Origin of the sequence: Bartonella sp. F02, assembly GCF_026929975.1 — a bacterium.
Classification (GTDB): Bacteria; Pseudomonadota; Alphaproteobacteria; order Rhizobiales; family Rhizobiaceae; genus Bartonella.
In genome coordinates this window covers 1-57,671 of sequence record NZ_JANHOK010000005.1, presented here as the reverse complement: position 1 = coordinate 57,671, position 57,671 = coordinate 1, and the positions used below count along the sequence as shown (strand labels likewise).

The window sequence follows — 57,671 nt, the reverse complement described above, 5'->3', positions numbered from 1 at the left end:
AATAAACCCGCCATAAAGAGCAAGACCGTTCATCACAGCTCCCATAGCATGTTCTCGAATTCCATAATGCATATATCGGCCAGAAAAGTCGTCTGCCGCAATAGTTTTCATTTGACCTGTTTTTGTATTATTCGACCCTGTTAAATCAGCAGATCCTCCGATGGTTTCAACCACAACCTCATTGATAACATCAAGAGCCATTTCAGAAGCTTTTCGAGTTGCAACAACGGGGCATTCTTGTGCCAATTTCTGTTTATAGGCATCAATAATGCTATCAAAATTCCCCACGAGATCACCTCGCATGAGGCGTTCAAATTCAACGCGCTCTGATAAAGGTAAATCAGCAAATTTTTTATCCCATTCTTTTCTCTTTTTAGCAGCGTTCAACCCAGCTAAGCGCCAATGATCAAGAATATCAGAAGGAATCACAAAGGGTTCAGCATCCCATTCCAAAGCTTTTCGCGTTTCAGCAACTTCTTGTGCTCCCAAAGGCGATCCATGGACTTTATTGGTTCCTCCTTTGTTTGGTGCTCCAAAACCGATTGTTGTTTTACATGCAATAAGTGTTGGTTTATCCGATTTTCGTGCCATTTCGATTGCACGCTTCAATGCACTATGGCTATGCCCATTCACTTTTATTGCATTCCAACCAGAAGCTTTAAAACGAGCAACCTGATCTGTACTATCTGTCAAGGAAATAGTTCCATCGATTGAGATATTATTATCATCCCAAAAGACAATAAGTTTATTTAATTTGAGATGACCAGCAAGAGAAATTGCTTCTTGAGAAATACCTTCCATTAAACAGCCATCACCAACCAGCGCATAAGTATAATGATCAATTAAATCGCCAAACCGCGCATTTTGTAAACGTTCTCCAAGAGCCATTCCCACAGCATTTGCCAATCCCTGACCCAGAGGTCCTGTCGTGGTTTCGATTCCTGCTGCGTGCCCATATTCTGGGTGCCCCGCAACTTTGAATCCTAATTGGCGAAAATTACGGATATCTTCTAAAGAAACATCTTCATAGCCAGAAAGATACATCAGAGCATAAAGCAACATAGAACCGTGCCCTGCCGATAAAACAAAGCGATCACGATTAGGCCAACGAGGATTTTTAGGATCATGAGCTAAAAATTTTGAATAAAGAACCGTCGCAATATCTGCTGCTCCCATTGGTAAACCAGGATGCCCTGAATTCGCTTTTTCAATTGCATCAATAGCCAAAAAACGGATAGCATTAGCCATCTGATTTTGTTGTTTTGTATTTGTCATGAATAATAGACCATTATTATTTAAATTATTAATCTTTACGATTATTCTCGAAGCGACTGTGATCTTTAAGAAACATTTTTTAAAACATTTTATCGTTTACTCAACTGCCGATACTCTCTTTTGTGATGATGCTAATCATATTTCTCCCTAGCACACTTTAACATCTCTATCATTTATGCCAACACTATTAAAAAATCTAGCCTTTAATTTATATCAATCCCCTGCTTTGCTTGCTAAAATATCTTACATATTTCAGAATGAACATATATGAAAAAATAAGAAAATGAGTGATTCGTTTTTGTCTATAAAAATGCTAAAGGATATAATTGTCATGAATCGAGAGAATGCTATTCTACCACAAGCTTTAGAGCAATTGGAAAAAGCACTCAGAAATCTCGAAATCACCATTATCAATCGAAATGCTGTTATTGATAAAAACAATGAATGGGAAGAAGAAATACAACGAATGAATGCTGATCGTAGTCGTCTTGCTCAAGCCCTTGATAAAGTAGAAGCTCATGCAGAACGTCTCGAAACAATTAATAAAGAAGTTTCCAAGCGTCTGATTAAAGCAATGGAAACCATTCGTATTGTGATTGATAGATAAAGGTTAAAATATATGGAAACTGTTTCCGTTACAATTGATGGTAAAGTTTATCGTATGGCTTGTGATGAAGGACAAGAACAACATCTCATTGAACTTGCTGCTCAGTTTGATCAATACATCACACATCTGAAAAAAAACTTTGGTGAAATTGGTGACCACCGTCTTTCTGTTATGGCAGGCATTATGGTTATCGATGAAATGGAAGAAATAAAAAGAGAAAACAAAAAACTGCGAGAAAGCAATGCCGCTCTTTTACGACAAAACGATGAAAAAGATCGTACCATGAGCAAAATTGTACAAGAGACCACACGCAGAATTGAAAATCTCACTCAACAATTACTTGAAAACGAACACCACGGAACGGTTTCTCTTCCAGAACAAACCGAAGAAGAAACAGAAACACACACCTCTTCTTAAATAAAAAAGCAGAGTTTGAAATTTCTCATTTGTCCACGCACAACACCACAAAGAGAACCTCTAGACAACAAAATTCATCAGATTTTCTGCCTCAGTTCTTCTCAAGAGAGAAAACACTGATACATTTGTTGATCCTTTATAGCCTTCTCATTTTCAATATCTTAAGCACAGCGCTTTTAAATCCTTTTAACCTCATCACAAGCCACAGGAACAGAAGCAACGCGGAGCAAATTTGTTGTCCCAGGTGTTCCCAGTGGAACGCCGGCTGTCACAATAAATTGATCTCCAGCTTGACAAAAACCTTCCTGAAAAGCAATCATCGCTGCATGATCAACCATATCATCCAAATTGCACGCATCTTCTGTCACCACACAATGCAACCCCCAGATCAAAGCTAATCGACGTGCAGTTTCCACAATTGGAGATAAAGCAACAATTGGTCTATTTGGACGTTCTCGTGACATTCGTATCCCAGTTGTCCCCGAAGAAGTATAGGCAACAATTGCAGCTAATTGAAGAGTTTCAGCGATCTGACGCGCAGCAAGAGAAATCGCGTCTGTTCCTGTTGACTCTGGCACAGGATGCTGCGCGCTGAGCATAACGGCATAATTGCGATCTTTTTCAGTCTGCTGAGCAATTCGATCCATCATCAAAACAGCCTCTTCTGGATAATGACCAGATGCAGATTCCGCTGACAACATGACGGCATCTGTTCCAGCGTAAACAGCTGTCGCCACATCCGAAACTTCAGCTCGCGTTGGCACACATGATGTAATCATTGATTCAAGCATTTGTGTCGCAACCACAACGGGTTTTCCAGCTAAACGACACGCTTTGATAAGATCCATTTGAATAGCAGGCACTTTTTCTAAAGGCATTTCGACACCAAGATCTCCTCGTGCAATCATAATCCCATCAGCCACATCAATAATTTCTTTAATATGCTCTAAAGCATGTGGTTTTTCGATTTTTGCCATTAAAGATACTTTACCTTGTGTCCGTTGGCGCACTGCAACAATATCTTGTGGACGTTGAATAAAAGAAAGGGCAACCCAATCGATGGGCTGTTCCAAGATGGCTAAAAGATCCGCATCATCCTTTGGTGTCATAGATCCAAACGGCAAAATTGTATCGGGAAAACTAACCCCTTTTCGGTCAGAAATATGCGTTCCAGCAACGACACGACACTGGAGAGAATGGCCTTCACACACCTCAGCACGCAGTTCAAGTTTTCCATCATCAATCAATAAGCGATCTCCTGGTTTTACAGCTTCTAACACTCCTCTATGTGGAAAAAAAACACGCTTTGCATCACCTGAAACATCGCAATTATCTAGTGTAAAACTTTGCCCAACAACTAAATCTTCTTGTCCTTTTGCAAAACACCCGATCCGCAATTTCGGCCCTTGCAAATCGGCTAAAATACCGATCGGTCGATTAACGGATTTTTCAACAGCCCGTATTCTTTGAACAAGCTCCCGCATTGTTGCATGATCTGTATGGCTCATATTTAAACGAAAAACATCAGCTCCCGCTCTAAAAAGCTTTTCAATCATCTCTAATGAAAAAGATGCAGGACCAAGAGTTGCAATAATTTTCACTTTACGCGCACGCTTCACGGTGATGCAACTCCTGAAAGTGTGGGGGCATGAACAGTAGAATCATTGAACAAAGACACATCTGTCAATTGCACCATCCAGTTGATTTGATTGCCTGTATCAATTTCTTTAAATGCCGCTTTTTGATATCCTCGAGCAAAACAATCATGAACTCCTTGAATCGTAAACTGGCTATCCTTCACGCACATCGTTATCGAGCCGGGCCATTTTCCTTTTTTCTGAGAATCTTCAGCATAAAAATAATAAAATCGTGATAAAAGAGGTCCATCAATGAGTGTTTTGCACTCTGTCATGGGGATCACCCACCAGCCTTCACTCACCCACCCTGAAGGAGTGCGATACCCCAAAGCAACACCAACAGGCTCTTGTGTTGTATTACAGACACGAAAATCCGCTTTTGCAAAGTCACAAACTGTAAAAACAAAAGCTACATTCAACAAGAAAATACAAAAAGCTGTCTGAAATTTTTTTTGCCATTTTTGAACATTCATACACTTCATCTAAAGCTGTAAGCCTTTTAAAGCTTATGCCTCTCTTCCTTCTCTTTCTGCAAAATACTGACACTCTATCTAAAAAACAAAGAATACTAAAACATATAGACACACGTAGTACAAATATCACATTTTTTTTCTGCTTTTTGACATTATTTTGTCCATAAACACACTTTTTTATACAAATTGTTTATACAAATCATTTAAAAGTTATCTTGTGAAGGGAAAAATGTAATAGTTTGACTTTCTTCCTGTTTTTCGAGCACCCAATAATGGCTTAGTGTCAAACAAGCCAACTTACACAATAGACTATTCCGGAGAAAAATATCATGAACGATGTTATCGATCAAACACAAGCCATCTCTGCCAATCAATTACGCTCTTTTATAGAACGAATTGAACGGCTTGAGGAAGAAAAGAAAACCATTTCGGATGATATTAAAGAAGTTTACGCTGAGCTCAAAGGATCTGGTTTTGATAGTAAAGCTGTGCGAAGTATTATACGATTGCGCAAAAAAGAAGACCATGAACGGATGGAAGAAGAAGCCATTATCCAACTTTACAAAAATGCGCTTGGTATGAATTAATGCGAGCGCGTGTCTTTTTTAATTTCCTCGTTCAAGAGTTCTAATTCCAACCACTCTTCTTCTTTTTGCAAACAAAGTTTCTGCTTTTCTTCAAGCGCTATCGACAAACGCTCGAAGCGCTCTTTATCACCGCTATAGAGAGTTGGATCTGACAATTCTTGTTCAATTTCTTTGATTTCGCTGTGCAAAGAAGCAATTTGTTGCGGTAATTTTTCTAGCGCATAAGCTTGTTTATAAGACAATTTGCGTGGTGTTTTTTCTTCATGCGCTGCTGTTGATTTTGTTTGGCTCTTTTGTTTTGTAGATTTTTGCTGTTCTTTTTGCTGTGAAATGTCATGGTTCTTTCTTTGAGCCATCATATCACTGTAGCCGCCCGCATACAGAATCCAACTTCCCTCTCCTTGAGGAACCAACATATGCGTTACGGTTCTATCTAAAAAATCTCTATCATGGCTTACCAATAATACTGTTCCTGCAAAATCAGCGATAAATTCTTGCAACAAATCCAAGGTTTCCATATCCAAATCATTGGTTGGTTCATCCAAAATAAGGAAGTTTGCAGGCTGTGATAAAAGCCGTGCTAGCATGAGACGTGCTCTTTCTCCTCCTGATAATTTTTTCACAGGTGTTCGCGCTTGTTCAGGCAAAAATAAAAAATCTTTCATATAGGAAACAACATGACGTTCTTGCCCATTGATCAACACTGTCTCTCCTCTTCCCCCTGTTAAATAATGTGCTAAAGTCTCTTCTTCATTTAAAATACGCTGTTGATCGAGCAATGCCATTGCAACATTATAACCAAGCTTCACGGTTCCCTTATCTGCTTTTTGTTGACCAATCAAAACTGAAAGTAATGTTGTTTTCCCTATTCCATTGGGCCCTACCAGACCAATTCGGTCACCGCGTCGAATCCGCAATGAAAAATCTTTAACAATAACCTGATCGCCATAAGACTTTGAAAGCCCTTTTGCTTCCAGAACTAATTGACCTGAATCATGACTTTTAGCTGCTTCTAAAAGAACTGTTCCCGAAGGAGCTCGATGGGTTTTATGCTGATGCCGTAATTCTTTTAACGCCCCTAAACGCCGGACATTACGCTTACGCCGTGCTGTCACGCCATAGCGCAACCATTCTTCTTCACGCTTAATTTGACGACCCAATTTATGTTGATCCCGAGCTTCTTCTTCAAGGATCTGATCACGCCACACTTCGAATTGAGAAAAATTCTTTTCAACTCTTCTTGTTGTGCCACGATCCAGCCACACCGTTGAACGTGTTACTGTTTCTAAAAACCGCCGATCATGTGAAATCACGACAAGTGCTGAACGTAAAGAGCACAAGGTATTTTCAAGCCATTCGATCGTTGGTAAATCGAGATGATTGGTTGGTTCATCCAATAAAAGAATATCAGGCTTTGCTGCAATGGCCTGCACTAATGAAACACGTCGCTTTTCTCCTCCAGAAAGCGTCGCTAATTTTTCTGTTCCTAAAAAACCAAAATTTCCGAGCAATGCTTTTACAAATTGCACATCATGAACATCATCAAGACCAGATTCAACATATGTATTGATATCGTCAAATCCTGAAAAATCAGAGACTTGAGAAACATAACGAATCGTTGCCCGAGGGTGACGAAAAACCTCGCCTCCACTCGGTTCTAAAATTCCAGCAGCAATTTTTAACAGCGTTGATTTTCCGCATCCATTCCGACCAACAAGCGCAATACGCTCTCCCTCCTTCACGAACAAGCACACTTGATCGAGTAAAGGCGCTCCCCCAAAAGTTAAGGAAATGCGGTCAAGCCGCAAGAGCGGCATAGCCGTTAATAACGTCTACGATGGCAAGGCGCTTGATACAGCTTGCCTCCGACGCCACTATAGACACATAATTTTGGTTGTTGTACCGGTTGAGGACATGGAGCTTGATAAAGCTGGCCATGATGATCGCGATATGTACATAATTGTTGTGGCTGAACAACCACTCTTGATGCTTTTCTTTTATTTGCAGAAACGCCTGTCACTGTTCCTGCGATAGCACCAATTGTTGCTCCTGTTACAGCTGACCTAGGACTTCCTCCACCTATAGCTGTTCCTGCTAAAGCGCCTAAGGCAGCCCCACTCACACCATAGCCTGCAACTCTCTGTTCAGCAACAGTACAAGCTGCCATACTGAAGCCTACCATTGAAATGACTGCCATCGTAAAAACTGGCTTTAACATGTCAAAACCTCTTTCTTTATAAAAAATAAAACGTAACGTCTTCACCATCAGACTAAAACGAACTCCATAGTATTAAAACTTAATGTATCATTTTTCCGCTATACTTTATATATCAGAAAAATCTATAAAACAGGTAAAGATGCTAATAAAATAGCTCTTCCAAAACTCAAATCACAGTAAAAGGTTCCACAAACACGGTTAGAAAGTGTCAATGACGATCCGAAAGGTATATCTTTTCCTGATAATGGCCATTTGACACCTGACAAAGTTAAGCCTTGCAAATCAGAAAATCCAATAATACTCAAAAGACACCCCTCAGGCAAATCACATGAAAAAGGTTTTGATACAATCGGCCACCCTTCTTCGCTACCACTGGTTAACAAAACGGAGATGCCTTTTTCTGCCAGAGCAATTGCTTGTGTCATATGAGAGAGGGTGTGATCACTCCGTTCTCCGCCAAAAGCACCACATAAAATTAATTGTTTTGCTCCTTGCTGTAGTGCTTTTTCACAGGCTAATGCACTATCTGTAGCATCTTTATCTACAGGGAAAGCTTCTCGGGAAATATCATGATATTTCTGAAATAGCTCCTGATCAGAAGAATCAAAATCACCAAGCCATAATTCAGGAGTAACGCCCAATTCTTCTGCATGACGCATCCCCCCATCTGCAGCAATCACTCGACTTCCATGGATTTGATCTCGTAAACGTTGTGTGATGCAAATATCTCCATTTAACAATATCGTAAAAGTTGTCATCACATCTATGCCTTTCATACCAATCTTTTCAGGTATTTTTTTCTTAAACGATAATGATAAAAGTACCAAAAGATTCTTGATTATAAACCACACAAAAAGATAGAAGTAATATTCTACTAACGAAATTCTACTAATACGATACTACGAGCCCAATAATAAGCAACAGAGTTTCACAATGATTAGAGGCATCATATTTTCTCAGACAGTATTTTCCCCTCGCACTTTAATTGATCTGATATTTTTTTTCAGTCTGATATCTTTTCTATCTGCATGCCATAATCCATCCTCTCACAATAATCCCTTTTCACTTTTAAGCTCTTCTAGAACAGCGCAACATGACTCCAAAAATGATGTCTATGCAACCTTGAGCGCCACACAACATCCTCGTATTGTCCATCTCTATGGAGGTACATATCATAATCCAAAGCTTGAGCACATGTTAACAAACATTGTTGTCAAACTTGCAAATGTTGCACACAATCCGAACCAAATTTATCGTGTAACAATTTTAGACTCAGCTAATGTTAATGCATTTGCTTTACCCGGCGGCTATATTTACGTCACCCGCGGCATGCTCGCCTTAGCAAATGACACCTCAGAAGTTGCCGCTGTTTTAGCTCATGAAATAGCGCATATTACAGCTAATCACGGCGTTTTACGCCTGAAAAAAGAAGTCGAATTAAAACGCGCTGATCGCATTACTGCTAACCTTTTATCTCATTCTAATACAACGTCTAAACACGCAATTACAGGGAAACAAAAACTTGCACAATTTTCACGCAACCAAGAATTGCAAGCTGATTCCATTGCAATAGAAATGCTCAATCGAGCCGGTTATGATCCCTTTGCTGCTGCACGCTTTTTACAATCCATGGAAACATATAGCGCCTTTCGCAATGTTTCAGGTGCGGCCAATTCTTCTCTAGATTTTTTAGCAACGCATCCAACAACCCCCCAGCGCATTCGTCTCGCTATTGCAAAAGCGCGTGCACTGCATTCTTCTCATGTTGGTAGAACTGAGCGCGACAATTTTTTAAAGAGCATTGACGGTATGGTTTTTGGGGGCAATCACAATGAAGGTTATATACGAGGCAATCAATTTATTCATCCTCAATTACAAATTGCTTTTTCTGTTCCCGATACTTTTACTCTAAAGAGTTCTGCACATGTTGTTTGGGCCAGCGGTCCTCATAAAATTGCCCTTCGCTTTGATGCGGTTCCTCTACCTTCTGGCATGTCTGCGAGTGACTATTTAAAGAGTGGATGGGTTGCAAAACTTGATCATTCTTCCGTTCATCCCATCATGATACAAAGTTTACCTGCAGCTCGCGCTCGCGCAACCAATGAGCATTGGCAATTTGATGTTGTCGTCATTCCTTTTAAAGACTATATCTTTCGCTTTCTGACGGCAGCACCTCATCATTCTCAAAATTTTGCAACTGTTCTCAATGAGACTCTACAAAGTTTTCATCCTCTTTCACCTTCTGCTTTAAATCAACTAAAACCTTTGAGAATTCGCATCGTTCGTGTCAAACAAGGAGAAAATGTAACAAATATCTCTAACAAAATGCACGGAATAGCTCACCAAGAAGAACTGTTTCGCATTATAAATGGACTTTCACCGACCCAAATTTTACACGCAGGAACATGGGTCAAAATTATCACTGAGTGAGTTTATCACTTTTATCCATAATCTACTCTCCATGCATCTTTTATATTCATGCGTTATTATTGTTTATCTTAAGTAAGCCCGTACATTGCTCACACTTCATAAGCATCCGCTGAATTTGTGCTCAGCAAAGCAGAGCGTAATTTTTGCAAAGCGCGTGCTTCAATTTGACGTACTCGTTCTTTTGAAATTCCTAATTTTTCGCCCAAAACTTCTAAAGTCGCTCCTTCTTCATTTAAGCGGCGGAAACGGATAATTTCAAGTTCCCGTTCATTGAGAATTTTTAAAGCTTCGTAGAGCCACTGTGTCCGTCTTTGACTATCGATTGTTTGCTCAATTAAAGCATCAGGAAGCGGGTTATCGTCAACTAAAGCATCCATTTTTGCAACGGGATTTTCACCGTTTTCAGAAACAGAAACACTCAACGAATTATCCGTTCCAGAAAATCGAAAGTCCATCCTTTCGACATCATTCACAGAAACACCTAGTTTTTCTGCAATCATGCGAAAAATATCTTGTTTCGACAAAGCGCTATCATCCTGAATTAATTTAGCTCGCAAACGCCGAAGATTAAAGAAAAGTGCTTTTTGTGAAGAACTTGTTCCGCCTCGAACGATTGACCAGTTCCGCAAAATATAATCTTGGATCGACGCACGTATCCACCATGTTGCATAGGTTGAAAAACGTACTTCTCTATCCGGTTCAAATCGCGCTGCTGCTTCTAATAACCCAACATAACCTTCTTGTACCAAATCTCCTAACGGCATTTTAAACCGCTTAAAACGATTTGCGATTGAAATAACTAAACGCATATGCGCTGCTGCAATTTGATGCATAGCATCATCATCGTTTTTGTCTTTCCATCGTAAAGCTAAGTCATGTTCTTTTTGTCGTTCAAGATAAGGCGCCTGCATTGCAGAACGCATCATATTACGTCCCAAACTTTTATCAGCATCGCTATAATTTTTGCTGCTTTTATAAACAGCATCTGAAAGATTACCCATAATAACCTCTTGCGATTAAAATCATTAAAGTTGATCTGACAACGACATCATCGTTTCGTTGAATAACGTAAAAGTTGTTTTTTAAACATTCGCTACTTTAACGTGTATTTTTATAATCGCAATTGTTTTTTTTATGATGGGCATCAAACTTATTGTTCGAAGACACAAACTGAAAATATTAATCCAAAATCAGTAAATTGTTCTCTCAACAAAGAGCTAAAAAAGCTGTATTTCTGGGATTTTTTGACAATTCGTAGAAAAAAATCAGAACGCTCAATTGGAGAGATTTTTTTTTCGATTCAGTTGTTAGTTTGCGTTATTTTTTTGATTACATGGTTAATTTTTATGTTTATATTTTGCCAATACAACCAATAATTGTATTCATAGATAAGCAAAAAATAACAAGGATGATTGAAGAAGGTGTGACAAACATGCTAAAGAAGCAATATGCACTATGGAGTTTCAAAGAAATATAAATATGGAATCATCGAAATAATAAACCTATAAGGCACTGAGAAAGAAAGTAATCATGGATAGCGAAATCGTTCAACAAGGTGATATTCTTATTGGAAAACAACGAAGTGGCAAATTTGAAGGTTTTCGTTTTTATGCAAATAAAAATGAACCAGATGAAGCAACAAACGAGCAGAATTTAACACATGATGATGAAGATTTAATCATTGCCTTTGCTGAACGTGCAAGACGTTTTTGTGCTTCTGCCAACGGTGATTTTACACTTGGTTCTGATGGCATCATTCGTTGGATTGGGCAACCTGTAGGACAACTCATTCCTGCAGAAGATATTTTAAAACCTAACTTCATTCTTTTCGCAGATGAACAATTAACCAGAGAATCTCGTGATCAAGTCATGATCCGGTTAGAACGTTTTGTTATTTTTCATTTTGAGACAGCTTTAAAACCATTGTTTGATATAAAAAATGCTGATACTTTAACGGATTCAACGCGTGATCTTGCTTCAAAACTTGTTCGTTCTTTAGGGATTTTACCCCGTCGAGACGTTGCTGAAACAGTTAAAGGTCTAGATCAAGAATCACGAGCCATCCTTCGACGTCTTGGTGTTCGCTTTGGTGCGTTTCATATTTACATTCCAGCCATACTCAAACCCATCCCAGTCCGCGCTCTTACACTTCTTTGGTGTCTCAAAAATGAAGATAGCGAACAAATTGGTTTGAGTGAAATATTAGCCTCTTTAACGGCGGGTCGCACTTCATTGATTGTTGATCCTCATTATAACTTAAAATTTTATCACCTCACAGGTTATCACATTTTAGGACAGCGTGCCGTTCGGATTGATATTTTAGAGCGCTTAGCCAATCTCATTCGCTCTACGTTAAACTGGAACCCCGAAACAGAACCAAGACCTGATGGTGCTTATGATGGCAAACATTTTTTTGTCACTCCAACGATGATGTCTATTCTTGGTGCCAATGAAGCCGACATGGAAGAAATTCTTAAAGGACTTGGCTATCAATCTCACTCCATCAGCAGTACTGAGCTTGAACAAATACTCGCGCAACAAGGGCCTTCATCTCATGAGAGCAAAACAGAATCGATATTGTCTGAAGCAGAATGTGTTGGCGATTATTGGAGCATTTTGCAAGAATCAGAACCGATAGAAAAAGAAACTTCATCGTCTTTTTCTGAAGAACAATTTTGTGCAACAAATAATTTACCCGAAGCAGAGCCTGTTGGTAATATTGCCAAACCAAAACATCCTGCTACAAAAGATAAAGTTATTTTATTATGGCGTTATCATTATCAACATCATAACCGCTCTCATAAAAACACTCAATCTAAGCGCAAGCTGCACAGTAAATACAAAAAACCTTTCAAAAAAGAAGTTAATACAGATACTGCAACTTCTTCTAAAACTGTATCACGTGGCCACTTGTCTCATAAACATAATAAACCGCACACTAAGCGTCTCGATCGTCACTCATCTTCAGCACAAAAACGTCCTGATCCTGATTCACCTTTTGCAAAATTGGCTGCGCTCCGTGATCGTTTTGCAAGTGATACAGAAACTCCAACTACATCTCATAAAAATCATTAATTTAAGAACTGGAGGGCTATTTTGGCCTATGTTGTAACTGACAATTGCATCCACTGCAAATATACCGATTGCGTTGCAGTTTGCCCTGTTGACTGTTTTTATGAGGGTGAAAACATGCTTGTTATTCACCCTGATGAATGCATTGATTGCGGTGTGTGCGAACCGGAGTGTCCGGCAGAAGCTATTAAACCTGATACGGAACCAGGGTTAGAACAATGGCTAGAGCTGAATCTTAAATATGCGGCACAGTGGCCTAATTTAACGACTCAAAAAGATCCTTTACCTCAAGCAAAAGAAATGGATGGTATTCCCAACAAATTAGAAAAGTATTTTTCAGAAAATCCGGGAAGTGGCGAATAATAATCAAACAATACATACTCTGTTTGTTCAATAATTGAGATCATTTTATGTAAAAATGAAAATTATTGAGCAAAATGATTGATTTTTTTGATTTTTAATGTTAAAAGTCCTCTGGTACAATTATTTTCTTAAGTATTGTTTTTTTGTAAACCAGAATGTTTTCTGTTGAATATTTTTGTTTTTGTGCTCTGTAGATGAGCACAAAATTTTTTTCAATGTATTCGACATTTAACTTATCTTGTTATGCGGTCAATGATTTTCATAAAGTCATTTGTCGCAAAAGGAGTGAAGTGAAATATGGCATCCCAGCACAACACCTCTTCCAATGCTAAAGGGTTTTCAACCTCTGAATACATCGTTTATCCAACGCATGGAGTGGGACAAATTGTCGCAATTGAAGATCAAGAAGTTGCAGGACATAAACTTAAGCTTTTTGTCATTCATTTTGCAAAAGATAAAATGAATGTAAAAGTGCCAATTGCAAAAGCTATATCTACTGGCATGCGTAAATTATCTGCTCTTGATTCTGTAGAACGAGCATTAAAAATCTTACAAGGGAAAGCACGAATCAAAAGAACAATGTGGTCGCGACGTGCTCAAGAATATGATGCTAAAATCAATTCAGGGGATCTTATTTGTATCGCTGAGGTCATTCGTGATCTCTTCCGTTCAGATGTGCAACCTGAACAATCTTATTCCGAACGTCAGCTTTATACTGCTGCGTTGGACCGGATGGCTCGTGAAATTGCTGTTATTAAGAGTTTTTCTGAAACAGAAGCCATCAATTTAATTGAAATGCACCTCATCAACAGATCGAAAAATCGTAATTTCAAAGCTGAAACTGATGGAAATAGCAAGGCTGTCTGTGCGGCGTAATTATTGACAGAAACTTCCGTGATAATACACCGGTCAGCGTAAAGATATTTCTTTATATCAGAAGTTTGTTTCAGTAAAGAAAGTCTTTAAAATAAGTGCAAGCAAATTCAGGCACTAACATTCATAGACTTCTATGAGGAGTGTTTTTATTGTTTTAATGAAGACAAAAGTAATTTATTGCAAATTATGTCTTCAGTGATGCACAGTAGTTTATCTGAGTATCATGTGTTCTGTTTCAGACATAACATATAGTAATTTCTCTCAATACTTAAAGAAATTATGCTTCAATCTTGAATATTTGAAAAAGGAATCATTGTCTTTCTTAACTGAATAAAACTTTCTTTCAAGCAAAGACAATGGTTTGCATATCATCACAAAAATTGAGCAAAATGACCAGCGATTCGAAACGCTGAATGCATATTACTTCTTCAATCAATACAGGTGTATGATTGTGATATTTTCAATGCACTGATGAAACCTTGAAAACTCTAACAATCAGGATTCTATTCCTATTCTTCTTTTGCTTTTATCGTTTTCTTCTTCAAAGACATAACATGGAAGATGTCTCAATCCATAAAAGATTAAATTATTCCAGATTTTAGTTTATTCTAAATGATTTTAACTGCACGAAATAGAATGAAAATATTCAATGAGGTTTTAATTTTTTTAAAGATCTTCTCTTACAAACACGTAAAAAAGAAAAACGCCTTCATTTCATTGAGAATAAAGGCGCTCTTTATAAAAATAACCTATGAATAACGCACATGCGATCAATAAGCTCAAATTTCATAATCATCGGCGATGCGAAAAACTTCCTACTCAATTAGAAAAACTTCAATAGAATAGCGGACACCCTTCTATAAGCAACAGAAAATATCTTCTGTTTTTTATATGCAATCAAAAGAGCTTTATCACTAACGCTGATCAAAATCTCAGTCTTTAGCTGGTAAAACCGAACGTCCGCGATACATACCAGTCTTTAAATCAATATGATGAGGGCGACGTAATTCCCCAGAATCCTTATCTTCAATATAAGTTGGTGCTTTAAGCGCATCAGCCGAACGACGCATACCCCGTTTTGACGGAGAGGTTTTTCGTTTAGGTACAGCCATTAAGAGACACTCCAAATCCACAAAAACAAAACAGGCACAGCCAATAATAATGGCTTCTGCCAACAACGAAATAAATTTTGTTTCTCTATACACTGATTAAAGTCTTTTGACTAGACTTTCATGCAATTTTTTGTTTTCTCTTTATACATGATTTTCTCTCTTTAAAACAGAGGAAAGAATAGAATATTCCACGCAAAAAGATTGGTGAACTGTAGACAGCTCACATTTTTAAAAATTCTTTTTTCTATTTTCTTAATTTAACTCTTCCTATTTTAAAGCAACAAAATGCGAATCTTAGCCGTCAATAAAAATAAAATGAACAAAACATGTGCAATTTTTATTAAAAGAATCTTTGCAATATATTTTTTCTGCTTCATTCTCTATCAAAACTGATACGCATTTCATCATTCCAGAAAAAAATTGAAATATTTCACCTTTTAAACCACCACCATGACGATACACTTTAACTTTTTTCTCAATAGAATTTCTCATATCTGAAAACACATCAACGAAGACATGTTGTATAGACATTTGATATGGTAATTCGCTTTTGAATCAGCTGCGTTAAAGCTAAAAAACGTTCTGTGGGTTGATGAGGATTTCGAACATAAGGATTGGGTAGACTTGCCACCAGAGCTGCAGCTTGTTTAACAGTGAGCGTTTGTGCAGATTGATTAAAATAGTACAAAGCCGCTTCTTCTATTCCATAAATTCCAGGCCCCCATTCTGCAATATTCAAATAAATTTCCATAATACGCCTTTTAGGTAAAATGAAATCAGCAAAAAGAGAATAAACAATTTCAAAAACTTTACGCACATAAGATCGACTTGGCCAAAGGAAAAGGTTTTTAACCATTTGCATAGTGATAGTTGACCCCCCACGCAAAGGCTCTTTATTCTCTTTCACAATTGTCAACAGCGTCATCCAATCCACTCCAGCATGTCGACAAAATTGTCCATCCTCCGACATAACAACCCCTGCTGGAATAGAAAACGCAATATCGGACAACTCAACCCATTCTCGTTTATAATCTTCTGCTTGCATCCAATCACGGATCATTAAGGTAGAAACAGGATGAATAAAGTTCAAACGATAAATTAACAAAAAAATAACTGGCAAAAAAAACAAAAAAGAGAACAATTTTCCAGCAAAACAGAAAAACTGACAATAAGTTTGTCTTTTCCCTTTCAGCAATCTTTTGTAAGATCTTTTTGCGATAGAATTTAATATAACCAAAATAACTATTCCATTCTCTGTTGAGCAAGAATAAAAAGAACCACTCTGTTGAGCAAGAATAAAAAGAACCACCCTGTTGAGCAAGAATAAAGGAAGAAACAATGGATGAATTTACAAGTCTTCTCACAAAACACGCTCACAGCGTAGAACAACGGCTCGACACGCTTTTAAACAATCAAACCCGAAATGGTGAAATTACGCGTCCTGAAATTTTACTCAAAGCCATGCGCCACGGTGTTCTCAACGGTGGGAAGCGTTTGCGTCCTTTTTTAGTCATCCAAAGTGCTGCTCTTTTTGATATTCCTCCTGAACACTCTCTTGATATTGGTGTCGCACTAGAATGTGTTCATTGTTATTCGCTCATTCACGATGATCTTCCTGCTATAGATAATGACACGTTACGACGTGGACAACCCACTGTCCATAAAGCATTTGATGAAGCAACGGCAATTCTTGCAGGAAATGCTCTTTTAACTTTTGCCATTGAAATTATCTCACACAAAGCGAGCCAACTCACGCCAGAAATGAGAATTGCGCTTATCACAACACTGACACAAGCAGCCGGACTTGGTGGTATGATAGGTGGCCAGATGCTCGATCTTGAATCTGAAAAAAAACCGCACGACTATGATACCATTATCACACTCCAACGCATGAAAACAGCAGCACTTATTCGCTTTGCATGTCAAGCTGGTGCGATCATTGGAAATGCCTCTTCAGAAATGACACAAAAACTTGCTGATTTTGGTTCCTATATTGGTCTCGCATTTCAATTGGCTGATGATATCCTCGATGTTACGTCAAATACAAAAACTCTTGGAAAAACAACAGGAAAAGATGAAGCCGCAAATAAAGCAACTCTTGTTAATCTTTATGGTATTCAAAAAACAGAAAAAAAACGTGATGAACTCATTTGCACTGCAGAAGAACTGCTTCACCCTTTTGGCAAAAAAGCAGAACCTTTAAGACAAGCAGCACGTTTTATTGCAACACGAAAACATTAAATAAAACCTGCATTTTTTCTCTTTATTCCCAAAACAACAACAAAGGAAATACTCTACTGATTTCATCCGCGTCCAAAACGTGTATGAATATATTCACCTAATATTGTTTCAAATTCTTCAGCAATATGAGAACCACGCAATGTTTTAACTTTTTTACCTTCAATAAAAACAGGTGCCGCTGGCGATTCTCCCATTCCAGGTAATGAAATCCCAATATCAGCTTGTTTTGACTCTCCGGGTCCATTGACAATACACCCCATAACGGCCACCTTTAACCCTTCAACACCAGGATATTTGTCACGCCAAACGGGCATATTTTTACGCAAATCCGCTTCAATTTTTTGTGCCAATGTCTGAAAAACTGTCGAAGTCGTGCGCCCACATCCAGGACAAGCAACAACAACAGGCAAAAATTGCCGAAATCCCATCACCTGTAAAAGTTCCTGACAAACACTTACTTCTCGTGTTCGATCTCCCCCTGGTTCAGGTGTCAGTGAAATACGGATCGTGTCACCAATTCCCTGCTGTAACAAAACGCCTAATGCCACAGAAGAAGCAACAATGCCCTTTGTTCCCATCCCAGCTTCTGTTAACCCCAAATGAAGCGCATAATCACACCGTTCAGCTAAAGAAGTATAGACAGCAATTAAATCTTGTACATCACTCATTTTGGCGGAAAGAATAATTTTATCACGCCCTAATCCTATCTCTTCTGCTAATAATGCTGAACGCAGCACAGATTGAATCACCGTTTCTCGCATAACTTCAATAACAGACAAAGGCTTTTCCTGCTTAGCATTTTGATCCATCAGCTCTGTTAATAATACATTGTCAAGCGACCCCCAATTCACACCTATGCGAATTGGTTTATTGTAGCGGCAAGCAATTTGAATAATTTCTGTAAACTGCTGATCTTTTTTTGCACCAAAGCCTACATTCCCAGGATTAATTCGATATTTTGATAGCGCTTCGGCACATGCAGGATATTCTGCTAAAAGTTTATGACCAATATAATGAAAATCCCCTACCAACGGGACAAAAATACCTAACCGTTCTAATCGCTCACGTATTCTAGGAACCGCTGCCGCAGCTTCATCACGGTCAACCGTTATTCGTACCAATTGTGACCCAGCTCGCCATAAAGAAGCAACTTGCGCAACAGTTGCATCAACATCAGCAGTATCCGTATTTGTCATAGACTGAACCACAACAGGGTTATCGCCTCCAACAGCCACATCCCCTACTAGGACAGCAACAGATCGACGCCGCTCTAACGGTTTAGATAAATAATGTGCGGAACTCATCAATTTCTCGAACTTTCAAGATCTGCAGTATAATGCACTATTATGACAATTTTTTTTTAAGTACAATTCAAAAAATATTTCATAAAGTGCATAATGATCAATTTCGTGCAATCTAAGAACCAAATTCATGCAACTTTTTAATCTTCAAACCGTTATAGAAAATCTCAGACACAATTCTGAACATTCTCAAGCAGCATCAAAGATGGAGGAGTTAAACCCATGTGTATATTTTCTAACTGTTTCCGAAAAGGTAAAATCAAGAAACACATTGCACACTTAAAAAATGAACTGACACCCAACAATCATTGGTTCTCTAATAACAACAATACAGGTGCTCTTTCTTCCATGTTCAACACATGGAAACAAAAAGGACGTCATGCTCTTTATCATCTCAATGAACACACTGAAGAATTAAAAAACAAAGTCAAAGAAAACCCTAAAACAACGATTGCATTAGCAATGGGAGTTGCTTTAACCAGTTTTTTATTCATGCGTAAAAAATAACAACGCATTCATTCATTGATAAATCAGATCTTTTTAATGCCCACTGAAATGTGGGTTTTCTTGTTACTTCTTAAAAAACTTTGAAAGAAAAAAATTAAAAAAATAACATCTTCCAAAGAAAAGTGATGATAAACCATATAAAATCTTCTAAAGTAAATACCCACTTGCTATAAAGAAACGGTAAAAAAAGCAAACTTAAAATAGTCAATACCTTAACCTCCAGAAGCATATTATAAGAGATTACTCCATGTAATTTCTTACATATTAGACATAAGCTTCTTAATCCCTACTTATTTTGCATTAAATAAATTATATGCGCTATGAATCATAAACAGATCACATAATTTGTGTAGAATATCCAATCACAGTATTAATTTTTAGTCATAAAAATTCTGATTTTTCCTCAATCACATAATACCCCGCATAATTTATGAACCTTTTTGTTATTCAGTCTAAAAAAAACAATAAAATATCTAACATCCACCATAAATGGATATCAATACAACTCACCTTTCCTTATCATCAGCAATCAGCTTACAATCACCAGAATTTTCAGATACACATTGCGCATATAGGAAAACACATTGTTTTTCCCATAGGTCAACAAAAAGAAAAAACAGTATCCACTCGAAATAAAATCTTCTTTTTGCCAACTTTTGATCATTTGAAATAAAATATATGGATTTTCCCCGTCAATTTATGAGCTTATAGCAACACTAAAGACTTGAAAGAGAGAGTAGCAACTACCAATCTTTGACAATGATCTTTTTCTTTTGGTTCTTCCATAAACAATGTTTTTCTTTTTAAGATCACGCCTAAAGTGCAATTTGTCAAATATCTTTAAAAAGATTACCAACACAATCCTTACAATGCCAAAACATCGCTCTCAATCCACCGCGTTTAAAGCTCTCTCAACGATCTCAATAAATGAGGAAAAATCTTTTCTTGTTTTTAAACAATGAACCAGAACACAGTGAACAAATGATAATAAAGTTCCTATTTTCATCAAAATAAGCAAATCTCCAATGAATTACGAGAAGAAATAAAATTCTCAAAAGACAAGGCTGTTATTTTGATAATACAATCAAAATGAACCCATCAACTTTTTTACTTTTGCAATTATTGCAAATATCCTTTTTGAGAAGCCAGAAAAGCAGCACCTCATTCTGTAATTTTCCGCTCATATCATGAAAAAAGAAAAAATCACAATAACATTGAGTCTTACTGACAATAATAATGCTCAATACAAAAGGATAATAAACTGATCACAAAATAAAAAAATGATACATTCTGACAGGAGTTTTTTAAAAAATACTGAAATGTATTTTTGCAGCAGAAACAATACAGCTGTATTTTTGCTGTTTATATTCTATTCCTATTCGGTTTTATCTCTGCAAATATATTTTAAGTGTTCATCAATTGATGAAACAAATCCTTAACCTCACATTTTTTTTCATCATTTGAGCTGGAATCAATCATTGCTCGAACCTGCAAAATTCTTCTTTCCAATTCGTCTAAAGAAAGGTGATCAGCAGCAATCACATTCTCAACTAAAAGCGAGCAGCCTTCAAATGTAATATCAGCGACACCTCCTAAAACAGCAAACAACTTTTCTCCTGAAGAAGAAAAAACCCGCAGACTTCCCGGTACAATATTTGCCATTAAAGGCGCATGACGCGCCATAACGGTTAAATAGCCTGAAGCGGCAGGAAGAACAACCGACGTCACTCTCTCTGAAAAAACAAGTTTTTCAGGCGATACAAGTTCAAATAAAAAACGCTCTGTTTTATTGTTTTCCACAGGTCCCTCTTGTCATTTCTACGACAAGCATTTGTCGTATAGCTTTCTTATGAAGAAGCTTCTGCAATTAAACGCTTTCCTTTTTCAATGGCTTCATCAATCGAACCCACCATATAAAAAGCAGCTTCTGGCAAATCATCATAATCACCAGCACAAAGCCCTTTGAATCCTTTAATGGTATCTTCTAAAGGTACGAGTTTTCCCGGTGATCCTGTGAAAGCTTCAGCCACATGGAACGGCTGTGAAAGGAAACGTTCAATTCTCCGTGCCCGCCCTACCAATAATTTATCTTCTTCAGAAAGTTCATCCATTCCAAGAATAGCAATAATGTCCTGCAAAGCTTTATAGCGCTGCAAAATTGTTTGAACCTGAGAAGCAACAGTATAATGCTCTTCTCCTACCACTAACGGATCCAACATACGCGAGAAAGAATCAAGCGGATCAACAGCTGGATAAATTCCCTTCTCTGCAATTGAACGAGAAAGAACTGTTGTCGCATCCAAATGCGCAAAAGATGTTGCAGGTGCTGGATCGGTCAAGTCATCCGCTGGGACATAAATAGCCTGAACAGATGTAATAGATCCTGTTTTTGTACTCGTAATTCGTTCTTGCAAAGCACCCATATCGGTTGCCAAAGTTGGCTGATACCCCACAGCGGAAGGGATACGTCCTAAAAGAGCTGAAACCTCTGCACCAGCTTGTGTAAACCGGAAGATATTATCAACGAAGAAAAGAACATCTTGCCCTTCATCGCGAAAACTTTCTGCAATAGTCAATCCTGAAAGAGCAACACGGGCACGTGCTCCTGGTGGTTCATTCATTTGCCCATAAACAAGCGCACATTTGGATCCTTCTGCTGAGCCATTATTTTCTCTCGGATTCACATTCACGTGACTTTCGATCATTTCATAATAAAGATCATTTCCTTCACGTGTTCGCTCTCCCACACCAGCGAAGACTGAATAACCTCCGTGAGCTTTCGCAATATTGTTGATAAGTTCCATAATTAAAACGGTTTTACCAACACCAGCTCCTCCGAACAAACCAACCTTTCCACCTTTTGAATAAGGTGCCAACAAATCAACAACTTTAATACCGGTTACAAGAATTTCTGATTCCGTAGATTGCTCAACATATTCAGGTGCCTCTTGGTGAATTGAACGTTTTTTCTTTGCAACAATGGGTCCAACATTATCAACCGGCTCTCCAATAACATTCATAATACGACCAAGTGTTTCTTCCCCAACAGGAATACTAATCTGCGCTCCTGTATCAAAAACCTTTTGACCTCGCACAAGACCATCTGTTGTATCCATAGCAATCGTACGCACCGTATTTTCACCCAAGTGCTGTGCTACTTCCAAAACCAATCGATTGCCTAAATTGTCTGTTTCTAATGCATTGAGAATATTTGGTAATTCTCCTTCGAATTGCACATCAACAACAGCTCCAATAACTTGTTTGACATGACCAACAGATCCTGTCGCATCAACCTTTTTCGGAGATGTTTGTGTAGAACCAGAAGAATTTTTCACATCCGCTTGAGACTTCGAAGCGGTTTTTTTTACGCCCGAACGAGCAACTGGCTTCTTTTCTTCAGCTTTTGATGCTCCCTTTTTTGACGTCGCTGCTTTTACCATAAACCCTTACCTTCTCAATTTAAAGCGCTTCAGCGCCCGCAATAATTTCTACCAACTCTGTAGTGATCTGCGCTTGACGTTGACGATTATACGTCACTGTCAATTTATTAATCATTTCACCTGCATTGCGCGATGCATTATCCATAGCACTCATCTTCGCCCCCATCTCACCGGCAACATTTTCAAGCAAAGCACGAAAGATTTGTACAGAAAGATTGCGCGGCACAAGATCATCCAACAAAGAAACAGCATCTGGTTCATAATCATAAACTGTCGATTGCAAAACTTCACTTTTACCTGCTTTTTCAGCAATCTCCATTTTATTCGAAGCGTTTTTTTGAGAGACCGTTGGAATCAAACCTAAAGCTGTTGGACGCTGATTAATCACTGAAATAAATTCAGAATAGAAAAGCGTACACACATCAAATGCGCCCTCATCAAATAAATCAATAATGCGCTGACTAATAGCTGCTGCTTCTGTAAAACTAATGCGTTTTACGGAACGTAAATCAACATGATCAATCATCAATTCTTTAAAATCACGGAGTAGAATATCTGCCCCTTTTTTTCCAACCGTTATAATTTTAACCGTCTTACCAGCAGAAAGCAGCGCATGAATATGCTCACGAGCATGACGCGCAATTTGTGTATTAAAAGCACCACATAAACCACGCTCTGCCGTGCAAACCACCAAAAGATGCACATCATCTCGTCCTGTTCCACGCATTAAAGGTGGTGCATCAACTCCATCAATATCAGCAGTCACATTTGCTAAAATAGCAGCCATACGCTGCGCATAAGGACGCGCAGCCTCCGCCGCCTCTTGCGCACGATGCAGCTTTGCCGCAGCAACCATTTGCATTGCTTTGGTAATCTTTTGTGTTGCCTTAACCGAGGCGATACGGTCTCTCAGATCATTCAACGACGCCATTCAAGCATTCCACTAATCAATTACGAAAAATTCTTTGCATAAGTATCAAGGACAATCACCAACTTCCCTTTAATATCATCCGTTATCTGTTTTTGATCAGCAATAGCATCCAAAAGATCCTTATGATCACTCCGCAAAATCGCTAAAAGACCTTGCTCAAACCGACTTACATCAGAAATTTCTAATTTATCCAAATAGCCATTCACACCAGCAAAAATAACAACAACCTGTTCTTGTGTTTTAAGAGGTGAAAATTGCGGTTGCTTCAACAGTTCCGTCAAACGCGCTCCACGATTTAAAAGTCGCTGTGTTGATGCATCCAAATCTGAACCAAATTGCGCAAAAGCAGCCATTTCTCGATATTGAGCTAATTCACCTTTGATCGACCCTGCAACTTGTTTCATCGCTTTAATTTGCGCAGCAGAACCAACACGCGAAACAGAAAGACCAACATTTACAGCAGGACGGATTCCTTGATAAAATAAGTTTGTTTCTAAGAAAATCTGACCATCAGTGATTGAAATCACATTCGTTGGAATATAAGCAGAAACATCATTAGCCTGCGTTTCAATCACAGGTAAAGCAGTCAAAGACCCAGAACCATGATCCGCATTTAACTTCGCAGCCCGCTCCAAAAGACGAGAATGAAGATAGAAAACATCTCCTGGATAAGCTTCACGACCCGGTGGGCGACGAAGCAAAAGAGACATCTGACGATAAGCTACCGCTTGTTTTGAAAGGTCATCGTAACCGATCAAAGCATGCTGCCCATTGTCACGGAAATATTCTCCCATAGCACATCCAGCAAGAGGCGCTATAAACTGCATTGGAGCTGGGTCAGAAGCTGTAGCTGCAACAATGATAGAGTATTCAAGCGCACCACGTTCTTCCAAAACCTTAACAAATTGCGCAACCGTTGAGCGTTTCTGGCCAATCGCAACATAAATACAATATACTTTATCTTGATCATTTCCAGCCCCTTTCTCATGAAAAGGTTTTTGGTTCAAAAATGTATCAAGCAAAATCGCCGTCTTACCGGTTTGTCGATCCCCGATCACCAATTCACGTTGCCCACGTCCAATTGGAATCAATGCATCAATTGCTTTCAATCCAGTTGACATTGGCTCATGAACAGATTGCCGCGGGATAATACCTGGCGCCTTAACATCCACACGACGACGCTCTGTTGTTTTAATCGGTCCCTTTCCATCAATGGGGTTACCAAGCGCATCAACAACACGTCCAAGCAAAGCAGGCCCAACTGGAACATCCACAATAGCGCCTAACCGTTTAACAGTATCACCTTCGCGGATATCACGATCCGCCCCAAAAATCACAACCCCAACATTATCAGTTTCCAAATTAAGCGCCATACCGCGCACTCCATTTGAAAACGAAACCATTTCACCTGCCTGGATATTATCCAAACCATAAACGCGGGCAATACCATCACCCACAGACAAAACCCAACCAATCTCTGAAACTTCAGACTTTTGATCAAAGTTTCTGATTTGCTCTTTTAGGATTTTTGAAATTTCGGACGGCCTAATATCCATCAACTGACCTCTTTTTTCAATGCAAGCTTAAGCGAAAATAATTTTGTCACAAGAGACGTATCAATCTGACGAGACCCAAAGCGAACAATAAGCCCACCTAGAATCGTCGGGTCAACAGAAATACGTAGCGAAACTTTTCCTCCAACAACACTTTCCAACGCTGCACACAATTCTTCTTTTTGATTCGCATCCAAAGGACGCGCTGAAATAACTTGTGCTGAAACTTCTCCGCGAAACGCAGAAATGTGCTGCTGAAAAGCGTGTAAAATACTAGGCAAAGCAGAAAGTCGGCGATTCATTGCAACAACACGCAAAAAATTACTAATAATCCGACCAGCTCCCTCATCAGAAAAACCAATGCCATCACAAACAGAATACATTACTTTAATTTGCTCTTTCGCTGAAAAAAATGGACTCTGCACGAATCGCTTCAAATCCTTATTTTGATCCAAAAAAGCTTGAAGAGATGTCAAAGCTTTTTCAACTTCTTCAACACATCCTGCTTCTTGAACCAAATCAAAAAGAGCCTGCGCATAGCGCCGGTTCACTAATGGAAGCGGTATAAGAGAAAATGAATCCGACACGAAATACCGCCTCTTTCCCTTGAGCAATTCTCTGATGGTTACCAGATAATAATAGAACAAAAATTTTGAATTTTAAGAATCTTCTTCTTGAAATTCAGAACAAAAAAACTATTCAATTTTTAGCACAGACATTATTAACTCGCAACACCACAAAGCAATGCTTTTTCATTTTTTTCAAAAAAATAATATCATATTTTGAAGAAAAGACCTTTTAAAGACAAGTAAGCATTATATTTTCATGATTTCATTATGACTTTTTCATTCTCACATTCTTTTTTTAAAACATCTGTCAAAAGAAGAACAGTCTCTTTCAAGCTTAAACATGAGATTTTATTCTTTTGCACTGTCCTATAAACCCAATTTTTCCAATCATTAAACTCAACAGTGTCTTTCACACCACTCTATTACAACGAATATATTCCTATTTTTTACAGAAAGCTTTGTGGATCAATATCAATTTGAAGGCGAATCGAGCTTTTTATTTTAGGTGCACGATTCAACATTGTGCGAATAAATCCTTGTATATCAAAAGAACGGAGCCCATGCAGCAAAAGCCGAAATCGGTAACGCCCACGCACTAAAGAAAGAGGTGCTTCTGCTGGTCCCATAACAGACACATTTTGTACCGATGGTGCAGCTTGACGTAAGGCACGTGCATAACCTTCTGCCAATTGACGTTGTTCGGAAGAAATAATTAATGAAGCAAACCGTCCATAGGGAGGTAAATGATAATGCTGACGTGCTGCAATTTCACGCTTATAAAAATTATCCCGCTGTCGTGAAAGTAAAGCCTGTATCACTGGATGATCGGGCTGATACGTTTGCAATAATCCTATACTTTCTAACCCAGTGCGCCCCGCCCTCCCTGTAACCTGTGATAACAACTGAAAGGTTCGTTCACCAGCACGCAAATCACCATTGGCAAGACCAAGATCAGAATCAATCACTCCCACCAAAGAGAGCCCCGGGAAATGGTGTCCTTTTGCGATAAACTGCGTTCCAATAATAATGTCAACATCTCCATTTGCCATTGCGGCTAATTCTTGGCGTAATTGACTGATACCACCTTTTAAATCCGTTGATAGAATCAATAACCGTGCCTGAGGAAAAAGCTTTTGTGTTTCTTCAGCAATTCTTTCCACCCCTGGCCCACAAGCCACTAAATGATCAAACGTTCCACATTCAGGACAGAATTCTGGAATAGGCTGATGATACCCACAATGATGACATTTAAGTTGACCCTGCGAACGGTGCTCCACCAGCCAACTTGAACAATCCGTACAATGAAAGCGATACCCACAAACGCGACACAATGTTAAGGGAGCGTAGCCGCGTCGATTAAGAAAAAGAAGAGCCTGCTCACCTTTATTTAAAGTTTGTTCCAAAGCATGTTCAAGAACAGAAGAAATAAAACGTCCTTTCTCCACACCCCCATGACGCATATCCACAACCTGTAATCGTGGCAATGCCGCCGCATTAAACCGTGATGGCAAACATATATGCTGATAGCGCCCCCACAAAACATTAACCTGACTTTCAATAGAGGGAGTTGCTGAAGATAAAATAACAGGAAAATGTTCAAAAGATCCTCGTGCAACAGCCATATCACGAGCATGATAAAAGACGCGTTCTTCTTGTTTGTAAGCGCCATCATGTTCTTCATCGACAATAATTAATCCAAGATCTTGAAAAGGAAGGAAAAGGGCTGAACGTGCTCCCGCAACAACACGGACTTTTCCTTCTACAACTTGCCGCCATACACGCTCTCGACGACGCGGTGTTAAATCTGAATGCCATTCAGCAGCTGATGCACCAAAGCGCGCATGGAAGCGATCTAGAAATTGCTGTGTTAAAGCAATTTCCGGCAATAAAATCAAAATCTGTTTCCCACAAAGGAGCGCTTGAGCCACTGCTTCAAAATAAACTTCTGTTTTTCCAGAGCCAGTAACCCCATCAAGCAAAAAAACCTGAAATTGAGCAGCAAGGACACCTTCCCGCAAAAGAGCTGCTGCAGTTTTCTGTTGCTCTTCTAAAACAGGTGAACAAAAATCAGGATTCGGCGTCGCCACAAGGGTTGGTTCTGGCACCACTGTCTCTTCAAAAACCCCAAGCGACTTTAAACCATCCACAACCGATGCAGAAGTCCCAGCTGCATGAGCGAGACCAGAACGCGTCCAAACAGTACCATCACGTGCCAGTTCTAACACACGTGATCGCGCCGGCGTTAAACGATCAACATTTCCTCCACAATAACGCAAACCGAGAATAGGCGCTTCTGGTTCTAAAGCAGCAGGCACACACAAAACCAACCGTCCAATAAGACCAAAAGGAGCCATTGTATATTGACTAACAAAACGCAAAAACGCGATCGTCTCAGTTTTTAATGGTGGACAATTAAAAACATGCGCAATCAAACGGAGTTTTTCGCGTGCAACTGGTGCAATAACTTGTCCATTGATTGCGGCTTGTTCACCCAGTGCAACCACAAAACCACAAACCTCGCGTCCTGCAACAGGAACGCGAACAAAAGAACCGATCTCAATTTTCATATGAGGTGGAACACCATAACTATAAGCTTGAAAAACAGGAAGCGGAACCAAAACGGAAACAATTTGTATATCTGTATTGTTTGATTTCACTTTTGACACCATCACTATTTTTGCATTTTGTTTTTTACGCTTTTCTTGCTTCCACGATTTTTCATTGTTTTGATTTATTCACTTCACCTTTGCAACACAACAATTGTTTTATATTGATACTCATAGATCTCCTCCTTTTTTATTTTTCGTGTCTCAACGATTTTTAGCGCATCATATCATATAAGATATGTGATGCATCTCTTGCTTTTTTATTCACCAATAGCGCATAACATTAATAAGGGGAATCATAAGAAGCATTAAAAAAGCTTTTCAAAACCCAAGGAGATCGAGAATGAAATTTTTCGTGGATAGCGCTAACATTGAAGAGATCCAAGAATTACAAAATTTAGGCCTAGTGGATGGGGTCACCACAAATCCTTCTCTGATTCTAAAATCTAAACGCAATATTCTTGAAGTGACAAAAGAAATTTGCACATTTGTTAAAGGACCTGTTTCTGTCGAAGTCGCGGCATTAAAATATACAGATATCATGAAAGAAGCTGCTGTTTTAGCAAAAATTGCTGACAATATTTGTATCAAATTGCCGATAACGCTCGATGGCCTGAAAGCTTGTAGAGCATTAAAAACACAAGGATTGAAAACAAATCTTACCCTCTGTTTTTCTGCCACACAAGCTCTCCTTGCCGCAAAAGCGGGAGCAACTTTCGTTTCTCCTTTCATTGGCAGAATTGATGATTGCGGAATGAGTGGTGTAAAACTCCTTTACGAAATTCGCACTCTTTATGATCAATATGGTTTTACGACACAAATTTTAGCAGCTTCAATCCGCACCACCAATCATGTTAAAGAAGCCGCTTTCAGTGGTGCAGATGTTGCTACAATTCCACCAAAAATCCTAAAATCTCTCGTCACACATCCTTTAACCGATCAAGGCTTGCAAATACTTTCAGAGGATTGGCGTAAAACAGGACAAACGATCACGTAAAAACAGATTAAGATTTTGCAAGATCTTTTGCAAGCAACATAAAAATCTGTTCAGCTAATTCTTCTGCGGCTCGTTTTTTTGCATCTTTTTCGGCCTGCAGCGTTGCATATTCTTGGAGAGGACGATCAAAAGATGCGCTCATCACACCTTTCCCTCGTGCAACAAAAATATTCTTCATATCTTTAAGAATATAAGAAGCTTGGCTGATCACTGTCCCCATGGAAGGACGTCTTTCTCTTTTTGTATCTTTATCCATATATCGACTTTCTTCTACCTGTACAGAAGTCTGTGTCAAAACTGATGTTTGGAGCGATAACTGATACAAAGGAACAGAAGGCTCACTTCCATTCCCATACATAAGAAAGAGTAAGCGATTGCGAACCATTTGTCCGAAATGATCTGTCGGTTCTTCCACGACAATACTTGCTAATTTTTGAGAAAGGCTCGCAGAATCCTTTTCTGCAAGCTTTCCACGAGAAACAGAGACCATTTCTGTTGGAACTTGTGAGACTTGTCGATAGAGAGGTTCAATTGTACACCCACCAACGAGCACCGACACGCAAACAAGAAACAAAAAACGACTAAACAACAACATTAATGATCCTTTGCGGGACAATAATAATTTTCTTTGCTGATTTGTTGGCTAATTGTGCTTGCACAAAACCAAGAGCCAAAACAGCTTTTTCAATCGTCACTTTATCAGCTTCTGTAGAAATTGTTATTTCTCCTCGCTTTTTTCCATTAATCTGTACCGGCAAAGTGATACACTCTTCCACAATTAAAGCTGGATCATAAACGGGCCAAGAACGCTCAGAAATCAGCGTTTCTCCTCCTAATGCAGCAGAACATTCTTCTGCTAAATGAGGCATCATTGGCGCTATCATTGCACAGAAAAAATCCATTGCCTGACGCAACGCTGATTTCATATCATCTTCAGCATTTTCTGCGGTATTCACTAATGGTGCTAGCGTATTTAATAATTCATAAAGACGAGCAACAGCTCGATTAAATGCAAGCTTTTCAAGATCATCTTCCACAGCACATAATGTGCGATGAACTGTTTTTGACAGTTCTAAAGCAGCACCTTGACGCCCAACATGGGGAACAACTTCTCTTAAAATTGGAGCACTTGAAGCAACCACACGCCACACACGCTGAACAAAGCGATGGGCGCCTTCAATCCCCGCTTCTGTCCAAATGACATCACGTTCTGGAGGAGAATCAGATAGCACAAACCAACGCACCGTATCTGCTCCATAAGAAGCTACAATATCATCAGGATCAATCACATTCCTTTTTGACTTTGACATTTTTTCAATCGAACCAATACTGACTTCGCTGTGATCAGAAAGTTTATAAGCTTGACGTTTTCCATCTTGTTCAACAATCGAAATTTCTGTCGGTGAAACCCATCCTTGATCATCTCGATAGGTTTCATGAACAACCATGCCTTGCGTAAAAAGCCCTTCAAAAGGCTCATCTTCAGTGACATACCCCGTCAACTTCATCGCACGCATAAAAAAACGCGCATATAAAAGATGTAAAATTGCGTGTTCAATTCCTCCAATATATTGTTGAACAGGCAACCATTGACCCGTTGCTTCTGGATCAATTGGTTCTTGCGCCCAAGGTGCTGTAAAACGAGCGTAATACCAAGAAGAATCAACAAATGTATCCATTGTATCGGTTTCACGTTTTGCCGACTGACCACAAGAAGGACAAACAACCTTCTGCCATGTTTCATGATGCGCAAGCGGATTTCCAGGTCGATCAAAAGTAACATCATCGGGCAAAACAACGGGCAAATCAGTCCGCGGAACAGGAACAACCCCACACTCTGCACAATGTATCATCGGAATGGGGCATCCCCAGTAACGTTGACGCGAGATTCCCCAATCGCGCAATCGAAACTGCACAGTTCTTTTCCCTTGAGGTTGATGATTCAAGCACTGTTCTTCTAGCCGTTTAGCGGCTTCTTCAAAAGCTTCTTGTGGCGTAAGACCATTTAAAAATTCTGAGTTTATTATCTTTCCATCCCCAGTATAAGCTGTATTAGAAATGACAAAACTCTGAGGATCAACATCTTTTGGCAAAACCACGGGCTGAACAGGAAGATCATATTTGCGTGCAAAATCTAAATCCCGCTGATCATGCGCCGGACAACCAAAAATAGCTCCTGTTCCGTAATCCATTAAGACAAAATTGGCAATATAAACAGGAAGACGCCATGTCGAATCAAACGGATGAATCGCAAAAAGAGGTGTACGAAATCCTTTTTTTTCAGCTGTCTCAAGCGCAGCAGTAGTTGTTCCACCACGCCGACACTCTTCAATAAAAGCAGAAAGCGCCTTGTCTTTTTGTGCTAATTTTTGTGCAATCGGATGATCCACTGAAAGCGCTAAAAAAGAGGCTCCAAATAAGGTATCAGGACGGGTTGAATAACAAACAACTTCATCAAATTCATCAACAGCATTACCAGCATCTGCATAACTTAACGCCCAACGAATAAGAAGACCTTGTGATTTTCCAATCCAGTTTTTTTGCATAACACGAACTTTTTCTGGCCATTTCTCCAGTTTTTCAAGCCCTGCTAATAGATCTTCACTAAAATCACTGATTTTGAAAAACCACTGTGTTAATTCGCGCTGTTCAACCAACGCACCAGAACGCCATCCACGACCATCAACAACTTGTTCATTGGCTAAAACTGTATGATCAACGGGATCCCAATTGACCTTTGCCACTTTGCGTGTAATGAGCCCTTTTTGGTAAAAATCGAGAAATAGCATTTGTTGACGGTGATAATAATCCACATCACATGTTGCAAATTCACGTGACCAATCTAACGAAAGCCCCAATTGTTTCAATTGATTCCGCATAACAGCAATATTTTGATAGGTCCACGTTTTCGGATGCACTTTATTTTGCATAGCAGCATTTTCAGCCGGCATACCGAAGGCATCCCATCCCATTGGATGTAAAACATTAAATCCCTTGGCACGCTTATAACGCGCAACAACATCTCCCATCGCATAATTACGCACATGCCCCATATGAATACGTCCCGAAGGATAAGGGAACATCTCTAAAACATAATATTTTTTGCGTTCTTTGTCTTCAGTGGTTTGAAAAAGTTTTCTTTCATCCCAAATTGTTTGCCATTTTTGTTCCTGTGCACGTGGATTATAGCGTTCGATCGTCATTCTTATGATACTCTATTAACAAAATTAAACAAAAAAGCCTTCAAATGCTTCACCATGGATTCGAACCTTCGTCAAGCGTTTCGACAAATATTTTGGAATCTTTTATAAACAATAACACATACGATAAAACCCAAAACAGAAAGCAGATATGATCATGAGCGAAAATGAAACCACTCTTGTTGACACTTGGAAAAATCTTAAACAAGAAATTGCTGAAACATGTGAAGAGTATCAGCGCTCTTTAGAGAGTGTTCAACTCATGGCGGTTTCAAAAACTGTTTCTGCAGACTGTATTATCCCTCTGCTGCAAGCGGGCCAATTGCTCTTTGCTGAAAACCGCGTGCAAGAAGCAGCTGAAAAATGGCCTCTTTTGCGCCAACAATTTAAAAACATTGAACTTCATCTCATTGGTTCTTTACAATCCAATAAAACAGCCGAAGCGGTTAAAATTTTTGATGTCATTCAAACTGTCGATCGAGAAAAAATAGCGAAAAGTTTAGCTGAAGAAATGAAGAAACAAAATAAATATCTCCCTTGTTATGTTCAGGTCAATATTGGATTAGAGCCTCAAAAAAGCGGCATTGCACCTCAAGAAGTCGCTTCTTTCGTCGCTCAATGTAAAAATCACTATAAACTTGATATTATCGGTCTTATGGCCATCCCTCCAGCGCAAGAAAACCCTGGCCCATATTTTGCTCTTTTAGCAAAACTTGCAGCAGAATCCGGTCTTTCAAAACTGTCAATGGGGATGTCAAATGATTTTAAAATCGCTCTTCAATTTGGCTCCAATATCCTTCGCATTGGCTCCGCTTTGTTCGGACAGCGCCTCAGCTAAGCATTTTCTGATTCATTCGAAACATCTTTCCCCATAAATAATCCCATAAAAAACGTCGTCAGTAAGACGTGAAGAAGAAAACTGTAAAATTGACTACTCAAACCTTTATGACTTAATCTAACAATAAGTTTTCACAACATAAGAAAAAACTTATGGGAAAATAAACCAAAAAACAGAACAATGAAAAACGGAATGGGTTATTTTTTCAACATAAAATGGGAACAATATGTTCAATGGGAGGTAAATTATGTCTAAAGAAATCTATCCAATCTCGGATGATATTAAAAAAAACGCCTTGATTGATCCCGAAACTTATCAAAAATGGTATCAAGAGAGTATTAATGATCCGGAAACCTTTTGGGCCAAACATGGTCAACGAATTGAATGGTTTAAACCTTATACAAAAACAAAAAATACTTCATTTGAAAATGATATATCCATTAAATGGTACGAAGATGGACAAACAAATGTTGCCTATAATTGCATTGATCGACATTTAAAAAATAATGGTGACAAAATCGCACTGATTTGGGAAGGCGATAATCCTTATCATGATAAGAAAATAACGTATCATGAACTTTATGAACATGTTTGTCGCTTTGCAAACATCTTAAAGAACCATGGAATTAAAAAAGGTGACAGAGTCACTCTTTATTTACCGATGATTCCTGAAGCAGCTTATGCCATGCTTGCATGCGCTCGTATTGGTGCCATTCACTCAGTTATTTTTGCAGGATTTTCTCCTGAAGCCATAGCAGGACGCATTGTCGATTGTGAATCTACATTTATCATTACAGCTGACCATGGTCTGCGTGGAGGAAAAACCATCAATTTAAAACACAATGTTGATCGTGCCATTGAGATTGCAGCAAGCCACAATGTTCATATAAAACGCGTCTTAGTCGTCCAGCGCACAAATCAAAAAATTGATTGGATCAAAGGACGTGATTTTTGGTACCATGAAGAATTACGTCATGCTGAAGCTTCTTGCCCACCAGAAGACATGAATGCTGAAGATCCTCTTTTCATTCTCTATACTTCAGGCTCAACAGGGAAACCAAAAGGCGTTCTTCATACCACAGCGGGTTATCTTGTCTACACATCCATGACTCATCAATATGTTTTCGACTATCATCCGCACGAAATTTATTGGTGTACTGCTGATATAGGCTGGATCACTGGCCACTCTTATCTGCTTTATGGACCTTTATGCAATGGTGCAACCACTTTAATGTTTGAGGGTTCCCCAACGTTTCCCGACCAAGGTAGACTTTGGGATATTGTTGATAAACACAAAGTCAATACGCTCTATACCGCTCCAACGGCTATTCGCACTTTAATGGGTGCAGGTGATTCATTTGTCAAACGCTCAAAGAGAACATCTTTGCGTCTTTTAGGAACCGTGGGTGAACCGATTAATCCAGAAGCTTGGAAATGGTTCTATCAAACAGTTGGAGACAGTCGCTGCCCCATTGTCGACACATGGTGGCAAACCGAAACAGGGGGACATATGATCACTCCTCTCCCCGGTGCAACAGAACTCAAAGCTGGATCTGCTACACGTCCCTTCTTCGGAATTAAGCCTGAAATTGTTGATGCTCAAGGAAATGTTTTAGAAGGTGAAGCAGAAGGCAATCTCTGTTTCATCGATTCATGGCCTGGACAAATGCGAACTCTCTATAAAAATCACGAGCATTTTATTCAAACATATTTTTCTTCGTATAAAGGCAAGTATTTTTCAGGCGATGGTTGTAAACGGGATAAGGATGGTTATTATTGGATTACAGGACGGGTCGATGATACACTCAATGTTTCTGGACACAGATTGGGAACCGCAGAACTTGAATCAGCGCTCGTTGCTCACCCCGCTGTTTCAGAAGCGGCTGTTGTGGGGTATCCGCATCCCATTAAAGGACAAGGAATTTATAGTTTTGTTACTTTAATCGATGGAACGGAACCTTGTGAAGAGCTTAAACAAGATCTCATTCAATATGTCAGAAAGGAAATTGGACCTATTGCCACATTGGATACAATTCAATTTACCGCAGATCTTCCTAAAACACGATCAGGAAAAATTATGAGACGTATTTTACGCAAGATCGCTGAAAATAATTGTGATAATCTGGGAGATGTATCCACTCTTGCAGAACCACAGGTCATTGACGATCTTATCGCAAACCGTCAAAATACAGAATTAAAAACTTAAAATAATCAATTAAAGAAAAAGGGGGAAAGAAAAAATGAAAGAGAAAACCGCTAAAATTACTGAACATCAAAACTGAGACAGAAATATAAAGGAGGGGTAATTTATCATGATTCAAAATAAAAGCGGAAATGGTAACGAAAAGTGATTCACTTTGAAAATGTCGGGCTACGTTATGGAATGGGACCTGAAATCCTGCGTGATATTAGCTTTCACATTCCTCGCGGGTCTTTCCAATTTTTAACAGGAGCATCAGGAGCAGGAAAAACCTCACTGATGCGTCTTATGTTTTTAGCCACCAAGCCAACACGGGGTCATATTGATTTATTTGGAACCGATACAGCACTTCTCAAACGACAAGAGCTTCCGGCTTTAAGACAGCGTATTGGCGTTGTCTTTCAAGACTTTCGCTTGCTTGATCACATGACAACGTATGAAAATGTTTCATTGCCTCTCCGCATTAAAGGACAAGAAGAATCATCTTATCGTAGTGAAGTTGAAGATCTTTTACGGTGGGTTGGACTTGGAAATCATATTCATGTTTTGCCACCCGTTCTTTCTGGAGGAGAAAAACAAAGGGTAGCGATTGCGCGCGCCCTCATCGATCAACCAGAAATCTTATTAGCCGATGAACCTACAGGAAACGTTGATCCCATTTTGGCCAAACGTCTCTTACGCTTATTTATTGAATTAAATCGTTTTGGAACAGCTGTAGTTATTGCCACTCATGATATTACCCTCATGGAACAAGTTGCGGCTCGGCGCATGATCCTCCAAAATGGACGGATGACAATCTATGAATAAATCTTTCTCCATTTTTCAGATTCAAAAATCACTTTTTACACGCGATAACGCGACAAAAACAGCTATTATTCCTAAAGATAACATATCAGGACAAGCATTGGTTGCAGCAATTGCGATTATGACATTTCTTTCTAGTTTAACGCTCATCAGTGTTGATTTAGTACACCGCACTTCTCATAATTGGAGCCATCAAATTAGTCGAGAAGCAACCATTCAAATCCTCCCTATTGAAAACATTGATATAGAAAAAGCACTCCGTGATGCTGTTAAACTTGTTAAAACATTTAACGGCGTGCAAGATGCGAAAATCGTTGATCAAAAGGCCACCGAAAAATTGCTTGAACCGTGGCTTGGAAAAGGCTTAACATTTCATTCATTGCCCTTGCCCCGACTTATCATCGTGACATTAAAAGAAGATAAAAAGATCAATTTTAACACCATCAGTGAAGCTATAAAAAAACAAATTCCCGGAGCCCAATTTGATGATCATCGTTTTTGGATCAACCGTTTTGTAACAATGGCTCACACAACCATTCTCATTGGTTTTTCAATTTTAACACTCGTTTTAGGAGCTCTTATTCTCACGATTATTTTTGCTACACGCAATGCTCTCGCAGAAAATGCACATATTATTAATGTACTTTATTTCCTCGGCACTGAAGAACATTTCATTGCTCAACAATTTGATTGGCATTTTTTTAAAACAGCACTCCGCGGAGCAATTTATGGTGGCGTAACAAGTGCTCTTCTTTTTAGCATTTTTGCGTTTTGGACAAATTATAATTTCGGTCAAGTTGAAACCAGTCAAGTCACTGCATTATTTGGACATTTTTTTATTAGTTACACCACTTATGGAAAAATCGTTTCTCTTGTTTTGGTTGTCTCTCTTCTCACAGCATTAACCAGCCGCGTTACCATCTTGGCACAACTCAAAAAAATTGATCAACACGAAAACGGTTTATTTTAATTTCATGACCTATGATTCCTCTCATTCTGAATCATCCATCCGTGATCATTCGAAGCGTGTTCCCCCACAACAAGCGAAACACACTGCTCATCGATGGAATCGTTTTTTTCGCTATTTACCACCAACAACACTTTCTCTTTTTTTGACGGTTCTCTTTTTCTGTATGGGTTTTATTGTTTTTTCTGAGAAAATTGTCCAATTGCAACCACCAAATTCATTGCCCAAAGCCGATGCAATTATCGTTTTTACGGGAGGAAGTAACCGAATAAAAACAGGACTCAACCTCCTTCAACAAGAACTTGGTTCACGCTTATTAATTAGCGGTGTGAATAGAACAACGAATCCCAAAAGTTTCATGCGCACTTCATCTATTAATCCGCAACTCTTTGCCTGTTGCGTTGATATTGGAAGAGAAGCAACAAATACAAAAGGAAATGCTTTAGAAAGCGCTGCTTGGATCAAAAAGCATCACTATAAAACACTCTATATCGTCACTCATGATTATCACATGTGGCGTTCTTTACTTGAATTGAAACATTTAATGCCTGATATCAATTTTATTGCCTATCCTGTTAAAAAAAGGAACACAGGAAATACAATACAACAAATCAACTATCTCCGTCTTCTTGCATTCGAATATCTAAAAATGATAGGCGTTCATATCAGGATTGCATTCTGATCTTTTTTATATCTTCTTTTCTTCGGTTTTCAATTTTTTAATTTAACCAATACTTCAGCTTTTCTCATGTATATTTTATCTTCTGAAGAATAAACATTGGATGCATCTTGAAAACGAGTAAGATATGACTCTTTTTTATTTATGAAAAATTTTAAATAATGACGATTAACACTTTATAGCATCCGTTTTCTGTCCCAACACCTTCTCTGACAAAATCATCAAAAAACCTTCACAAAAGGGTCTCTGATGATGCCTTTAACAAAAAGATTATTTAAAGATGTAAAACACCGCTTACAAAACAATCAACGGAAAACAGTGATACGTTAAACATCGATCACAACATATACATTTTCAATTGTTTGAAGCTGTTTTCTTCTCTCGTGCTGTAAACAAAATATTATCTTCGTGACTCTACACTCTCTCTCAGAGAGTTTTTTATCAAAACTCTCTAGCGCATCTAAAATCGATCATATCAGTGCCACACATATTCTTGAATAGATAATTAATCTCGTGCAAGTGCAACAATAGGATCCAGATTTGAAGCCTTCCGCGCTGGCGCAAACCCAAAAAACACTCCTATATATGTTGAAAAAAGAAAAGCCATGAAAATCAAATTTGCTGAATAAATCAACCGAATAGGTGCATCAAAAAGAGCAAACAACCCGCCAATTAAAAAAGCAAGAAGCACTCCAATCGCCCCACCAATCACACAAATTAAAATAGATTCGATTAAAAATTGCTGCAAAATATCACTCTTGCGCGCACCTATTGCCATGCGAACTCCAATTTCACTAACCCGTTCAGAAACAGTCACCAACATAATATTCATCACCCCAATACCACCAACGATCAATGAAATCGCTGCAATTGAAGACACTAAAATCGTTAAAACATGCGTACTTTCCATGACACGCTTCCTAAATGACTCTGAATTTCTAATGAAAAAGTCCTCTTCACCATGGCGCATAATTAAAAAACGTCGTACAGTCTCTTGGGCTAATTGTGAATCAACCCCATCTGCAATCTTAAGCGTAATCGCTCGAACAGTTGTTGTTCCAAGAAAACGCGTTTGTACTGTTGTATAAGGCAAATAAACCTGAAGTGTATTTGATAAACCTCCATGATCTTTAGGAGCAACAACCCCAATAATCCGCGCAAGCACTTGCCCCACTCGGACAACTTTCCCGATAGGACTTTCATGACTCTTCGGGAAAAGAACAGAAACTGCCTCTTTTTCGATAATTAAATCTACAGCACGATCATGTACACTTTGTTGATCAAATAACCGTCCTTCGACCGCTTTAAGACCTTCTGTCTGAAAAAATTGCTCGCCCACACCCATGATCACAGCATTCGCTTCAACTGCCTCATTCGTAATCGTTGATCCTACAGACATCTGAGGTGTCACACCAGCAACATAAGGGAACTTTGATAAAGCCTCTGCATCTGCCTCAACCAAACTGGTTATTTTTTCTGAATTAGGATCAGAAAAGTTTTTCCCAGGAAAAATGGTTAATGTATTAGAGCCCAAGCCCTGAAAACTCTCTAAAACTTTTTCTTGCGTTCCATTCCCTATAGCGACCATCGCAATAACCGACCCAATTCCGATAATCACTCCAAGCATTGTTAAAAAAGCACGCATTTTATGCGCACCCATTGCCAATAAAGCCATGATAAATGCTTCACGAAAACGATCAAACAAAGAACGAAAAAATCCAAGCTCTTTTTCATTTTTCATATCTTCTTGCTGATATAAAATCGGATCAGAATTTTTGACTTTTTCGGTCTTTGATAAACGATCAGCGACAATTTCTCCGTCACTAATTTCAATAATACGATTAGCTCTTTCAGCCACGTGCATATCGTGCGTTACAATAACAATTGTCCGACCTTCTTGATTCAATTCCTCCAAAATACGCAAGACTTCTTGACCACTTTGTCGATCTAACGCACCGGTTGGTTCATCTGCAAGAATAACATCAGCATTATTTATTAAAGCACGTGCAATTGATACTCTCTGTTGCTGACCACCAGATAGTTGATTAGGATAATGATTGATCCGATCATGCATCCCTAAACGTGTTAAAATACTCTGTGCACGTTTTTTTCTTGTTGCCGATGCACATCCTGCATAAATAGCTGGAATTTCAACATTTCCAAGAGCTGTCAGTGCACTCAACAAATGATACCGTTGAAAGATAAATCCAAAATGATTACGCCGCAAAGCAGATAATTCATTTGCTGAAAGTGAAGCTGTTTCTTTTCCTGAAATCAGATAACGCCCAGAACTTGCTCGATCCAAGCACCCTAAAATATTCATCAATGTGGATTTTCCTGACCCTGATGGTCCGACAATAGCCACCATTTCACCACGCTTAATGGTTAGATTGATGTTTTTTAAAGCCGCAACTGGTATTTCACCTATGCAAAATTCACGCGTTACATTTTCCAAAACAAGAATGGCATCTTTTTGCTCTGTTCTCATGCTTTAGATCTCATCTTCATTATGGACATCAGGAGAGGCGATCATGAGTCCATCACGCGACCCTGTAATAACCACATCACCCTCATTGAGGCCCGATACAATTTCAGCCATCACTTTATTATTCAGCCCAACAGTGACTTGTTTAGCCACTATGTTGTTATTGCCAACCAACAGTTGAACCCATGCTTTATGCTCTTGCGTTTCATCTCGTAAAGCATCACTTGGAACCAATAATACATTTTGAGAGCGTCCTAATATAATATGAACTTGAGCTGTCATATACGTGCGTAAAGAATCATCCGCATTGTCAACACGAACAAGTCCATTATAATAAATTGCTGAGGATGCTAAAGCACTCGAACCACCTATTATACCTGGATTAATACTTTCATCTGCACGAATTGATTCCGGCGCAGGATCGACTCTCTCTAATATTCCTTCATAACGGCGCTTTGAATTTCCGAGCACTGTAAAATAAATTGGTTGTCCAGCACGCACTTTTAAAATATCGGCTTCTGAAATTTTGGCTTTAATTGTCATTTTTGACAAGTCACCTAAGATAACAATTGTTGGTGCTGATTGAACAGCATTAATGTTTTGTCCTTCTTCAACGACAGTTTCTAAAACCGTTCCTGAAGAAGGCGCGACCACACGCGTATACCCTAAATTAACCTCTGCACTCTCCACATCAATTTGTGCTTGCATAATCTGCTCTTTCAGCTGTGCGATCTGCGCCTCATGGATTTTCACCTGAGCAATCGCATCATCTAAACTTGCCTGAGAAACTGCACGAATCTCACTCATATTTTTCTGACGTTCTAATTTTGTCTGTGCAAGAGAAAGATAAGTTTCCTGTTCAGTCAAACGAGCATGATAATGAGCCAAGGCTGCTTTTCTTCTTTTTAAATCATTTTCTTGATCGGTAGGATCAATTTCTGCCAAGAGATCCCCTTCCTTGACAATGCTTCCTGGAACAACATGCATTGCAACAACACGTCCCGTTGCACGTGCACCAACAGCAACCAACCGAGAAGGACGAACAATGCCAGAAGCTAAAACACTTTCTTCAATATCTCCACGCTTGACAACCGCTGTCATATAAACTGTCGCCTTTGTTCCAAAAACACAAGAACGAACAAATAATAACACAATGATAAGAGAGGGGATTGCTAAAAATAAGGAAAGTTTTTTTCGTTTCATGATTCCATTTTTTATCTTAATCAATAAACGTTTCATCTTTACTTCACCTTCATTTGCGAACGCGGAACATTGTCAACAATTTCTGGACGTGATACATCAACTGTACCATCCCAACCACCCCCCAAAGCTTTCATCAAAGCAATATAATGGATAGCCAAAGCAATGCGACTATCTTTCACTGCCATTTGCGAAGAATAATAGGCACGACTTGCATTTAATAATTCAAAGGAACTAATACTTCCATTTTCAAAAAGACGCTGTGAAAGCTTCAATGAACGCTCATAAGCAGCATTTGCAGCTATCAATTTTTCTAAATGTTTTTGTTGTTTATTGAGTCTCACAAGCGCATTTTCAACATCTTCTAAAGCACCCAATACAGCGGCTCTATAAGCAATAAAAGCCTGATCACGCTGAGCACGTGCCATAGCAACAGATGCTACAATCTGTCCTCCATTAAAGAAAGGAAAACGAAGATTAGGACCAAACGACCACCCAATTGTTGAGCTTTGCCACAAGTGACCCACTGTTGCCGCCGCCGTTGAAATATTGCCTGTTAAGCTTAGCGATGGATAACGCTCTGCTTCATACTGACCAATCCGTGCTGTAGCCTGCGCATATTGACGTTCTGCACGCCGTAAATCTGGACGATTCAGAAGAATATCAGCTGGAATTCCTGTTGATACCGGCCATATCGGTTGTGGAAGCTGCATTTTCTGAGCATTTCTCTGTAAAAGAGGCCTTAAAGCTGTAGGAACACGCCCCGTTAATACAGAAAGCCGATGAATACTCATTGCCAAATTGGCTTCCATTTGTGAAATATCCGCTTCCGTATTAATCATTTGTGCTTGTGCATTTGAAACATCAAGGATCGAAGCATCACCAACTTTTAATTGAGCTTGAATGAGTTCAAAAGTTTTCCGCTGGGATGTTGCAATTTGACGAACGATCAATAATTTTTGTTGCCACCCACGCATTTCGACATAATTTGTTGCAACATCTCCTAACAGCGTGACCATTGTCGCCCGCATCTCTTCCACAGCCCCTTCAAGACCATAACGCGCTGCTTCAACGGCACGCTTATGCCCTCCGAAAAGATCAAGCTCCCAACTCGCATCCAAACTACTTCTGTAGTGGTTCAAAGCTACATCAGAACTTTGAGCACTACGATTCCCTGAAATTCCACTCGAAAGGCTGGGTAAAAGCCGTCCTACAGCTTGCCCCAAACTCGCGCGAGCTTCACGAACCCGTGCTTTGGCAACAGCAACATTATTATTGCTCGAAATAGCATCATTCATTAGTTCATTCAAAACAGGATCATTAAAACGCCGCCACCATCCAGCAAGCATCGCTGGATTTTCAGATATGTTCGCAGATTTTTGCCCCCAACCTGTTGGCACCACAAAAGATGTCTTACGATAATTAGGACCAACAACACACCCTGACAAAACAATAAGGCAAGGAAAAACAATAGACAAAAAACCTTTTGAAGCAACCCACTTTAGATTACTAATGTGCATTTACTCTCCTGTATTTTCTGAAATAAATCCATTCCGTTTTTAACTGAAGCGTTTTATTTCAAACTTTTCATAAAAAATCAAATAAAGTTTGTACCGGAACGTGATCTGAAGGTTGAGACCACCCTCTTGCTGTACGAAAAATTGACAAATCAGTCATAGAATGCACTAAATCTGGAGAAGCCCAAATATGATCAAGCCGTCGACCACGATTAGCAAGCTCCCAATTTCGCGCACGATAACTCCACCACGTGTACAATTTAGTGGGGACTGGAAAACGCACTCGCATCAGATCGACCCATCCTCCCTCATTACACAGAGACTGTAAACGTTCAGTCTCGATCGGTGTATGACTCACCACCTTTAATAATTGTTTATGAGACCAAACATCATCTGCTAGAGGAGCAATATTTAAATCACCTACCAAAAGAGAGGATAAACCATCACCCTGATTCGCATAAATAGACGACATTTCATCTAAAAAATCAAGCTTATGACGAAACTTTTCATTGACATTTGCATCTGGAATATCTCCACCAGCAGGAACATAAAAATTATGAATTCGTAATTTTGTTCCATACAAGTCAATAACGACGGAAAGATAACGGCAATCTTCTTTTTGACAAAAAGAGCGCTTTTCCACACTCAAAAAAGGAAAACGAGATATAATTGCCACACCATGATAAGATTTTTGACCATTTAAAGCGATATGTTTATACCCTGCTGCTTCGAAAGCTTCCCGTGGAAACAAATGATCTGGACATTTTGTTTCTTGCAAACACAAAAGATCTGCTGGAAATATCTCCAAATATTTCAATACCTGTGAAAGACGCAAGCGAATAGAGTTAATATTCCAAGTAGCAATCCGAAAAAACATCTGCCTTAATTCCGATGATGCGATACTGAAATATTTTTATGAGGAATCTTGAACATGTAATCAACAAATCTCACGCCTGTGCGCACATTCATAATTTGAACAGTGGTTTCCAAATTCTGCGAATCAACAATTGTCCATTGTCGTAATGCATAATTTTTCGCATCAAAAATCATTTTTATATACCCTTTACCAATTGTCTTATCTCGCAAAATAATTGTTATTGCTCCTGGAGTTTCATGAAGAGTTAATAAATGTCCTGATGATAAATCAATTTTATTGCTCAGCAAAAATTGCATCGGTGTTTGAGAAAGAGGATAAAAACTCCAGGTATTCAATGCACGATTATTAACTCCCACAAACCGACCATCTGCGATAATCTGTAAAGGAACTCCTTTATAACTAAAACGAATCTTTCCCGGACGCTCTAAATAAAATGTTCCTTCATATATTTTTCCTTTTGGATTAAACTGAATAAAATCACCTGTCATTGTCTTCATAGCCGCAAAATGATTGGCAACATTTTGCGCACGTTCCATACGACTCGACGCATGTGCAAGAGAAGAGAGTATCAATACTCCAAAAACAATGCTTCCATAAAAATAAACTACTCCTCGTCTCAAGAAAAAATATATCTCCATTAACACTTATCCTCCATCATCTTTGTTCTCTTTTTAAGATGACATAAGAAATAATAAAACAATACCCTTCATAGAATATTGTTTGACAATACTCACAAAACTTTCATTTCAAAATGGTTCTTCTTCAGCAGGAACTAAAATTTCTCGCCTTCCTGCATGATTTGCTGGACTAATAATTCCTTCTTCTTCCATACGTTCAATGAGTGTAGCAGCACGGTTATAACCAATTCCTAAACGACGCTGAATATAAGAGGTAGAGGCTTTTCGATCACGAAGAACAATTGCAACAGCTTGACTATAAGGATCATCTGCGGAAGAAGAAGTCAGTGAAACATCTATTCCATGTTCTTCAGTTTCTTGAGTAATATTTTCCAAATAATCAGGCAACGCTTGTGCTTTGAGATGTGCAACAACCTGTTCAACCTCATCATCCGCAACAAAAGGTCCGTGAACACGCTGAACACGCCCTCCGCTCATCATAAAGAGCATATCTCCTTGCCCTAATAATTGTTCCGCTCCTTGTTCACCAAGAATTGTCCGACTATCAATCTTTGAACTTACAGAAAAAGAAATACGCGTTGGGAAATTCGCTTTAATTGTTCCTGTAATCACATCGACGGAAGGACGCTGTGTTGCCATAATCACATGAATGCCAGCAGCACGCGCCATTTGTGCCAAACGTTGAACGGCTCCTTCAATATCTTTTCCTGCAACCATCATCAAATCTGCCATTTCATCAATAATGACAACGATATAAGGCATAGGATTTAAATCAAGTGTTTCTGTCTCATAGAGCGGCTCTCCAGTTTTATGATCAAAACCAACTTGAACCGTCCGTTCCATTGCTTTTCCTTGCTTTTGCGCATCTTTTAAACGAGCATTAAAGCCATCAATATTGCGCACGCCCATTTTTGACATTTTGCTATAGCGTTCTTCCATTTCACGCACAGCCCACTTAAGTGCAATCACGGCTTTTTTAGGATCTGTCACCACCGGCGTCAATAAATGTGGGATCCCATCGTAAATTGAAAGCTCAAGCATTTTAGGATCCACCATAATTAAACGACATTGCTCAGGTGTCATACGATAAAGCAAAGACAAAATCATAGTATTAATAGCAACAGATTTTCCTGATCCCGTTGTTCCAGCAACTAAAAGGTGAGGCATTTTGGCTAAATCTGCGATAACAGTTTCACCTCCTATGGTTTTTCCCAAAGCAAGACCGAGCTTTGCTTTATTGTCAAAAAATTCCTGTGCTTGCAGAATTTCTCTCAGATAAACCATCTCACGCGTTGCATTAGGCAGCTCTATCCCAATTACATTGCGCCCTGGAACAACAGCGACGCGCGCAGAAATCGCACGCATTGAACGTGCAATATCATCGGCTAGACCAATAACACGTGACGATTTAATTCCTGCAGCTGGTTCAAATTCATACAATGTCACAACCGGACCAGGACGTACATTGATAATTTTTCCTTTAACGCCAAAATCGAGTAAAATATTTTCCAATTCATGGGAATTGGCCTTCAAAACATTAGGAGATAATTTTGCATCCTTGATAATTGGCGGTGGAACAGAAAGATAATCCAAAAGAGGAAGTGTAAATTCTCCATTTGACAAAGATGATAAAGATTCAAAACCACGGTTTTTCGGAACAGAAGCTGACGTCTTGCTGTGAGATCTTTTGCTCTCTTTCTTTTCTTCGACAAAAACAGGCTCGACTCGATCAAACGATTTTTCTTTTTTACTAGACGAGCTTTTCAATGAGAATAGACGACCGAACCAAGCTTGTAAAAAATACAAAAAATGCAAAACTGCTCCAAAAATCGTTGCAAAAAAACCGAATCGTACTTCAGACCCAGATTCTTCTTCCTCTTCTGATATATCAAAAACAGGCTCCACATTTTTTTCACTTAAAACTTTTTTTCCTTTATGTTTCCCTCCCAAGCGTCGTAGCACAACATTACCAGAAAGAGCTGCCATAAAAAAACTTATAGGAGCAAGAAAAATTCCTAATAACACACTTTGCGCAGAAGAAAGAGAGAAGGATAAAAAAGCAGAAATAATTTTTAAAATTTCATCTCCCAAAATACCTCCAAGTCCCATCGGCAATGGCCAATAAGCAAAAGATGTCACAGGTGTCATTAAAGCAAAAACAACTAAAAAATGAATGGTTGATATCCCCCACCAAAACAAGCGCAAAATCAGATTAGAGATCTCTTTTTGAGCCATCAATAAAAAGGACCAAAACAATGGTGGTAATAAAACACCAAGACTTGCCAAACCAAAAAACTGCAGAGCAAAATCAGCAAAAATCGCTCCATTCCGCCCCATAAGGTTTGTTATTTTATTTGCATTAGCAGAAGTAAATGAAGGATCCGCAATATTCCAAGTTGCTAAAGATAAAACGCAAAAAACAATAAAAGCAAAAACACCAAGCCCAATGAATGCACCTATTTGGCGCAAAAAGATGCTCATAATCCGCGAACCCTGATCGTCTTTCGCGTCTGATAAATCATACGGAGAAAAATCTTGGCGCATCTATCAATTCCAAATATAAAACTTATTATTCATAAAATTATATCTCACTCCCATCATAGTACAAATATATTAATAGAGCTTACACACTGGAATCGTAATAATTTTCCTTTAAGATTGCACAAAAAATGATATTAAATATCAAGTTTGTTTAAAAATTATATAAACTGCGAATAAATTGGAACAAAACTAGTGCTTTCTAATCTTAATAAAACAATAAAACACTGTGATATTGTTATCGCAGGTGGTGCAGTCGTTGGTTTAACCCTTGCAATAGCGCTCAAACAAGCCGCGCCTGCGCTTAAAGTCACTCTTGTTGATGCATCCTCTCAAAATGCATCTTCAACTTCCAATATACAGGCTTTTGCCCTTGCTGCTGCCTCTATTCGCATGTTTAAACAATTACACTGTTGGGACGATATCAAAGCCTATACACAACCTATTCATTCAATGATTATCACAGATGCCCGTACGAATGATCCTGTTAAACCAATTTTTTTAACATTTGAAGGCAATGTCGCTCCCAATGAACCCTTTGCCGCTATGATTGAACATAAAACACTGACTCATGTTTTAAAAAAGCGAGCAAAAGATCTTAATATTCTTTTTATCGAAAATGTACGCGTTATCAATTTTCATCAAGAAACTCAACACACAATCGTTACTTTAAGCAATGACGAAATCTGGCAAACAAAATTGCTTGTTGCCGCCGATGGCGCCCGCTCTCAATTACGCGAAAAAGCAAACCTTAAAAAATTTTCACGACCCTACGAACAAACAGCAATCCTATGCACTATCGAGCATGAATTTCCTCATCATGGCCAAGCAACGCAACATTTTTTACCTGGAGGTCCTTTTGCTCTTTTACCACTCAAAGGAAATCGCTCAGCCATTGTCTGGAGTGAGCAATCTACAATAGCTCAATCCTATCTCAAGGCTGATCCTCTTCTTTTTGAAACAGAAATCGAAAAACGTATTGGCTGCCGCCTCGGGCAATTAACCTGGAACGGAGAACGACACGCTTTTCCTCTCACTCTTTCTTTAGCGCACAATTATATTAAACCACGCTTTGCTCTCATTGGTGATGCCGCTCATATGATCCATCCCCTTGCAGGACAAGGATTGAATTTAGGATTACGGGATAGTGCTGCTTTAGCTGAAATCATTATTGAAACAGCACGATTGGGTCTTGATATCGGATCTCTCACCACTCTTGAACGTTATCAAAGCTGGCGGCGTTTTGAAATCGTCCGCATGGCTTTTAGTAATGATTTCCTCAACACACTTTTTTCAAATGATCTTGTTTCTTTACGCATGCTCCGCGATATTGGCCTTGGAGTTGTCAATCGTATGCCAAAAATGAAAAAATATTTTATTCAAGAGGCTTCGGGTCTTACTCATAATGCGCCACGTCTTTTACGCGGCCTTCCTCTTTAAAGTGAAAAGAATATAAAACGCTTCTCTTTGCTTCTATTAACACTGTGCAAACAACTTACACTTTTCTCAAAATAAAATATTACATCTTCAATAGAAATATTGCTTTGAAAATTTCTAAAAACACAAACCACAAAGATCAACACCCTCTCAACTCTTTAAACGTTTTTTTCAAACACGCTCAATTGTCTCACATCATCCACGACAACACCGAGTATAAAAAAACATGTCAAATTCCATACTCCCCAAAAAAGCATAGGACGATACTCTCACAATCAATCTCATAGACATTTTTATCATCACAAGGATGATTGATCACTTTGTCTTCTAACACATTCTCTCATCAGTTAAGACATATTCTATTTTTTTCTATTTTTTGAATATTATATAGCTGTTAGGGTACTTCTAATTCTTCAAGCCAATAACCATTCTCTAACCACTCTTTAACCCACTTTGGTTTACGTCCACGCCCATTCCATAATTCCCATTGATTATCAGGGTTTCTATAATAACGCTCTTTTCCCACAAGATCAGCAATATCAATTCCATGCGTGTTAGCAATTTCAAGAATTTTTCTCTGTGCTTCTTTTTTTTCTTTCAGTTGCCGTTTTCTCAGTTCTGCATCAATTTTAGCCCGCATTTCCCGTAGCTCATCAGGATTCATGTTTTTTAAATCACTCACCTTTTTACTCCCTTTGCTAAAAAGAATTGCGATTTGTCATATTTTAAACACAATTCTAGACAATTTTTGCCTACTTAATTAGCTTTCAAAATTAACGTTATGATGAATATATTACTTTTATGGAGTTCGTGTTTTGAGCCGCAAAAGTTCTTTTATTTCTGTTTCGGATATTACCGATGTCTCTTTTTTGGGTTCAGCTTTAAGAGTTGACAATTTGAGCATCGGGGTATTGTTGTCTTTTTTTGGCTTTCATGAACATACCATTAGAAGTAAATATAAACCACCAGCTTATAAATTATGGCAACTTTTTAGAAAGAACAAGTCCCACTCCGAGGATAAATTTCTGATTTTTTTTGAGTGTCTTTTGTGTTTTTGCACGCAAGTGATGTGCATCCTTTGTGGACAACAAAAAGATAAATCAAAAAAGAGTTCTTCTGTTGCGTCTTTTGCCTCAATGAATCAGAAAAATTGGTTATGGCTTCGTTTAAACTTCTTTTGTTGCATCTTTCAAAAAGTCTCTCGTTGGAATGATTGGTGTTGTTTACGCGCATACATTACTAGCGGCATAGAAACATGTGCTCGGTATGTTTTTCAGAACTGCGGTAATAGGTTAAAAGTCTTTGTTTCGAGTTATATCGCTGATGAACTTCTGAAAAGTTTATGTGCAATTAGTACTTGTATAGATAAAGTTTTCTATCATCGAGTGAGGTGCTAATGGCTTTATCAGACTTTATAATGCTTGCAGCAACATGTGCGCCTGCTGTTCATCCGACGACGATTTCGGCTATTATTACTCAAGAATCGCAAGGGAATATTTATGCAATAGGCGTTAACGGCAATTATAAATTACCGCGTCAACCATCTACACTTGAAGAAGCTGTGACCATGGCTCAGCAATTAAAAAATGCTGGATATAATTTTGATGTCGGCCTTGGGCAAATAAATATTAAAAATCTTGAATGGCTTAAAATGTCGCTTTCTGATTTATTTGATCCTTGTAAAAATCTCAAAGCTCTGCAAGCTGTACTTGTAGATTGTTACAAACGTGCTCTTTCCACACATAGCGCAGGACAAGCTGCACTACGTGCGGCATTAAGCTGTTATAACACAGGAAATTTTAAGCGAGGTCTTGCCAATGGTTATGTGCAAAAAGTTTCCTCTCATGTCGACGTTAATATCCCCGCGCTTGTTCCTGTCGATGAAAAAAAGCAAAAAACAGTGCAACATTATACTACAGAAAAAGAACATGCTTTTAAAGCAGCAATATTTGTTCAATCTCGTGAAGAACTTACGGATGCATTCACAGGTAAGGTAGATAATGTGAGTGATGTTTTTACAGCAACAGATATCTTTTCATCCGGAAATAACAGGAGATGAGCATTGTTGCATTTATACGTTAAAAATATAATTTTGATAAAATATAATGATAGAGAATAGATAAGAGATTATTAGGCTCTAATTTATAAAATTGGGTAGAATCTTTTAAACTTAAGGGTCCTAACAATGAAAATGATAGAGCAACGTAGTGTTGATATAGCGTTTAATCAAAAAGCAGTGAGAGAAGTTACAATTGTAATGCGTTCAGAAAAGGAATGGTACTTCACATTTGTTGCGGATAATCCAGTAACAAAAAAGCCCAATAAATATGCTCTTCTTACACAGAGAGGAAAGTTAAGAACTTGGGCTAATCCAAAGTATCTTTTTAAATTCCTTGAAGAAAGAGGTGTTGTTTGTGGAAAATTTAGTCTTAACGAGGATAAATAATATGAAACAATTTAATAATCTTAAAATAAAGATTAACAACAAGGTGACTGTTGCTGTCTCAACGATAGCTGTATCTCTAATGAATTATCCTGTATGTGCACAATCTCAACAGAAGAGACTGGTTAAAGCTACAAATGCTTTAAACGAAATACAGACCGAACTGCAAGCAATTGTTCCTATTGCTGCAACTGTTATTCTTATAGGATTAGCTATTGGTTACGCGGGTCGGTTCATAGAAAAGAACACATTTGTGCGTTGGGGAATCGGTGTGGTCATTGCGGGCTCTGCCCTCCAAATTACATCTATGCTCTATAAGGGCTGACAAAGTTTAATTATGAAACATAATTTTGTGATTAAACATCGTGTTTTGTAAAAAATCAGTCGTCAGTGAGAATAAACATGGGACAGAAATCTGAAATTAACGACAACATTGTCGCGTTTTTTGCAGGAATGATTGTATTTTTAATGGCGCATCCTGCGTATGCAAGATTAGAAAAAGCGCGAAACATTTTAAACGAAATACAGACCGAACTGAAAACAATTGTTCCTATTGCTGCAACTGTTATTCTTATAGGATTAGCTATTGGTTATGCAGGTCGATTTATAGAAAAAGATACATTTATACGTTGGGGCATTGGTGTGATCGTTGCTGGTTCTGCCCTCCAGATTACATCTATGCTTTTTGACGGTAGTTAGAGCTGACTATAACGCTGTTATAAATTGGTTTTCTTCCTTCAAAAAAGTGTTCATATTTAGTAATTTAATATGTGTCAGTTTTTTATGTGCGTTGTGGCAGAGATATTATTTGAGACAATTTTTTAGGAGAATAAAAATGAAAAAACCTAGATCTTTTCAAATAATGTTTAACACGAAAAAAATAGCTGTTTCTTTTGCATCTGTAATTCTGTTTTTAATTATTCAACCTGTTTATGCAGAACCCGCAAGTGGTATAAGAGATATTTTGAGAGATATACAAGCAGGGCTTGATACGATTGTTCCTATTATTGCTGGTATCATTCTTTTGTGCCTTCTTATCGGCTATTTATTTCGTCTTATTAAAAAAAGCACATTTATACGATGGGCAATTAGTATCATCATTGCTGGGTTGGCATATTATATTACTAATTTGCTTTTCCATATCGCATAATTGGAGTTATCTATGAGACCGTCAAAACCTGAGGCATTTCCTTTATTTAAAGGAGCAACGCGTGTTCCAGTTATTTGGGGTGTTCCCATGGTTCCACTCATGATGATGATCATGGGTGTAGCTGTTCTTGCTATGACGATAAGTCTCTTTTGGTGGCTTATGGCACTCCCCTTATGGTTTATCATGGCACAAGTTACAAAGAATGATGATAAAGCATTTCGTATTTGGTGGTTATGGATCGATACTAAACTTCGAAATCGCAATAAAAGTTTTTGGGGTGCTTCGAGTTATAATCCTTCTGATTACCGTAAAAGGAGACCATTATGAGCGCTGTTGAAAACAATAAGCTACTCAAGTCAGAAACGCCTGTTAGCTTTTATCTTCCTTATTCGCACCACATTACAGATACAATTATTTCTACAAAAAATGCGGAGTATTTGTCGGTTTGGAAAATTGATGGACGTTCATACCAAAGTGCTTCAGAAGAAGATATTTTTCAATGGGCAAAAGAATTAAATAATATGTTGCGCGGTATTGCGTCAGCAAATTTATCTCTTTGGACACATATTGTACGTCGTCGTGTTTATGAATATCCTGATTCAACCTTCGATAAAGTATTTTGCTACCAGCTTGATGAAAAATATCGGCATAGCTTTACTGGCTATAATTTGATGGTCAATGATTTATATTTAACAATTGTTTATAGACCTGTTGCCGACAAGATTATGTCTTTTTTTGCTCAACATGAGCGTGAAACACTTGAACAAAAAAAGCTAAGACAAGAGACATGCATTAAAGTTCTCGATGATATTAATCACACTCTCGGCCAATCATTAAAACGTTATGGAGCAGAATTGCTTGGAGTGTATGAAAAAGATGGTTATTCGTATTCTTCTGCTCTTGAATTTTTGAGTTTGCTCATTAATGGCGAACACCGTCCCATGCCAATTTGTCGTGACCGTTTTGCTGATTACATGGCTGTCAATCGGCCTTTTTTTTCAAAATGGGGTGCTGTTGGTGAGGTCCGTACGACTACTGGAATTCGCCGGTTCGGAATGATTGAAATTAAAGAATATAATGACACAACAAAACCGGGGCAATTTAATGTCCTTTTAGAAAGTGACTTTGAATTTATACTAACGCAGAGTTTTTCTATTTTATCACGACATGCCGCCAAAGATTATTTACAAAGACATCAGCGCAACCTTATTGATGCCCGCGATGTCGCTACAAGTCAAATTACGCAAATTGATGAGGCATTGAACCAACTTATCAGTGGGCATTTTGTCATGGGTGAGCATCATTGCACACTCATGATTTATGGCAATACAATCCAAGAAGTACGTGATTATATGGCTAAAGCGAATGCAGCCTTGCTAGATGTTGGAGTCTTTCCAAAGCCGGTCGATCTAGCGATAGAAGCTGGCTATTGGGCACAACTTCCTGCAAATTGGCAATGGCGGCCACGTCCTGCACCGATTACATCACTTAATTTTTTATCATTTTCATCTTTTCATAACTTCATGTCGGGAAAACCGACAGGGAACCCGTGGGGACCAGCCGTTACAATTTTTAAGACAGTTAGTAAAACACCTCTTTATTTCAATTTTCATGCCTCTCGGCTTGAAGAAGATGCAACTGACAAACGATTACTTGGAAATACAGCGCTCATTGGGCAATCTGGTTCTGGTAAAACTGTTTTGTTGAGTTTCTTGTTAGCGCAAGCACAAAAATTTAAACCAACAATTGTTGCTTTTGATAAAGATCGAGGCATGGAAATTATCATCCGCGCAATGGGGGGGCGATATCTTCCACTCAAAATGGGCGAACCAAGTGGTTTCAATCCATTTCAGCTTCCTCCAACACAAAATAATTTGATTTTCCTTAAACAATTTGTAAAAAAACTAGCAGAAGCTGGTGGTGATATTACACATCGCGATGAGGAGGAAATTGACAAAGCGATTATGGCTCTGATGAGCAATAGTATTGATCGATCATTGCGCCGTTTGTCATTGCTTTTGCAATTTTTACCCAACCCGCATTTAGATGATCGTGATGCGCACCCGTCTGTTCATTCGCGTTTGATAAAGTGGTGTGAAGGTGGTGATTACGGATGGTTATTTGACAACCCGAGTGATGCTCTTGATTTATCGACACATCAAATTTATGGTTTTGATATTACTGAATTCTTAGATAATGTTGAAACACGGACTCCAGTCATGATGTATCTCCTTTACCGTACAGAAGGAATGATTACTGGTCAGCGTTTTATGTACATTTTTGATGAGTTTTGGAAGCCTTTGCAAGATCCATATTTTGAAGATTTAGCAAAGAATAAACAAAAAACTATTCGAAAACAGAATGGTATTTTTGTTTTTGCCACACAAGAACCGAGTGATGCGTTGGAAAGTAATATTGCAAAAACACTTATTCAACAGTGTGCAACATATATCTTTCTTGCTAATCCTAGAGCAAACTACGAAGATTATACACAAGGTTTCAAATTAACAGATGCAGAATTTGAATTGATTAAAGGTCTGGGGGAATTTAGTCGACAATTTCTTATTAAACAAGGAGATCAATCTGCACTTGCAGAATTAAATCTTGGCAAATTTAATATAATGATTGATGGGAAAACAGTAGAACAAAATTTTGATGATGAACTTCTCGTTTTGTCAGGAACACCTGATAATGCAGAACTTGTTGAATCTATTATCGCCGAAGTTGGTGACGATCCTGCTGTATGGTTACCAATTTTTTTACAACATGTAAAAACTGAAAGGAATACACTGTGAAAAAGTTGATTGGAACAGCTGTTGTTTTGTCACTTTTCGGAGTGTCAAACTCAGCATTAGCATTTAACGTTAGTTCATCACCTTTTGTTTGGGGCAGATCCTATGAAACTCCTATTGACCTTTCTGGATTATTAGACATATTCAAAGAGAAACTTGAGGTAATCAAAGAGCAAAATAAAGATCGAAATACATTCTATGCGTCTATAACAAACGCACCTACAAAACAATTAACGGCTCTCGCAGAAGAGCACAATGATTTTTTTCTTAAAGAAACAAATAGGATCTATAAACAATCTGGAGCTAGACATCCCTCAACAAGATTAACATCAATAGAAAATATTATAAAAGAAGAGAAACTTTCTGTTTCTCTAGAGCAGGCACGCCAACAAATTGAAAAACGTGGCCAATATACAACATTGACTGATAAAGCTATTAGCTTACAGTCTTTTCAAAAAGTGCAGGCCAATTTTAATCGCCTCAAGCACTTATTGAAAAATGCTAAAAATGCTAATGATCTTAAAAGCATTGCTGAGCTGCAAGCTTACATTAAAAGCGAGCTTGCAATGATACAAAATGAAGTCACAAAACTACAAATGGTTGCGCATTTACATGACGCTGAGCAAGAATTGATTCACCAACAAAAATACGAGCGTAATATAAAAATTCTGCATCGTAACAATAATCAAATGCCTAAGATAAGGTGATGTATTTTTACAACTTTCTTACAAAAAAGAAACGAACATGGTTTGGTAAAATCTTAAAAATCCAAAGGAATGTACAGAAAGTTTTATACCTGTAAATTATACCATTTAAATAATAATTTTTGGATGGGTTTTCATATTGAAATTAAAGCTAAAAACAATCAAGCAATGTCATCAATGGAATAGAACATCTGAGATTAATAAACGTTCATCTGTCAACTGCAGAATAATTCAAGAAAGCGCTAATTCAGTTTTTTTTTGCAAATTATGAAAACAAAAAGGAGCGTAATATGAAAAAACAAATGGTTGCAATAATGGCTACTGCAATACTCGCAATATCAAATTCTGCATTCGCATTTTCAGTGATTCCAATTATAAAATTTCCTCCATATGGATCCCTCAACTTTGATAAAGAAATAAAATTACTCGAAGTATTGAGAAAAGTGCATGAGTGGGAGAAAAAGAAACACGCTTTACTGGGTCGTCAAGATGAGTCCTTAACAAAAAATAATCATGAGTTTAAAATTAAAGAAGGAGAACATCGTTATTTTATCCTTGAGGAACCAGAATCAATTTACAAAAAGTCTGATAAGCGTCACTCAGATATTGCTCAATTCATCGAAAAAGAAGAGAAAAAAGTTTTTGATTCTATCAGTAAAATACGTACAGAAATCGATCAACGTGATCTCTCTGCAATCATAATGGACAAAACTGTTAGTTTACAAACTTTGAAAGATGCAAAAAATCGTTCCGATTATATTATAAGTTTACTAAACAAAATGAACGCAATACATGACTTAAAAGGAATGGGAGAATTACAAGCTGCTCTTGAAAATGAAGCATCTATAATACAAAATGAAATTACAAAATTACAAACGGTTTCTCACCTCCGTGATTCAGAACAAGAACACATCAATGAAAAAGTGTATGATTATACGATGAAAATTATAAATAGGAACAGTTCAACAATGCCAAGTATACAATAAATACTTGATGTGTGATAATATCTAATCTCATTGCTTAAATTAAGAGAATTTTGTTGATATAAATTTATGATTTTACTCATATGGATTTTTATAAACGTGCATATTAATTCTATAACTGAATAAATTCACGATTATTAAAGCATATCATTTGATGTTTATTAAAAAACAATAATTGATTAATGTAATTGTCTATTGTTTTTAAGTATATGTAAGTTAAAAGGAGTGCATCATGAAAAAACTGGTTATGATCATAATCATGGCTGTGACATTTGGAATGCCAACTTCAGCACTTACAAAATACTACTCAACACAAAACTCAAGAAAAAAAGAAGAGATTGCGAGGTCTTTATTTCAGGTAGCGAGAGAGCAAGCTATGGATCTTCAAAGGCAATTACATATAGAAAGAAAAATATATGACTCCATAACCGGCATGAAAAAATTGAAACTCGACGAGACAGACATTCCTGAAAACAGACAAGAGCAGAATAAGTTGTTTTTTCTTGAGAATCCGGAAAATATTTATCAATCTTTGCATACATCTTCTTCATCAGATCTATCATCACCACTCAAAAAAATTATGCAAGATGAAACATCTTCTGAGGCTGTTAATGAAATGCGCGCAAAAATCGAACACCGTCGTCGATATGCCACAGCAACCGATAAAGTAATCAGTCAAGAATCTTTCGAAAACACAGAGTCTCGTTTTCAGCATATAAACGAGCTATTGAAGGATATTGAAAAGACAAAGAGTTTAAAAGATATTGCAGAATTGCAAACTCATATTGAAGGAGAGCTTGCGATGATTCAAAATGAAGTCGCAAAATTACAAGCCGTTATTCATTTGCGCAAAGCGGAACGAACTCTCATCAGTCAACAAAAATACAGACGGAATATGCGGATTTTAAGCAAAGCCAATGTGGGCATGCCTAAGATCCAGTAAAATATTTGACGACAGTTTTTTGTTTATCATTTGAACTGTTCAGCAGATAAAAAGGCAAATTTCG

51 protein-coding genes (1 of these 51 running past the window's edge) are annotated in these 57,671 nt (G+C 38.3%); 26 read left to right on the top strand and 25 right to left on the bottom strand.

The genetic code is table 11. The features are described from left to right. A protein-coding gene (gene tkt, locus NPY00_RS05080; RefSeq protein WP_269020995.1) for a transketolase crosses the window boundary here: on the bottom strand, positions 1-1,275 show its 5' portion. Its footprint begins 732 nt before the window's first position; 1,275 of the gene's 2,007 nt are visible here — the first part of the coding sequence; it begins with the start codon at positions 1,273-1,275; its stop codon lies off the left edge, out of view. A 331-nt stretch (positions 1,276-1,606) separates the two neighbouring features. Between tkt and NPY00_RS05075 the strand changes: the two genes are divergently transcribed. Together NPY00_RS05075 and NPY00_RS05070 are read left to right on the top strand one after the other, a co-directional pair. Beyond that, on the top strand, positions 1,607-1,882 hold the full coding sequence (locus NPY00_RS05075; RefSeq protein ID WP_269020994.1) for a DUF4164 domain-containing protein: 276 nt from the start codon (positions 1,607-1,609) through the stop codon (positions 1,880-1,882). Between the two features lie 12 nt (positions 1,883-1,894). Then, entirely contained in the window at positions 1,895-2,299 is a 405-nt protein-coding gene (locus NPY00_RS05070) for a cell division protein ZapA (RefSeq protein ID WP_269020993.1), read from the top strand. Between the two features lie 176 nt (positions 2,300-2,475). On the opposite strand, the gene pyk is transcribed toward NPY00_RS05070, so the two are convergent. Together pyk and NPY00_RS05060 are read right to left on the bottom strand one after the other, a co-directional pair. Beyond that, entirely contained in the window at positions 2,476-3,918 is a 1,443-nt protein-coding gene (pyk, locus tag NPY00_RS05065) for a pyruvate kinase (protein ID WP_269020992.1), read from the bottom strand. Then, positions 3,915-4,409, bottom strand: a complete 495-nt coding sequence (locus tag NPY00_RS05060; protein ID WP_269020991.1) for a DUF1036 domain-containing protein — start codon at positions 4,407-4,409, stop codon at positions 3,915-3,917. The genes pyk and NPY00_RS05060 overlap by 4 nt, the downstream gene beginning before the upstream one ends. A 329-nt stretch (positions 4,410-4,738) precedes the next feature. On the opposite strand from NPY00_RS05060, the gene NPY00_RS05055 reads away from it, so the two are divergent. Continuing rightward, positions 4,739-4,996, top strand: coding sequence for a DUF2312 domain-containing protein (locus NPY00_RS05055; protein ID WP_269020990.1), 258 nt, complete (start codon positions 4,739-4,741; stop codon positions 4,994-4,996). On the opposite strand, the gene NPY00_RS05050 is transcribed toward NPY00_RS05055, so the two are convergent. The 3 genes from NPY00_RS05050 to NPY00_RS05040 form a co-directional block, all read right to left on the bottom strand. Beyond that, positions 4,993-6,813, bottom strand: coding sequence for an ABC-F family ATP-binding cassette domain-containing protein (locus NPY00_RS05050; RefSeq protein ID WP_269020989.1), 1,821 nt, complete (start codon positions 6,811-6,813; stop codon positions 4,993-4,995). The two genes, NPY00_RS05055 and NPY00_RS05050, sit on opposite strands and share 4 nt — an antisense overlap. A gap of 5 nt (positions 6,814-6,818) precedes the next feature. Beyond that, positions 6,819-7,214, bottom strand: a complete 396-nt coding sequence (locus NPY00_RS05045) for a hypothetical protein (protein WP_269020988.1) — start codon at positions 7,212-7,214, stop codon at positions 6,819-6,821. A gap of 122 nt (positions 7,215-7,336) precedes the next feature. Then, positions 7,337-7,972 carry a thiamine diphosphokinase gene (locus tag NPY00_RS05040; protein WP_269021070.1) on the bottom strand — a complete coding sequence of 212 codons (636 nt, stop codon included), beginning with the start codon at positions 7,970-7,972 and terminating at the stop codon, positions 7,337-7,339. Between the two features lie 175 nt (positions 7,973-8,147). Between NPY00_RS05040 and NPY00_RS05035 the strand changes: the two genes are divergently transcribed. Continuing rightward, the gene (locus NPY00_RS05035) at positions 8,148-9,644 is read left to right on the top strand and encodes a M48 family metalloprotease (protein ID WP_269020987.1); all 1,497 of its coding nucleotides are present in this window, start codon (positions 8,148-8,150) and stop codon (positions 9,642-9,644) included. A gap of 89 nt (positions 9,645-9,733) precedes the next feature. Here the strand turns inward: NPY00_RS05035 and NPY00_RS05030 are convergent, their stop codons facing one another. Next, positions 9,734-10,645, bottom strand: coding sequence for an RNA polymerase factor sigma-32 (locus NPY00_RS05030; RefSeq protein ID WP_269020986.1), 912 nt, complete (start codon positions 10,643-10,645; stop codon positions 9,734-9,736). Positions 10,646-11,174: 529 nt separating this feature from the next. Between NPY00_RS05030 and NPY00_RS05025 the strand changes: the two genes are divergently transcribed. From NPY00_RS05025 to NPY00_RS05015, 3 genes are all read left to right on the top strand, one after another. Further along, positions 11,175-12,719, top strand: a complete 1,545-nt coding sequence (locus NPY00_RS05025) for a hypothetical protein (RefSeq protein ID WP_269020985.1) — start codon at positions 11,175-11,177, stop codon at positions 12,717-12,719. A gap of 21 nt (positions 12,720-12,740) precedes the next feature. Further along, a complete protein-coding gene (gene fdxA / locus NPY00_RS05020; protein WP_269020984.1) occupies positions 12,741-13,079 on the top strand; it encodes a ferredoxin FdxA in 339 nt (112 codons plus the stop codon). Positions 13,080-13,376: 297 nt separating this feature from the next. After that, on the top strand, positions 13,377-13,955 hold the full coding sequence (locus NPY00_RS05015) for a CarD family transcriptional regulator (RefSeq protein WP_269020983.1): 579 nt from the start codon (positions 13,377-13,379) through the stop codon (positions 13,953-13,955). Between the two features lie 932 nt (positions 13,956-14,887). On the opposite strand, the gene rpmF is transcribed toward NPY00_RS05015, so the two are convergent. Then, entirely contained in the window at positions 14,888-15,067 is a 180-nt protein-coding gene (rpmF, locus tag NPY00_RS05010; protein ID WP_269020982.1) for a 50S ribosomal protein L32, read from the bottom strand. Between the two features lie 505 nt (positions 15,068-15,572). Continuing rightward, positions 15,573-16,196 carry a biosynthetic peptidoglycan transglycosylase gene (locus NPY00_RS05005; RefSeq protein ID WP_269020981.1) on the bottom strand — a complete coding sequence of 208 codons (624 nt, stop codon included), beginning with the start codon at positions 16,194-16,196 and terminating at the stop codon, positions 15,573-15,575. 209 nt (positions 16,197-16,405) lie between these two features. On the opposite strand from NPY00_RS05005, the gene NPY00_RS05000 reads away from it, so the two are divergent. Then, positions 16,406-17,308: a polyprenyl synthetase family protein gene (locus NPY00_RS05000; RefSeq protein ID WP_269020980.1), complete on the top strand. Its 903-nt coding sequence runs from the start codon at positions 16,406-16,408 to the stop codon at positions 17,306-17,308. A 62-nt stretch (positions 17,309-17,370) separates the two neighbouring features. Here the strand turns inward: NPY00_RS05000 and ispG are convergent, their stop codons facing one another. Next, entirely contained in the window at positions 17,371-18,612 is a 1,242-nt protein-coding gene (gene ispG, locus NPY00_RS04995) for a flavodoxin-dependent (E)-4-hydroxy-3-methylbut-2-enyl-diphosphate synthase (protein ID WP_269020979.1), read from the bottom strand. A 219-nt stretch (positions 18,613-18,831) separates the two neighbouring features. Here ispG and NPY00_RS04990 point away from each other — a divergent pair, with 219 nt between their 5' ends. Then, the gene (locus tag NPY00_RS04990) at positions 18,832-19,116 is read left to right on the top strand and encodes a hypothetical protein (RefSeq protein WP_269020978.1); all 285 of its coding nucleotides are present in this window, start codon (positions 18,832-18,834) and stop codon (positions 19,114-19,116) included. Positions 19,117-20,520: 1,404 nt separating this feature from the next. On the opposite strand, the gene atpC is transcribed toward NPY00_RS04990, so the two are convergent. From atpC to NPY00_RS04960, 6 genes are all read right to left on the bottom strand, one after another. Further along, positions 20,521-20,916 carry an ATP synthase F1 subunit epsilon gene (atpC, locus tag NPY00_RS04985; RefSeq protein ID WP_269020977.1) on the bottom strand — a complete coding sequence of 132 codons (396 nt, stop codon included), beginning with the start codon at positions 20,914-20,916 and terminating at the stop codon, positions 20,521-20,523. Positions 20,917-20,963: 47 nt separating this feature from the next. After that, entirely contained in the window at positions 20,964-22,556 is a 1,593-nt protein-coding gene (atpD, locus tag NPY00_RS04980; protein WP_269020976.1) for a F0F1 ATP synthase subunit beta, read from the bottom strand. 19 nt (positions 22,557-22,575) lie between these two features. Beyond that, positions 22,576-23,487 carry a F0F1 ATP synthase subunit gamma gene (locus NPY00_RS04975; RefSeq protein ID WP_269020975.1) on the bottom strand — a complete coding sequence of 304 codons (912 nt, stop codon included), beginning with the start codon at positions 23,485-23,487 and terminating at the stop codon, positions 22,576-22,578. 20 nt (positions 23,488-23,507) lie between these two features. Continuing rightward, positions 23,508-25,043 carry a F0F1 ATP synthase subunit alpha gene (gene atpA / locus NPY00_RS04970; RefSeq protein WP_269020974.1) on the bottom strand — a complete coding sequence of 512 codons (1,536 nt, stop codon included), beginning with the start codon at positions 25,041-25,043 and terminating at the stop codon, positions 23,508-23,510. After that, positions 25,043-25,627 (bottom strand): F0F1 ATP synthase subunit delta, encoded by a 585-nt coding sequence (locus tag NPY00_RS04965; RefSeq protein WP_269020973.1) that lies wholly within the window; start codon positions 25,625-25,627, stop codon positions 25,043-25,045. The genes atpA and NPY00_RS04965 overlap by 1 nt, the downstream gene beginning before the upstream one ends. A gap of 428 nt (positions 25,628-26,055) precedes the next feature. Beyond that, positions 26,056-28,266 (bottom strand): primosomal protein N', encoded by a 2,211-nt coding sequence (locus NPY00_RS04960; protein WP_442864032.1) that lies wholly within the window; start codon positions 28,264-28,266, stop codon positions 26,056-26,058. Positions 28,267-28,558: 292 nt separating this feature from the next. On the opposite strand from NPY00_RS04960, the gene fsa reads away from it, so the two are divergent. Then, positions 28,559-29,212, top strand: coding sequence for a fructose-6-phosphate aldolase (gene fsa, locus NPY00_RS04955; RefSeq protein WP_269020971.1), 654 nt, complete (start codon positions 28,559-28,561; stop codon positions 29,210-29,212). A 7-nt stretch (positions 29,213-29,219) separates the two neighbouring features. Here fsa and NPY00_RS04950 read toward each other — a convergent pair whose 3' ends face one another. After that, positions 29,220-29,807, bottom strand: coding sequence for a hypothetical protein (locus NPY00_RS04950; RefSeq protein WP_269020970.1), 588 nt, complete (start codon positions 29,805-29,807; stop codon positions 29,220-29,222). Continuing rightward, positions 29,794-32,415: a leucine--tRNA ligase gene (gene leuS / locus NPY00_RS04945; RefSeq protein ID WP_269020969.1), complete on the bottom strand. Its 2,622-nt coding sequence runs from the start codon at positions 32,413-32,415 to the stop codon at positions 29,794-29,796. The genes NPY00_RS04950 and leuS overlap by 14 nt, the downstream gene beginning before the upstream one ends. Positions 32,416-32,569: 154 nt before the next feature. Between leuS and NPY00_RS04940 the strand changes: the two genes are divergently transcribed. From NPY00_RS04940 to NPY00_RS04920, 5 genes are all read left to right on the top strand, one after another. Beyond that, a complete protein-coding gene (locus NPY00_RS04940) occupies positions 32,570-33,250 on the top strand; it encodes a YggS family pyridoxal phosphate-dependent enzyme (RefSeq protein ID WP_269020968.1) in 681 nt (226 codons plus the stop codon). A gap of 247 nt (positions 33,251-33,497) precedes the next feature. Next, complete coding sequence (acs, locus tag NPY00_RS04935) at positions 33,498-35,456, top strand: acetate--CoA ligase (protein ID WP_269020967.1); 1,959 nt, start codon at positions 33,498-33,500, stop codon at positions 35,454-35,456. A gap of 141 nt (positions 35,457-35,597) precedes the next feature. After that, a complete protein-coding gene (gene ftsE / locus NPY00_RS04930) occupies positions 35,598-36,257 on the top strand; it encodes a cell division ATP-binding protein FtsE (protein WP_269020966.1) in 660 nt (219 codons plus the stop codon). After that, entirely contained in the window at positions 36,250-37,224 is a 975-nt protein-coding gene (locus NPY00_RS04925; RefSeq protein WP_269020965.1) for a cell division protein FtsX, read from the top strand. The genes ftsE and NPY00_RS04925 overlap by 8 nt, the downstream gene beginning before the upstream one ends. 4 nt (positions 37,225-37,228) lie before the next feature. After that, complete coding sequence (locus NPY00_RS04920; RefSeq protein WP_269020964.1) at positions 37,229-37,903, top strand: YdcF family protein; 675 nt, start codon at positions 37,229-37,231, stop codon at positions 37,901-37,903. 502 nt (positions 37,904-38,405) lie between these two features. On the opposite strand, the gene NPY00_RS04915 is transcribed toward NPY00_RS04920, so the two are convergent. The 6 genes from NPY00_RS04915 to NPY00_RS04890 form a co-directional block, all read right to left on the bottom strand. Further along, a complete protein-coding gene (locus tag NPY00_RS04915) occupies positions 38,406-40,388 on the bottom strand; it encodes a MacB family efflux pump subunit (RefSeq protein ID WP_269020963.1) in 1,983 nt (660 codons plus the stop codon). Between the two features lie 3 nt (positions 40,389-40,391). Continuing rightward, on the bottom strand, positions 40,392-41,624 hold the full coding sequence (locus NPY00_RS04910) for an efflux RND transporter periplasmic adaptor subunit (RefSeq protein ID WP_269020962.1): 1,233 nt from the start codon (positions 41,622-41,624) through the stop codon (positions 40,392-40,394). A gap of 2 nt (positions 41,625-41,626) precedes the next feature. After that, positions 41,627-43,105, bottom strand: coding sequence for an efflux transporter outer membrane subunit (locus tag NPY00_RS04905; protein WP_269020961.1), 1,479 nt, complete (start codon positions 43,103-43,105; stop codon positions 41,627-41,629). 67 nt (positions 43,106-43,172) lie between these two features. After that, positions 43,173-43,979 carry an exodeoxyribonuclease III gene (locus NPY00_RS04900; RefSeq protein WP_269020960.1) on the bottom strand — a complete coding sequence of 269 codons (807 nt, stop codon included), beginning with the start codon at positions 43,977-43,979 and terminating at the stop codon, positions 43,173-43,175. A gap of 5 nt (positions 43,980-43,984) precedes the next feature. After that, the gene (locus NPY00_RS04895) at positions 43,985-44,617 is read right to left on the bottom strand and encodes a LolA family protein (protein ID WP_269020959.1); all 633 of its coding nucleotides are present in this window, start codon (positions 44,615-44,617) and stop codon (positions 43,985-43,987) included. 108 nt (positions 44,618-44,725) lie between these two features. Continuing rightward, complete coding sequence (locus NPY00_RS04890; RefSeq protein WP_269020958.1) at positions 44,726-47,161, bottom strand: FtsK/SpoIIIE family DNA translocase; 2,436 nt, start codon at positions 47,159-47,161, stop codon at positions 44,726-44,728. Positions 47,162-47,350: 189 nt separating this feature from the next. Between NPY00_RS04890 and NPY00_RS04885 the strand changes: the two genes are divergently transcribed. After that, entirely contained in the window at positions 47,351-48,595 is a 1,245-nt protein-coding gene (locus tag NPY00_RS04885; RefSeq protein WP_269020957.1) for a ubiquinone biosynthesis hydroxylase, read from the top strand. Positions 48,596-48,986: 391 nt separating this feature from the next. Here the strand turns inward: NPY00_RS04885 and NPY00_RS04880 are convergent, their stop codons facing one another. Then, on the bottom strand, positions 48,987-49,274 hold the full coding sequence (locus NPY00_RS04880; RefSeq protein ID WP_269020956.1) for an H-NS histone family protein: 288 nt from the start codon (positions 49,272-49,274) through the stop codon (positions 48,987-48,989). Positions 49,275-49,988: 714 nt separating this feature from the next. Here NPY00_RS04880 and NPY00_RS04875 point away from each other — a divergent pair. The 10 genes from NPY00_RS04875 (at position 49,989) to NPY00_RS04830 (ending at position 57,607) form a co-directional block, all read left to right on the top strand. Further along, positions 49,989-50,651, top strand: coding sequence for a lytic transglycosylase domain-containing protein (locus NPY00_RS04875; RefSeq protein ID WP_269020955.1), 663 nt, complete (start codon positions 49,989-49,991; stop codon positions 50,649-50,651). 126 nt (positions 50,652-50,777) lie between these two features. Then, positions 50,778-51,038 (top strand): KorA family transcriptional regulator, encoded by a 261-nt coding sequence (gene korA, locus NPY00_RS04870; RefSeq protein ID WP_269020954.1) that lies wholly within the window; start codon positions 50,778-50,780, stop codon positions 51,036-51,038. 1 nt (position 51,039) lies between these two features. Continuing rightward, entirely contained in the window at positions 51,040-51,360 is a 321-nt protein-coding gene (gene trwL, locus NPY00_RS04865; RefSeq protein ID WP_269020953.1) for a VirB2 family type IV secretion system major pilin TrwL, read from the top strand. A gap of 77 nt (positions 51,361-51,437) precedes the next feature. Continuing rightward, on the top strand, positions 51,438-51,734 hold the full coding sequence (trwL, locus tag NPY00_RS04860) for a VirB2 family type IV secretion system major pilin TrwL (protein WP_269020952.1): 297 nt from the start codon (positions 51,438-51,440) through the stop codon (positions 51,732-51,734). A 136-nt stretch (positions 51,735-51,870) separates the two neighbouring features. Beyond that, a complete protein-coding gene (locus tag NPY00_RS04855) occupies positions 51,871-52,185 on the top strand; it encodes a TrbC/VirB2 family protein (RefSeq protein ID WP_269020951.1) in 315 nt (104 codons plus the stop codon). A gap of 12 nt (positions 52,186-52,197) precedes the next feature. Continuing rightward, positions 52,198-52,512, top strand: a complete 315-nt coding sequence (locus NPY00_RS04850) for a type IV secretion system protein VirB3 (RefSeq protein ID WP_269020950.1) — start codon at positions 52,198-52,200, stop codon at positions 52,510-52,512. Further along, positions 52,509-54,980, top strand: coding sequence for a VirB4 family type IV secretion/conjugal transfer ATPase (locus NPY00_RS04845; RefSeq protein ID WP_269020949.1), 2,472 nt, complete (start codon positions 52,509-52,511; stop codon positions 54,978-54,980). Before NPY00_RS04850 ends, NPY00_RS04845 begins: the two co-directional genes overlap by 4 nt. After that, entirely contained in the window at positions 54,977-55,684 is a 708-nt protein-coding gene (locus tag NPY00_RS04840; protein WP_269020948.1) for a type IV secretion system protein, read from the top strand. The genes NPY00_RS04845 and NPY00_RS04840 overlap by 4 nt, the downstream gene beginning before the upstream one ends. Before the next feature lie 287 nt (positions 55,685-55,971). Then, positions 55,972-56,667 carry a type IV secretion system protein gene (locus tag NPY00_RS04835; protein WP_269020947.1) on the top strand — a complete coding sequence of 232 codons (696 nt, stop codon included), beginning with the start codon at positions 55,972-55,974 and terminating at the stop codon, positions 56,665-56,667. Positions 56,668-56,896: 229 nt separating this feature from the next. Continuing rightward, positions 56,897-57,607, top strand: a complete 711-nt coding sequence (locus tag NPY00_RS04830) for a type IV secretion system protein (protein ID WP_269020946.1) — start codon at positions 56,897-56,899, stop codon at positions 57,605-57,607. Positions 57,608-57,671 lie beyond the last annotated feature (64 nt).

Bases quoted from the DNA above. Each gene is read 5' to 3' on its own strand.
- NPY00_RS05050 (WP_269020989.1), bottom strand. From the start codon at position 6,813: ATGCCGCTCTTGCGGCTTGACCGCATTTCCTTAACTTTTGGGGGAGCG.
- NPY00_RS04835 (WP_269020947.1), top strand. From the start codon at position 55,972: ATGAAAAAACAAATGGTTGCAATAATGGCTACTGCAATACTCGCAATA.
- trwL (WP_269020952.1), top strand. From the start codon at position 51,438: ATGGGACAGAAATCTGAAATTAACGACAACATTGTCGCGTTTTTTGCA.
- NPY00_RS05015 (WP_269020983.1), top strand. From the start codon at position 13,377: ATGGCATCCCAGCACAACACCTCTTCCAATGCTAAAGGGTTTTCAACC.
- NPY00_RS04850 (WP_269020950.1), top strand. From the start codon at position 52,198: ATGAGACCGTCAAAACCTGAGGCATTTCCTTTATTTAAAGGAGCAACG.
- NPY00_RS05025 (WP_269020985.1), top strand. From the start codon at position 11,175: ATGGATAGCGAAATCGTTCAACAAGGTGATATTCTTATTGGAAAACAA.
- NPY00_RS04845 (WP_269020949.1), top strand. From the start codon at position 52,509: ATGAGCGCTGTTGAAAACAATAAGCTACTCAAGTCAGAAACGCCTGTT.
- NPY00_RS05075 (WP_269020994.1), top strand. From the start codon at position 1,607: ATGAATCGAGAGAATGCTATTCTACCACAAGCTTTAGAGCAATTGGAA.
- NPY00_RS04925 (WP_269020965.1), top strand. From the start codon at position 36,250: ATGAATAAATCTTTCTCCATTTTTCAGATTCAAAAATCACTTTTTACA.
- NPY00_RS05070 (WP_269020993.1), top strand. From the start codon at position 1,895: ATGGAAACTGTTTCCGTTACAATTGATGGTAAAGTTTATCGTATGGCT.
- NPY00_RS05040 (WP_269021070.1), bottom strand. From the start codon at position 7,972: ATGACAACTTTTACGATATTGTTAAATGGAGATATTTGCATCACACAA.
- acs (WP_269020967.1), top strand. From the start codon at position 33,498: ATGTCTAAAGAAATCTATCCAATCTCGGATGATATTAAAAAAAACGCC.
- NPY00_RS04875 (WP_269020955.1), top strand. From the start codon at position 49,989: ATGGCTTTATCAGACTTTATAATGCTTGCAGCAACATGTGCGCCTGCT.
- NPY00_RS04830 (WP_269020946.1), top strand. From the start codon at position 56,897: ATGAAAAAACTGGTTATGATCATAATCATGGCTGTGACATTTGGAATG.
- leuS (WP_269020969.1), bottom strand. From the start codon at position 32,415: ATGACGATCGAACGCTATAATCCACGTGCACAGGAACAAAAATGGCAA.
- NPY00_RS04855 (WP_269020951.1), top strand. From the start codon at position 51,871: ATGAAAAAACCTAGATCTTTTCAAATAATGTTTAACACGAAAAAAATA.
- NPY00_RS05000 (WP_269020980.1), top strand. From the start codon at position 16,406: ATGGATGAATTTACAAGTCTTCTCACAAAACACGCTCACAGCGTAGAA.
- NPY00_RS05030 (WP_269020986.1), bottom strand. From the start codon at position 10,645: ATGGGTAATCTTTCAGATGCTGTTTATAAAAGCAGCAAAAATTATAGC.
- ispG (WP_269020979.1), bottom strand. From the start codon at position 18,612: ATGAGTTCCGCACATTATTTATCTAAACCGTTAGAGCGGCGTCGATCT.
- trwL (WP_269020953.1), top strand. From the start codon at position 51,040: ATGAAACAATTTAATAATCTTAAAATAAAGATTAACAACAAGGTGACT.
- NPY00_RS04910 (WP_269020962.1), bottom strand. From the start codon at position 41,624: ATGAAACGTTTATTGATTAAGATAAAAAATGGAATCATGAAACGAAAA.
- NPY00_RS05055 (WP_269020990.1), top strand. From the start codon at position 4,739: ATGAACGATGTTATCGATCAAACACAAGCCATCTCTGCCAATCAATTA.
- NPY00_RS04950 (WP_269020970.1), bottom strand. From the start codon at position 29,807: ATGTTGTTGTTTAGTCGTTTTTTGTTTCTTGTTTGCGTGTCGGTGCTC.
- NPY00_RS04990 (WP_269020978.1), top strand. From the start codon at position 18,832: ATGTGTATATTTTCTAACTGTTTCCGAAAAGGTAAAATCAAGAAACAC.
- atpD (WP_269020976.1), bottom strand. From the start codon at position 22,556: ATGGTAAAAGCAGCGACGTCAAAAAAGGGAGCATCAAAAGCTGAAGAA.
- NPY00_RS04890 (WP_269020958.1), bottom strand. From the start codon at position 47,161: ATGCGCCAAGATTTTTCTCCGTATGATTTATCAGACGCGAAAGACGAT.
- NPY00_RS05060 (WP_269020991.1), bottom strand. From the start codon at position 4,409: ATGAATGTTCAAAAATGGCAAAAAAAATTTCAGACAGCTTTTTGTATT.
- NPY00_RS04905 (WP_269020961.1), bottom strand. From the start codon at position 43,105: ATGCACATTAGTAATCTAAAGTGGGTTGCTTCAAAAGGTTTTTTGTCT.
- NPY00_RS04915 (WP_269020963.1), bottom strand. From the start codon at position 40,388: ATGAGAACAGAGCAAAAAGATGCCATTCTTGTTTTGGAAAATGTAACG.
- atpA (WP_269020974.1), bottom strand. From the start codon at position 25,043: ATGGATATTAGGCCGTCCGAAATTTCAAAAATCCTAAAAGAGCAAATC.
- NPY00_RS05035 (WP_269020987.1), top strand. From the start codon at position 8,148: ATGATTAGAGGCATCATATTTTCTCAGACAGTATTTTCCCCTCGCACT.
- korA (WP_269020954.1), top strand. From the start codon at position 50,778: ATGAAAATGATAGAGCAACGTAGTGTTGATATAGCGTTTAATCAAAAA.
- rpmF (WP_269020982.1), bottom strand. From the start codon at position 15,067: ATGGCTGTACCTAAACGAAAAACCTCTCCGTCAAAACGGGGTATGCGT.
- NPY00_RS04920 (WP_269020964.1), top strand. From the start codon at position 37,229: ATGACCTATGATTCCTCTCATTCTGAATCATCCATCCGTGATCATTCG.
- NPY00_RS04900 (WP_269020960.1), bottom strand. From the start codon at position 43,979: ATGTTTTTTCGGATTGCTACTTGGAATATTAACTCTATTCGCTTGCGT.
- NPY00_RS04975 (WP_269020975.1), bottom strand. From the start codon at position 23,487: ATGGCGTCGTTGAATGATCTGAGAGACCGTATCGCCTCGGTTAAGGCA.
- NPY00_RS04940 (WP_269020968.1), top strand. From the start codon at position 32,570: ATGAGCGAAAATGAAACCACTCTTGTTGACACTTGGAAAAATCTTAAA.
- NPY00_RS05045 (WP_269020988.1), bottom strand. From the start codon at position 7,214: ATGTTAAAGCCAGTTTTTACGATGGCAGTCATTTCAATGGTAGGCTTC.
- NPY00_RS04895 (WP_269020959.1), bottom strand. From the start codon at position 44,617: ATGGAGATATATTTTTTCTTGAGACGAGGAGTAGTTTATTTTTATGGA.
- fsa (WP_269020971.1), top strand. From the start codon at position 28,559: ATGAAATTTTTCGTGGATAGCGCTAACATTGAAGAGATCCAAGAATTA.